Consider the following 45,122-nt stretch of genomic DNA (forward strand, 5'->3'; position numbering starts at 1 on the left):
CCGCAGCGCTTGCGTTTGCCGCGCATCCCCTCTATATGCGCGCTCATTCCACACACGGACTTTGGTGTCTGCCCGGGAGAAATCCGGCTGAAACCTCCGGTGGCGTTCGAGGACAAAGTCCAAAAATGCCTGTGTCCGTGGAGGCTAACCGGAAAGGATACTCGAGAATGGCTCTGCCTGATTTCAGCATGCGCCAGCTTTTGGAAGCTGGCATTCACTTCGGCCACCAGACTCACCGCTGGAACCCGAAGATGGCGCCCTATATCTATGGCGCCCGCAACAACATCCACATCATCGACCTCTCGCAGACGGTGCCGCTGCTGCACCAGGCGCTGAAGCAGGTTTCCGACACCGTCGCCAAGGGTGGCCGCGTGCTGTTCGTCGGCACCAAGCGCCAGGCGTCCGAGATCGTCGCCGACGCCGCGCAGCGCTCGGCCCAGTACTATGTCAACTCCCGCTGGCTCGGCGGCATGATGACCAACTGGAAGACGATCTCGAATTCCATCCAGCGCCTGCGCAAGCTCGACGAGATGCTGGCTGGCGAGGCCCAGGGGCTCACCAAGAAGGAGCGCCTCAACCTCGATCGCGAGCGCGAGAAGCTCGACAAGGCGCTGGGCGGCATCAAGGACATGGGCTCGACGCCCGACCTGATGTTCGTGATCGACACCAACAAGGAAGCGATCGCCATCCTCGAGGCCAAGCGCCTCGGCATCCCGGTCGTCGCCATCATCGATTCCAACTGCGACCCGGACAAGATCGATTTCCCGATCCCCGGCAATGATGACGCGGCCCGCGCCATCCAGCTCTATTGCGATCTGATCGCCAAGGCTGCAATCGACGGCATTGCTCGCCAGCAGGGCGCGCTTGGCGTCGACGTTGGCGCTTTGGCCGAGGCCCCGATCGAGCCGGCACTCGAGCCGACGCCGACCGCCGAGACACCGGCTGCCCGGACACCGGAAGCATAACAGGGAAGGCCGGTTTCGGCCTTCATCTTTTTCATATTCTGGCGCGCTAAGCGCTGGCGCCAGGCGCATCATCGAGGACCGGTGGTGCGTCGGTGCATTTTAAACAAAGAGGCGACAATGAGTATTTCGGCTGCACAGGTCAAAGAACTCCGCGACTTGACCGGCGCGGGCATGATGGACTGCAAGGCGGCGTTGAACGAGACCAACGGCAACATGGAAGAGGCCGTCGACTGGCTGCGCAAGAAGGGCATTTCCAAGGCCGACAAGAAGGCTGGCCGTACCGCGGCCGAAGGCCTGATCGGCGTCGATTCCGGTATCCGCGAGGCGGCGGTCGTCGAGGTCAATTCTGAGACCGACTTCGTTGCCCGCAACTCCGCCTTCCAGGAGATCGTCGCCAAGGTCGCCAAGGTCGCGCTCGCCTATGGCGGCAAGACCGAGGCCGTCACAGCCGCCCCGTATCCGGGTTCCGACAAGTCGGTTGCCGACACCATCAAGGACGCTGTCGGCACAATCGGTGAGAATCTTGGCTTCCGCCGTTCGGCCAAGCTCACGGTCGAGCACGGCGCTGTCGCGACCTACGTCCACAATGCGGTTGCCGACGGCCTTGGCAAGCTCGGCGTGCTGGTCGCCATCGAGACGACAGGCAACGCGCAGGCCGCCAACGCCTTTGCCCGTCAGGTCGCCATGCATGTCGCCGCCACCAACCCGATGGCGCTGACGACGGAGCAGCTCGATCCGGCCGCGGTCGAGCGCGAGAAGGCGATCTTCGCCGACCAGGCGCGCCAGTCCGGCAAGCCGGAGGCGATCATCGAGAAGATGGTCGAGGGCCGTCTGCGCAAGTTCTACGAAGAGGTCGTGCTGCTCAAGCAGGCTTTCGTGCTCAATCCCGACATCACCGTCGAGAAGGCGCTGCAGGATGCCGAGAAGGAAATCGGCGCACCGGCCAAGATCACTGCCTATCTGCGCTTCGCGCTCGGCGAGGGCATCGAGAAGGAAGAGACCGATTTTGCGGCGGAAGTCGCGGCGGCGGTCAAGAAGTAAACCGCAGCCTATCTTTCTGAAATGACTTTATGGCCGGGTGTCCGCGAGGATGCCCGGCCGATTTCTTGCGCGGTGCGGCCGGCGACAGGCCGGTTGGCTATCTGCCGGATCTGCTCATGCCCGGATCTGCTCATGCAAGGTGCATTTGCCGGCGTAAGCTAAAGGCTGGAAGAGAGTTTTCCGGTTCGGGCGCCGCGTGACATCGCGGCGCCCTTCGTGTATCGGAACCCAATGTTTCGGGGCAGCGCCTGCGCGGCGGCAGCCCGCGGCGCGTCACACGCACGATAATGAGGACCAGATGACGGTGAAGCCCCTCTACCGACGTGTCTTGCTGAAAGCATCTGGCGAAGCGTTGATGGGCGAGCAGCATTTCGGCATCGACGTGTCGGTAGTCGATCGCATCGCCGCCGACATCGCCGAGGCCCGCGCCCTGGGCATCGAGGTCGGCATCGTCATCGGCGGCGGCAACATCTTTCGCGGCGTGGCGGTTGCGTCCAAGGGAGGTGACCGGGTCACCGGCGACCACATGGGCATGCTCGCCACCGTCATCAACTCGCTGGCACTGCGCACTTCGCTGAACAAGATCGGCGTCGACGCGGTGGTGCTGTCGGCAATCGCCATGCCTGAGCTTTGCGAGAGCTTTTCGCAGCGCCAAGCGACCGCCTACATGAACCAGGGCAAGGTCGTCATTTTCGCCGGCGGCACCGGCAATCCTTTCTTCACCACCGATTCGGCCGCGGCGCTGCGCGCGGCAGAAATCGGCGCCGATGCGCTGTTCAAGGGTACGCAGGTCGACGGCGTTTATTCGGCAGATCCCAAGAAGGACCCGAATGCGACCCGCTTCGAGCGCATCAGCCATGGCGAAGTCATAAGACGCGGTCTTTCGATCATGGATACGGCCGCGATTGCACTTGCGCGCGAAAACAACATTCCGATAATCGTCTATTCGATCCACGAGAAGGGTGGTTTCGGTGATATTCTGAGGGGCGGCGGCCGTTGCACGGTCGTCACGGACGACTGATCGGGAGCCCGATCCCGAACCGAAGGTTTCCCGTAGGCGAAAAGCGGGAACCGGTTTTCGGATTGAGGCTTGAATACGGGATTACCCTGAAGTGAACCCGGCTAACGGGTCGAGGAGACGATGATGAGTGGCGAATACGATGATCTCAAACGGCGCATGGACGGGGCAATCGCTGCGTTCAAGCACGATCTGGCTTCGCTGCGGACCGGCCGCGCTTCGAGCAACCTGCTCGACGCGATCCAGGTGCAGGCCTACGGCACCACCATGCCGATCAACCAAGTGGCAAACGTGTCGGTGCCGGAGCCGCGCATGATTTCGGTTTCGGTCTGGGATAAGTCGATGGTCGGCGCGGTCGATCGCGCCATCCGTGAATCCAATCTCGGCTTCAATCCGATAGTCGATGGCACCAATCTCAGAATTCCGCTGCCCGAGCTCAACGAACAGCGCCGCAAGGAACTGGTCAAGATCTCGCACGGTTATGCAGAGAATGCCCGTATAGCCGTGCGCCACGTGCGCCGGGACGGCATGGAGTTTCTCAAAAAGGCGGAAAAGGACGGCGATATAAGCGAAGACGATCATCGCAAGCGGTCCGACCAGGTTCAGAAACTCACCGACGAGACGATCAGCACCATCGACCATCTGCTTTCCGATAAGGAAGCTGAAATCATGCAGGTTTAGGGTCTGGCCACTGCTGGCTCGAAAGCGAGAACATGACAAGCCCCGCGCATGTCGCGATCATCATGGACGGAAACGGACGCTGGGCCAAGGCGCGTGGCTTGCCACGGCTTGCTGGGCATCGTGCCGGCGTCGAGGCGCTGCGCAACACGGTGCGCGCCGCTCCTGGCCTTGGCATCTCGTTCCTGACCGTCTACGCCTTCTCGTCGGAAAACTGGTCGCGGCCGAAGTCCGAAGTCAGCGACCTGATGGGCCTGTTGAAAATCTTCATTCGCCGCGATCTCGCCGAACTGCACCAAAACGGCGTGCGGGTCAGGATCATCGGCGACAGGGCAGGGCTGCAGCCTGACATCAGGACCCTGCTTGAAGAGGCCGAAACCCTGACCGTCCACAACGACGCGCTGACCCTGGTCATCGCTTTCAACTATGGCGGACGCGACGAGATCGTGCGCACAGCGCGCAAGCTTGCCTCGGCGGTGGCGCGCGGCGAGCTCGACAGCGAGGCGATCACGGCCGAATCCTTTGCCGGCTCTCTCGACACCCAGGGTATTCCGGATCCGGAACTGGTCATCCGTACCAGCGGCGAGCTCAGGCTGTCGAATTTCCTTCTGTGGCAAGCGGCCTATAGCGAGCTTGTCTTCCTGCCTTGCTACTGGCCCGATTTCAGCCGCGAGCATTTGGCCGACGCATTGCGTGACTTTGCCAGTCGCGAGCGCCGTTTCGGCGGTCTGGGCGCTCAAGACGTCGCCGTGACGGCCAAGGGATGAGCAACCTCCAGCTTCGGGTTATTTCTGCCATCGTGCTTGCGGTCGTCACACTCAGCCTGACCTGGCTGGGCGGACTGCCCTTCCGGTTGCTTTGCGCGGCCATGACGATTCTGATCTTCTACGAATGGTCACGAATGTGCCGCCCGGTTGCCGCCACGGGTCTTGGTTTTCTGCCGGAAGCGCTGCTTCTGGTTTTCGTCGGCGGTTTGGTCGCCGGCTTGCCTGCGTCATGGCTTCTGCTTCTTGTGGCAGTGATGGTCGTTGTCACCGTGGCCGTGGGTTCGATGCGCCAGACTTCGATGCGCCAGGCGGGACAGTGGGACGCGTCCGGCCTTGCCTATGCCGCCATTTCCGGACTGTCACTTGCTCTTTTGCGTGACGGCGATCATCCCGGCCTCGTCGCCATTCTCTTCCTGTTCGCGGTGGTTTGGGCGACCGACATATCAGCCTTTTTCGTCGGCCGCGCTGTCGGCGGTCCGAAGCTTGCACCATCGATCTCGCCCGGCAAGACGCAGAGCGGGGCCCTCGGCGGCGCCGTCGGCGGCATGGTTGCCGGGCTGCTTCTGGCGGCCGCGGCCGGAGCCGGCAATCTCGCAGTGCTCAGCGTCGTCGCGCTCGTGCTTTCGCTCGTCTCCCAGGCCGGCGACCTTTTCGAATCATGGGTGAAGCGCCGCCACAACCGTAAGGATTCGGGCACGCTGATACCGGGCCATGGCGGCGTCATGGACCGGGTCGACGGGCTTGTCGCGGCGGCTTTCGCCCTGTACGTCATCGGCTGGATTTCGGCGACCGCCGACCATCCGGCACAGGGGCTGTTTCCAGCTTGACCAGCATTGATTCCCGGCCTGGTTTCTTGACCTGCGCAGGATGCGCCATGGATTCGCCTGGATTGATGCCACAGTCGCGGTACGACCGTGCTGCGGACGAATTTGAGGACATGAGTTGAACGAGATTCTTCACGCGGTTTTCAGCACGGAAGGCTTTGTCCTCGGCACGCTGGTGCCGTTCCTGTTCGTGCTGACCGTAGTCGTGTTCGTCCACGAGATGGGCCATTATCTCGTCGGCCGCTGGTGCGGCATCGGCGTGAAAGTCTTTTCGATCGGCTTCGGCCCGGAACTCTTCGGCTTCAATGACAGCCATGGCACGCGCTGGAAACTCTGCGCCATACCACTCGGCGGCTACGTCAAATTCGTCGGCGACATGAACGCCACATCGAGCCAACCCAGCTCGGAGGAGCTCGAAACGCTGACCGATGCCGAGCGCAAGATCGCGTTTCACACGCAGCCGGTCTGGAAGCGCGCCGCGACTGTGGTGGCCGGTCCGCTGTTCAATTTCCTGTTGACGATCGCCGTCTTCGCGGTGCTGTTTACCGCCTATGGCCGCCCTGTGATGGAGCCGATGGTGGCTGAAGTCACCGCCGACAGTCCGGCGGCGCAGGCCGGGATCCTGCCCGGGGACCGATTCGTCAGCGTCGACGGCAGCAAGGTCCAGACCTTCGCCGACGTCCAGCGCCGGGTCTCGGGCCGCGGCGGCGACGCCATCACCTTCGTCATGCTGCGCGACGGCAAGGAGATCACCGTTACGGCGACGCCGCGGTTAATGGAACAGGAAGACGCGCTGGGCAACAAGGTCAAGGTGGCCGTGATCGGCGTCGTCAACAACCAGGAATTCGGCCAACCGCGCCTGATCACCTACAGCCCGGCTGGCGCACTGGCTGCCGCGGTCGAGGAAACCGGCCACATCATCCAGGGTACCGGCCAGTTCCTGCAGCGTTTCGTCGTCGGTCGCGAAGACAAATGCCAGCTGGGCGGTCCAATCAAGATCGCAAAGATGTCGGGGCAGGCGGCAAAACTGGGCTTCGACTGGCTTGTGCAACTTGTTGCGCTGTTGTCGGTCGGGATCGGTATTCTCAACCTTTTGCCGATTCCCCCCCTCGACGGCGGCCATCTCCTGTTCTACGGCGTGGAGGCCGTCATTCGGCGACCGGTGTCGGAACGGATGATGGAAATGGGTTACAGGGCCGGCCTGCTTCTCGTCTTGGGCTTCATGGGGTTCGTTTTCTGGAACGACCTTTTTGGATGCTGAAATCATGAAGAAATTTGGCTTCGGCACAGCCAATGTTGAGACGCCGTTTACCATGCATGGGGATATGCGTGACGCGAAAGCCACGCAACAGGGTTAAGTAAATACAAATTAACCAGGAGCCTTGCGTGTAGGGAAAATCCGGTTAATACGGTAGGGGAATTTACCGCACGTCCGGTTTTCTCGCCGTGGGGACTTCGAGAAAAGGTACAAAAGCCCGATGAAGGCAGCATCCAAGTTTCTGAGCGCCGCGTCTGCGGTGGCCCTGTCCGCCGCCCTGGTCGTACCAGGTGCGCTCGCAGTACAGTTCGTTGCCACATCGGCGGCAGAGGCCGCTGTTGTTTCAAGAGTTGAAGTCAGCGGCAATCAGCGTGTCGACGCCGACACGATCCGCAACTACGTCACGATCAAGCCCGGCAAGCCATTTTCCAGTTCCGATATCGACGATGCGGTCAAGGCGCTGTTCGGCACCGGGCTGTTCTCGGACGTCCAGATCAACCAGGTCGGTTCGTCGCTGGTCATCAAGGTTTCCGAATATCAGGTCGTGAACCAGGTGCTGTTCCAGGGCAACAAGAAGCTCAAGGACAACGCCCTTGCGGCCGCGGTCCAGTTGAAGCCGCGTGGAACGTTCTCGCAGCAGGCGCTCGATGCCGATGTCGAGGCGGTCAAGGCTGCCTACAGGCGTATCGGCCGCGACGACGCCGCCGTGACCACCCAGATTATGGACCTCGGCGACAACCGCGTGAACGTGGTCTTCAACATCAACGAAGGCGGCCGCACGCAGATCGCCGCGATCAATTTCGTCGGCAACAGTGCCTACTCGAGCCGTCGCCTGTCCGACGTCATCTCCACCAAGCGCTCGTCCATCCTTTCGTTCGTGCTGCGCGACGACGTCTATGACGAAGATAAGCTGCGCGCCGACGAGGAGCTGCTGCGCCGTTTTTATTACAATCACGGCTATGCTGACTTCCAGGTGATTTCCGCGGTCGGCGAACTCGACGAAACCACCAACAAGTACACGGTGACCATCACCGTGCAGGAGGGCGACCGCTACACCTTCGGCGACGTCAGCGTCGAGAGCACGATTCCCGAGGTCGACGCTGCATCGCTGCAGTCGGCGGTCGAAACCCACAAGGGCGACGTCTACAACGCTGAGAACGTCGAAGACACCATCATTGCGTTGACCGAGAGGGTCGCCGGTTCCGGCTATCCCTTCGCCCAGGTGACGCCGCGCGGCGACCGCAATTTCGAGAACCACACCATTTCAGTGGTCTATACGATCGACCAGGGCACCAAGGCCTATGTCGAGCGCATCGAGATTCGCGGCAACGACCGGACACGCGACTATGTCATTCGCCGCGAATTCGACGTGAGCGAGGGCGATGCCTTCAACCAGGTTCTCATCCAGCGCGCGAAGAAGCGGCTGGAAGCGCTCGATTATTTTGAAAAAGTCGAAGTTTCCACCGTTCCCGGCTCTGAGCCAGACCAGGTGGTGCTCGTGGTCGACGTGGTCGAAAAATCGACCGGCGAGTTCTCGATTGGCGCCGGCTATTCGACAGGCGGCGACACGTCAGGCCCGTCCGTCGAGGGATCGATCACCGAGCGCAACTTCCTCGGACGCGGCCAGTTCATCAAACTATCGGCGGGCGGCGGCAGGAATTCGCGCGACTACAGCTTCTCCTTCACCGAGCCCTATTTCCTCGGGCGGCGCATTGCCGCCGGTTTCGATGTCTTCAATCGAACCAGGGAGTACGACGACTATAAGAGCGAGACGCTAGGCGCGACAGTGCGCTTCGGCCTGCCGATCACCGACAACATCTCGACGCAGCTGGCGTACAATATCGCGCAGGAAAAGTACAAGCTCGACGATGACTGCGATCCACTGGCTGGCTGCGACATCTCTCAGGCTGTCCTAAACGGCATTGCGGAAAGCCCGTGGCTCAAGTCGTCGGTCAGCCTTGGCCTGGTCTACAACACCATCGACGACATGAAGAACCCGCATGAAGGCATCTTCGCCAATGTCACCACGGAAGTGGCCGGCCTCGGCGGCGACGCCAAGTTCGTCAAGGTGACCGCGCGCGGCAGCGTCTACCAGACATTGTCGGAGCAGCTTGATCTGGTGGGGGTGATTTCGGGCGGGGCTGGCCATATCCAGGGCTTCGGCTCCGGCGATCTGCGCATCTTCGATCATTTCCAGAGCAGCGACCGCATGATACGCGGCTTCGCTTATGGCGGCATCGGTCCGGCCGCCCCAGCACCCAGCGACGACCATCTCGGCGGCACCACCTATTTCAACGCCTCGGCGGAAGCCCAGTTCCCGATGCCGGTCATTCCGGAGAGCTTCGGCCTTCGCGGCGCGGTGTTCGCCGATGCTGCGACGCTCTATGGCAGCAAGATCGAGACTGCACTGGTCGACCAGTCGACGGTGGACATGCAGTGGCGCGCCTCTGTTGGCGTCGGTCTGATGTGGGCGTCGCCCTTTGGCCCGATCCGCATCGACTATGCGATTCCGGTCCTCAAGGAGGACACCGACGACGTGCAGGAATTCAACTTCGGTATATCGACCCGCTTCTGATCGGCGGACAACGATGCTTCCGGGTCGTTGGCGTCCGGAAGAGAGTGATCCGACACTACAGCGCCGCGCGTCCTCTTGGACGCGCAAAGGACGCTGTAGAACTTTGATTTTGCGCATGATCCTTTCCGAAAATCGATTCCGATTTTCGGGGTCATGCGCTAGCTGGATATAGCTTCTGGAATGACCGATCCGGTGTTCTTCGCGCCATCACGCCGGTATACGGCTGGCGAAGTCGCGAATCTGACCGGCTCGGTGCTTGTTGATTCCGACCTCTCTGATATATCGATCGAAGCCTTGGCGCCGGCAAGCGAAGGCGGCGAGCACGCTCTTGTCTTCGTCGATGGCAGGCGCAACTCCGCGCTGATGCAATCGCTGCGGGCAGCGGCGGTTCTCTGTCCCGCCGAATTTGCCGGCAAAGCGCCGGCGGGCATCGCGGTTTTGGTCCATCCACGCCCGCAACAGGCTTTCGCGATGGTCGGACGCCTTCTTTTTCCGGCGGCTGCGACACCGGCGCCGATGACCGGCGAAACCGGTATCTCGCCGCATGCCCATGTCGATCCATCGGCGCATGTCGAGGCCGGCGCGATCGTCGAGGCCGGCGCGATCATCGGCCCCCGCGCATCTATCGGCAGCGGAACCGTCATCGCTCCTCATGCCGTCATCGGTCCCTCCTGCCAGTTCGGCCGCGACGGCTATGTCGGTCCAGGCGCCAGCATCCAGTACGCGCTTATCGGCAACCGCGTCATCATTCATGGCGGCGCCCGCATCGGCCAGGACGGTTTTGGCTTCGTGGCCGGCGCCAAGGGCCCGGAGCGCGTCCCGCAAATCGGCCGGGTCGTTATCCAGGACGACGTCGAGATCGGCTCGAACACCACGGTCGATCGTGGCGCCATGTCCGACACGATCATCGGTCAAGGCACCAAGATCGACAATCTGGTGCAGATCGCTCATAACGTCCGTATCGGCCGCAACTGCATAATCGCCGGCCTTTCGGGTATTTCCGGTTCCGTAACGGTGGGCGACAACGTCACCATGGGTGGCGGTGTCGGCCTTGCAGATCACCTGACCATAGGGACAGGAGCCAAGCTTGCTGCAAGAAGCGGGTTCATGAGCAACGTCCCTGCGGGCGAGATTTGGGGTGGGTACCCAGCGCAGCCCATGGCGGAAGCCATGCGGGAGATCGCGGCTCTGCGAAGACTGGCCAGGGCGCGCAAATCAGGCGACGGAGGGAAGAACTGAGATGGTGGCGGCGACGACGCTCGAGGCGGTCGACATATTGGGGCTGATGAAGCTCCTGCCGCATCGCTATCCGTTCCTGATGATCGACCGCATCATCGACATCGATGGCGACGAGTCCGCTATAGGCATCAAGAACGTGACCATAAACGAGCCGCATTTCCAGGGTCATTTCCCGGATCAGCCGGTCATGCCCGGCGTGCTGATCGTCGAGGCGATGGCGCAGACGGCCGGCGCCATCTGCATCCGCAGCCTTGGCACCGAAAAACCCTCGCTGGTCTATTTCCTGACCATCGACAATGCCAAATTCCGTAAACCGGTCGTTCCCGGCGACCAGTTGAAGATCCATGTGAAGAAAATCAAGAAACGCGGCAACCTTCTCAAATTCGCCTGCGAGGCTCTGGTCGACGGCGTCAAGGCCGCGGAAGCCGAGATCTCGGCGATGATGGTTACGAGCGACTGACGATCGAATGCTTATGAAAATCCAGACAGTCATCCATCCATCGTCGGTCATCGAGGCCGGCGCAAAAATCGGCGAAGGCGTCCGCATCGGGCCGTTCTGCCACATCAGCGCCGAGGCGATGATCGGCGACCGCGTCGAACTGGTCAGCCACGTCTCGGTGATGGGCGCGACCATCATCGGTGCGTCGACCAAAGTGTATCCGATGGCGACACTGGGCGCGCCGCCGCAGAACACCAAGCACAAGGGCGGCCGCACCACGCTGGTCATCGGCGAGAACTGCACGATCCGCGAAGGCGTGACCATGCACCTCGGCACCGATTCCAGCCGCGGCGAGACGACGATTGGCGACAACGGCAACTTCCTTGCCTACGCCCACATCGCCCATGACTGCATCGTCGGCAAGAATGCCACCTTCGCCAATCAGGCGACGCTGGGCGGCCATTGCGAGATCGGCGACAACGTCTATATCGGTGGCCTCACCGCCGTTCATCAGTTTGTCCGCGTCGGCGACAACGCCTTTCTCGGCGGTTGCTCGGCAATCGTCGGGGATGTCATTCCCTACGCCATCGCCGTCGGCAATCGCGCCAGCCTTCGCGGACTCAACATCATCGGCCTGAAGCGCGCGGGCCTGCCGCGCTCCGAGATCCATACGCTGCGCAAGGCCTACAGGACGATCTTCGATCGCTCCCGAACCGTCGGCGAGAACGTCGAGTTCGCCAAGGCGGAATTCGCCTCGTCACCGACCGCCATGAAAATCATCGATTTCATCGCCAGTCGCGGCAAGCGGCACTATGCCGTCCCGTCGCTCAAGGCTGGCGACGGCGACGATGCAGATGACGAAGATTGAGGCCACCCGGACGGGCCTTGATCTCGCGCCAGACGCCAAGGTCGGCATCATTGCCGGCGGCGGCAGTCTGCCGGTCGAAGTCGCCAGGGCGCTTGGTGGGCAAGGTAAGTCTCCCTTCGTGGTAATCGTGGCGGGCGAGGTCGACCGCATATCCGATTTCGACGCCTACGAGCAGGCAACGTTGAGGCTGGAGGATGTCGGCTCACTGCTGCCGACGCTCAAAAATCATCATGTTACCCATTTGGTGACAGCGGGCCATATCACACGCCGTCCCCGGCTGAGCGCCATGCGCCTCAATCTCGGCCTGCTCGCCTGGGTGCCCAGCCTTCTTGTCGGTGTAACCCAAGGCGACGACACCGTGCTGAAACTGTTCGTGCGGAGGATCGAGCGCAGCGGCATCAACGTTGTCGGCGCCCATGAGATCGTGCCGGAATTGGTCGCTGCCGAAGGCGCGCTGACCAAGGCTATGCCGCGGAAATCCGATTGGCGCGACATCGAAGCTGCGCATACGGCGGCAAAGGCCATCGGCGCGCTGGATATCGGCCAGGCGGCTGTTGCGATCGGCGGCCGCGCCATCGCGCTGGAGGGCGTCGAGGGCACTGACGGATTGCTCGATCGAACAAGGCAGTTGCGCGACCATGGCAGGCTGGCCGGCAGAACGCGCGGCGTCCTGGTCAAATGCGCCAAGCCCGGCCAGGAGTTGCGCGCCGACCTGCCCTCCATCGGCCCGCAGACGGTCGAGGCGGCGCATGCCGCCGGACTTGCCGGCATTGCCATCGAAGCCGGCCGCTCGCTGGTTCTGGAAGGCCCTGCCGTCGTTGCCCGCGCCAATGCGCTCGGCCTATTCGTGATCGGCCTGCCTGCTGCGGAGCCGATGCATGGCGACTAAGAAACCGCTGAAGATCGCCATCGTCGCCGGCGAGGAATCCGGCGACCTGCTTGGCGCCGACATCGTAGCGTCGCTCAAGCGCGCGACTGGCCGCGAGGTCCGGCTCGTCGGCATCGGCGGCCGGCATTTGCAGGGGCTCGGCCTCACGCCGCTCTTCGACGGCGGCGAGATCGCGCTGATGGGCCTGAGCGCCATCCTGCGCGACCTGCCGCGCCTGATGCGACGGATCAGCCAGACGGCCGACGCGGTCGCCGGTGAAAAGCCCGACTGCCTCATCACCATCGACAGCCCGGATTTTTCGCTGCGCGTGGCGAAGAAGGTGCGTGCCGCCGATCCGGCAATCCCGATCATCCACTATGTCTGCCCGAGCGTCTGGGCGTGGCGGCCCGGCAGGGCGGAAGCGATGAAACCGTATGTCGATCATATCCTCTGCATCCTGCCTTTCGAGGTGAAGGAGCTCGCCCGCCTCGGCGGTCCGCCCGGCACTTATGTCGGCCATCGCCTTACGCACGATCCGGGCGTGCTCGGCGCTGCCAAGGCGCAAAGCCTGCCGCGCGACCTGTCCGAGGATCGTGTGAAGACACTGCTTGTGCTGCCCGGCTCGCGTCGCGGTGAGGTGCGACGGCTGGTTGGCCCGTTCGGCAAGGCGATCTCGATCCTACGCGCACGCGGACACCGCTTGCGCCTGCTGTTGCCGACGGTGCCGCATGTCGCCGACCTAGTCAGGGCTTCGGTGGCAAGCTGGGACGAGAAGCCGGAGATCATCCTTGATACCGAACGCAAATGGCAGGCCTTCGGCAAGGCCGATGCAGCGCTGATCGCATCGGGAACGGTGTCGCTGGAACTGGCGCTGTCGGGCGTGCCGATGATCTCCTGCTACCGGCTCGATCCGGTCATGCGGATTGCCCAGCGCCTGATCACCGTATGGAGCGCCGCCTTGCCCAATCTCATCGCCGATCGCCCGATCGTGCCGGAAAGCTACAACGAATATGTGCGGCCGCACTATCTGGCGCGGCAGTTGGAGGCGCTTTTTTCCGACACCCCCTATCGCGCATGGCAGAAGGACGGTTTTGCCGAGGTGGCCAGACGCATGGCCGTTGATGAACCTTCCGGCGATATCGCTGCGGGGGTCGTGATGAAATACATCAAAGGGTGAGTAGTGAGTAGTGAGTAGTGAGTAGTGAAGATAGCAGAGCATCGCTCGGCGTCTAGAATTCCTATTTACTAATCACTACTCACTTCTTTTATTCACCGTTTAGCAATCGGCACGTAGTCGCGTTCCGGCGCACCGGTATAGAGCTGGCGCGGGCGACCGATCTTCTGGTGCGGATCCTCGATCATCTCTTTCCACTGCGCGATCCAGCCGACGGTACGGGCGACCGCGAACAGCACGGTGAACATGGTGGTGGGGAAGCCCAGCGCCTTCAGCGTGATGCCGGAATAGAAATCGACGTTCGGATAAAGCTTCTTCTCGATGAAATAGGAGTCGGTCAGCGCGATCTTTTCCAGTTCCATGGCGATGTCGAGCAGCGGATCATCCTTGATGCCGAGTTCGCCCAAAACCTCATGTGCGGTCTTCTGCATGATCTTGGCGCGCGGATCGTAGTTCTTGTAGACGCGGTGGCCAAAGCCCATCAACCGGAACGGATCGTTCTTGTCCTTGGCGCGGGCGATGAATTCCGGGATGTGGTCGACATGGCCGATCTCGCCCAGCATGTTCAAGGCCGCTTCGTTGGCGCCGCCATGAGCCGGTCCCCACAGGCAGGCGATGCCGGCGGCGATGCAGGCAAACGGGTTGGCGCCCGACGAGCCGGCGAGGCGAACGGTCGAGGTCGAGGCGTTCTGCTCGTGATCGGCATGCAGGATGAAGATGCGCTCCATCGCACGTGCCAGCACCGGATTGATCTTGTATTCCTCACACGGCACGGCAAAGCACATATGCAGGAAGTTGGCCGCGAAATTCAGCTCGTTCTTCGGGTAAATGAAGGGCTGGCCGATGTGGTACTTATAAGCCATCGCCGCGATCGTCGGCATCTTGGCGATCAGCCGCATCGACGCGACCATGCGCTGGTAGGGGTCCGAGATGTCGGTGGAATCGTGATAGAAGGCTGACAGCGCGCCGACCACGCCGCACATCACCGCCATCGGGTGCGCGTCGCGGCGAAAGCCGGTGAAGAAGCGCGACATCTGCTCGTGCACCATGGTGTGGCGCGTCACCCGGTAGTCGAAATCGTCCTTCTGCGCCTTGGTCGGCAATTCGCCGTAGAGCAAGAGGTAGCAGACTTCGAGGAAGTCGCCATGCTCGGCCAACTGGTCGATCGGATAGCCGCGATGCAAAAGGACGCCGGCATCGCCATCGATGAAGGTGATTTCCGACTCGCAGCTTGCCGTCGAAGTGAAGCCGGGATCATAAGTGAACGCCCCGGTGGTGCTGTAAAGCGAGCCGATATCGATGACGTCTGGTCCGACCGAGCCGCTTCGCACCTTGAGCTCGTGAGTTTTGCCGCCGAATTCAAGTTTCGCAGTCGACGCGTGGGTTTTGCCGCCAAATTCCATTTTTGTCGCAGCTTCGGACATTGCAAACTCCTTTAGGTTTTCTCATGCCGGCAAAGGCGAAATATCTGCAACGCAACACTTCGAAAGCACCGGAGTTCGCGCGTTTGCGCCCGCAATTGGATTTGCGTGCCAAATTGGGCCAAGGCCTAATGTTGCACTGCGAAACCCACCTTTCAATGCCAATCTTCTTGGGCCAGTTTTGCTAATCGATTTGATCCGCGACGCGCGCCAGGCTTTCCTCGCGGCCAAGCACGGCAAGCACATCGAACACGCCCGGCGAGGTGCTTTTGCCGGTGAGCGCGGCGCGCAAGGGTTGGGCCACAGCGCCGAGCTTATGGCCGCCGGCCACCGCATATTCCCGGATCGCAGCCTCCGCTGCTTCGGCCGTCCAGTCGCCTGAAATCGCCTTCAGCGCCGCATGAGCACCCCGCAAGATCTCGCGCGCATCACCGCCGAGCAGCGCCGCCGCCTTCTCGTCGATCCGCAGCGGCCGCTCGGCAAACAGGAAGGCGGCACCGTCGGCCAGCTCGACCAGTGTCTTGGCCCGCTCCTTTAAGCCGGGCAGGGCGGCGAGCAACTGCGCCTTGCGCGTGTCGTCGAGGCGCGCTGCGATCGCCGGGCCGCCTTCCAGATAGGGCAAAGTGGCGATGAAGATATCGAGCAATTCGGCGTCGTTCATGCGGCGCATATGCACGCCGTTCAGCGCCTCCAGCTTGGCGAAGTCGAAGCGGGCGGCCCCCTTGTTGACGTCGCCGATGTCGAACCAGGCAATCATGTCGGCGATCGACATGACCTCGTCGTCGCCGTGGCTCCAGCCAAGCCGCGCCAGGTAGTTGAGCAGTGCCTCAGGCAGGTAGCCCATGGCACGATAGGCTTCGACGCCTAGGGCACCGTGCCGCTTCGACAGCTTGGCACCGTCGGCGCCATGGATCAGCGGGATATGCGACATCGACGGCACGTCCCAGTCCATGGCTCGATAGATCACCATCTGGCGGGCGGCATTGGTCAGATGGTCGTCGCCGCGGATGATGTGGGTGATGCCCATGTCATGGTCGTCGACGACGACGGCATGCATATAGGTCGGATTGCCGTCCGAGCGCAGGATGATGAAATCGTCGAGATCCTTGTTGGGGAAGCGGACTTCGCCCTGCACGCGGTCATGCACCACCGTCTCGCCGCCGGCCGGCGCCTTGATGCGGATCGCGCCCTTTGCTCCGGCCGGCGCCTCCGACGGGTCGCGGTCGCGCCAGCGGCCGTCATACCGAGGAGGCAGCCCCTTGGCACGCGCGCTCTCGCGCATCGCCTCCAACTCGGCCGGCGTCGCATAGCAGTAATAGGCTTTGCCGAGCCGCACCAGCTCCTCGGCGACCGCGCGGTGGCGCGGCGCGCGCTCGAGCTGCGATACCGGCTCGCCGTCCCAGGTGAGGCCGAGCCAGGCGAGCCCATCGAGAATGGCAGCGGTTGCCGCATCGGTCGAACGCTCGCGATCGGTGTCCTCGATGCGCAGCAGCATCTTGCCGCCAGTGTGTTTCGCATACAGCCAGTTGAACAGCGCCGTGCGCGCCCCGCCAATATGCAGGAAGCCGGTGGGCGAGGGGGCAAAACGGGTGACGACCTTGTCGGACATGGAACTCTCAGGCAAGCGCAAGAAACGGATGTGGTTGCGCGGACTTTCGCGCGTCGCGCGTTCATGTAGCATAGGAGGTCAAGGGCGCAAGGGGCAGACCCGATGGCTGGACCAGGCCGGGGCGTGGACGAGAGCGAGGGCGCGATCACAAGCGTCAGCGAACGATCGCTGTTTGCCGACGTTCCTCACGCCGAGCCGCTACCCGCTTTGCTGCCTGCATCGCACCCGGCCACCCAGCCTCTTTCGCCGGACCGCTCCGCGCCAATACCGGCTCCACAACCGGGGCCCGTCATTCGTTTCCGCCGACAGCTCAGCCATCTTTCATCATCCGGTATCCGCAACAGCGTGGCCTCGGCAGCCGGCCTGGAACTCGACCGCGGCGTCGCCTTCCTGCTGGTGCCGGTTTTTCTGGCGTGCGGGGTGATCATCTATTTTTCGCTTACTGTCGAACCGGACTTTCCGCAGCCCATTGCCGTCGTGGTCCTCACGGCATTGTGTGCGGCTGTCACCCGCTCATGGCGCAAGACGCATCTGTGCTTCATGGCAGCGTTGCTGTGCGCACTCGGTGTTCTCGCCGCCAAGGTTGAAACCTGGCGCGCGGGAACGCAGATGCTCGGTTCGGAAATCCAGACCCAGCTCACCGGCCGTGTCGTTAGGCTCGATCAGATGGCGAACGGCCGGATCAGGCTGACCATCGACGTGATGTCGACCGCCCGGCCGACACTGCGTTATGCACCGGGACGTGTCAGGGTTTCGGCACGCAAAATTCCCGCTGAGATGACTGCAGGCTCGGTGGCAACCGGTTATGTGCGGCTTTTGCCTCCGACTGGCCCGGTTAGGCCGGACAGTTATGACTTCTCCTTTGACAGCTATTTCGCCGGTATCGGTGCCAGTGGCTTTTTCCTCGGCAATCCGAAGATCGTCGTTTCCGAGGATGTGCCGTTCGCCGCGCGCCTTTCTTCCTCGATCGAAAAGGCGCGCGAAAACATTGCCGACCATATCAGGGACAGCATTGGTGGCGCCGAGGGGGAGATTGCCGCCGCACTGATCATCGGCGTGCGTGCCGGCATTCCCGAAGAGATAAACGAATCGATGCGGCGCACCGGCATCTACCACATCATCTCGATTTCCGGCCTGCACATGGCGCTTGTCGCCGGCACGATCATGGGATTGCTGCGCGGCGCCTTTGCGCTGTTTCCCGATTTTTCGTCACGCCGGCCGGTCAAGAAATATGCGGCTGCTGCCGCATTCCTTTCCATCGCTGCCTATCTCATTTTTTCCGGTATCGTGGTCGCGGCTGAACGCAGCTTCATCATGCTGGCGGTAATGCTTGTCGCCGTGCTGTTCGACCGAGCGGCACTTACCATGCGCAATCTGACGATTTCTGCCATCGCCGTCATCGTCGTGTCGCCGCACGAGGTGGTCGGCCCAAGCTTCCAGATGTCCTTCGCCGCGACTGCTGCTCTCGTGGGCGCCTATGCCGGCTGGTCCGACTATCGTGCCGACAGGGCCACGGCGCCGCCACAGCGACGGTCGCCGGTCGCCTTCGTCACGCGAAAACTCGCCGCTGGGACTGGTACCATCGCAATGACCTCCATCATTGCCGGCAGCGCCACCGCGCTCTTCGCCATCTGGCACTTCCAGCGCGTATCGCCGCTTAGCCTGTTCGCCAATCTGGCGGTCATGCCAATCGTCACGGTCGTCATGTTTCTGGCCGTCCTCAGCGCTCTGGCAATGCCTTTCGGCTTCGACGGACCTTTCCTCTACATGATGGGCAAGGGACTGACGGCCATGATCGCAATATCGGGATGGATTTCCGAGCGGTCGCCGGTCGATGCAGTCGGGCTGATCTCGTTGCAGTCGGTTCTGCTGGTGACGGTCGCCCTGGTCATCGCTACGATGGCGACGACATGGTTGCGGCTTGCGGCACTTCCCTTTGCGCTCGCCGGCCTGCTGACGATTTCCGACACGCGCGCCCCCGATGTGCTGATTTCGGAAGATGCGCATCTGGTGGCGCTGCCGATCGGCGGCGGCGAACTTGCCGTCAACCGGGTGCGTTCGAACGAATTCACCACCGACAACTGGAAACATGCGCTGGTTTCAGCGACCATTGTCGAGCCGGAGACATTCGAAAAAGGAGACGTGCGGTTCGACATCGCCGACCCGGCCGACCTGCCGCCTGGAGCGCCCTTCTACTGCACTGCCGGCCTGTGCCTCGCCCGGCACCCGTCCGGCGCGATCATCGCACTCGCCGACGACCGCAAAACCGCACGGCCAGCCTGTGCCTTTGCGGATTTGATCGTCATCGACGATGCCACAGCCTATTATAATCCCTGCCGCAATCCGCTGGTTCTCGTCGTCACCAAACGGCAGCTCGCTCGCATGGGCAGTGCCGCCGTCTTCTTCGATCCGCTATCAGCGACGACGCGCGCAGAAATCCGTTTTGCCGTCAGACAGCCATATAGGCCTTGGCACGAGCAGCGGAGATTTTCGCGCGAGGCGAGGGGCTTGCCGCCATACCGCAGGGCCGAGAAACCCAAGAAGCCTGCCGCTCAGTAACGCCGGATCAGTCCGACGAGCTTGCCTTGCACCTTGACCCGGTCCGGCCCGAAGATGCGCGTCTCATAGGCCGGATTGGCGGCTTCCAGTGCGATCGAGGCGCCCTTGCGGCGGAACCGCTTCAGCGTCGCTTCCTCCTCGTCGACCAAGGCGACGATGATCTCGCCAGGCTGGGCGGTGTCGGCGTTGCGGATGATGACCGTGTCGCCATCGAAAATGCCGGCCTCGATCATCGAATCACCCTTGACCTCCAGCGCGTAGTGCGTGCCGCCGGTGATCATGTCCGGTGGTACCGAGATCGAATGCGTCTGGTGCTGGATGGCCTCGATCGGCACACCCGCAGCGATGCGGCCCATCACCGGTATGGAGATGGTGGCAACGACGTCGTCGTCATTGCCGGCCGCGGGCAGGCGCGAAGGCGCCGGTTTGATCTGTCGTCCGAGGCTGCCCTGCCCAAGGCTGCCCTGAATGACGCTTGGCGAGAATTTGCGAGCCGAATTGAGGCCGGGCGCGATCGAATCGGGCAGGCGCAGCACCTCCAGCGCGCGGGCCCGGTTGGGCAGGCGGCGAATGAAACCGCGCTCCTCCAGCGCCGTGATCAGCCGATGGATCCCCGACTTCGAGGCGAGGTCGAGCGCTTCCTTCATCTCGTCGAACGAGGGCGGAATGCCGCTTTCCTTCAGCCGCTCGTGGATGAACATCAGCAGTTCATGTTGTTTGCGTGTCAGCATCGCGACCCCCAACAGAATCAGAAAAACAAACCCAGAACAAACACTATCTGTTCCAGTTGTGTTCCGCAACCGTTTAAAGTTTAATGAATGTGTTGACGTTTTGTTCAGCGTAGCATCAGCACGCTGCACGCGGCGCCCGTCGCGGCTGGGGGAGCGAATGGCTCGCGCACGATCAGCCCGTTGGCGTCGGCCAGCATTTTGAGCATCGAGGAATCCTGGACGCCGAACGGGGTCGCCAGTGGCGTGCCGGCTTCTTCCTTCACCACCGCGCGTACATAGTCCTGCCTGAGATCGTTGGCCGGCATGGCGGCGCCGAGCCGCGCCTGACGCATGTCCTGCCGGAAGGCGCGGCCGCCGAGCCGCGCAAGCAGCGGCTTCAGAAAGAGCTGCGTGCAGACCAGGCTCGCCACCGGATTGCCAGGCAGGCCGATGCAGCGGATGTCGCCCAGCCGCCCGAACATCAACGGCTTGCCGGGCCGCATGGCGATTTTCCAGAAATCGAGCGTCATGCCTTCACCGGTCAGCACGTCATGGACCAGGTCATGGTCGCCGACCGAGGCGCCGCCCAGCGTGACAATGACGTCGGCGCCTGCGTCGACCGCTTGTTTTACCAGCGTGGCGATCGCCTCCTTGCGGTCGGGGGCGATGCCGAGATCGAGCGCGCTGGCGCCGACCGAGCGGGCCGCGGCGGCGACGCCATAGGCAATGGACGAGATGATCTGGTCGGGGCCAAGGTCGCTGCCCGGCGGCAGCAATTCGTCGCCGGTGGCGATGATGGCGATCAGCGGCCGTTTCACCACGCTGACCTGCGGGTGGTTGGCCGACGCCGCCAGCGACAATGCCGCCGAATCAAGCGGGCGGCCTTTCTCCAGCAGGACGTCGCCCTTGGAGAAATCGAGCCCGAAGCGGCGGATGTTGCGGCCTTCAACCGTGGACGCGGTCACTTCGACGCTGCCGCCGCCGAGATCCCTGGCATTCTCCTGGATGACGATGGTGTCGGCGCCTGCAGGAAGCGGCGCGCCGGTGAAGATGCGCACGGCCTGCGCCGGGCCGACTGTTCCGGCAAAGCCGCGTCCGGCCGGCGCCATGCCGATCACCGAAAGTCTTGCGGGCACGGACGCGACGTCCTCGGCCCGCACGGCATAGCCGTCCATGGCGGACGCGTTGAATGGCGGCTGGGTGCGGAGCGCCAGAAGCGGCTCCGCCAGCACGCGGTCGGCGGCGTCCATCAGGGCGACGCATTCAGCCTGCAAGGGCGCAGCATCCTCAAGCAGGCGCTCGAGCGCCTCGGCGACCGGAAGCAGTGCCATTATTGGCCTGCCCCCTTGGCGTCCGCCTTGTAGTCGCCGGATTTGCCGCCGGTCTTTTCCACCAGCCTGATGCCCGAGATCACCATGGCGCGGTCGACCGCCTTGGCCATGTCATAGATGGTCAGGCAGGCGACCGAGACGGCGGTCAGCGCTTCCATCTCGACGCCGGTCTTACCTGTGACGCGGGCCAGCGCCGTGACCTTCAGGCCTGGCAGCGTCGCGTCCGGTTCGATGTCAACGGATACCTTGGTCAACAGCAGCGGATGGCAGAGCGGGATCAGCTCATGGGTCCTCTTGGCCGCCATGATGCCGGCGATGCGCGCCGTGCCCAGCACGTCGCCCTTCTTGGCATCGCCGTCGAGAATCATCTTCAGCGTTTCGGGCCGCATCGCGACAAGACCTTCGGCGATTGCCGTGCGCGTCGTCTCCGCCTTGTCGCCGACATCGACCATATTGGCTTCGCCTTTCGCGCCAAGATGGGTGAGGGCGGCCGTCAAGTCAGTCAGCCTTAGAGCGACGTGCGTCCGTTTGGACGCGCAAAGTACGCTCTAGCACTTTGAATCTATGCATCGTGCTCTCCGAATATCGATTCCGATTTTCGGGCCGATGCATGAGCCGGCGCCTTGCCCGTCAAAAGCAGGCGCGTTGCAGTGGCCACATTCTGTTGCCGCATCAGGCTCTCGCCGACGAGGAATGTACCGATGTCGCTCCGTTCCAGCCTGCGGCAGTCTTCGTGCGAGAAAATACCGCTCTCGCTGACCAGCAGGCGGTCTGCCGGCACCATCTTCGCGAGCCGCTCCGAGGTCTCGATGCTGGTTTCGAAGGTCCGGAGATTGCGGTTGTTGATGCCGATCAGCCGCGATGACAGTTTCAGCGCGCGTTCCGTCTCGGCCTCGTCATGCACTTCGACCAGTGCGTCCATGCCGAGTTCGAACGCCGTCGTTTCGAGTTCGCTGGCCACGGCGTCATCGACGCTCGCCATGATGATCAGGATGGCATCCGCGCCCCACGCACGGGCTTCGAACACCTGATAGGGCTCGAACAGAAAATCCTTGCGCAAAGCGGGCAATGTCACGGCGTTGCGCGCATCGGTGAGGAATTCAGGCGCGCCCTGGAAGGACGGCGCGTCGGTCAGCACGGAAAGGCAGGCAGCACCACCTTTCGCATAGGCCCTGGCCAGTGCCGGCGGATCGAAATCGGCGCGGATCAGGCCCTTGGACGGGCTCGCCTTCTTGATCTCGGCGATCAGCGCGAAGCTGCCGGATTTGCGCTTGGCTTCAAGAGCCGAGAGAAAGCCGCGCGCTGCGTCGGTGTCCTTCGCCCGCGCCTTGATCTCGGCAAGCGGCACGCGCGCCTTCGCCGCAGCGATCTCGTCGCGCTTGTAGGCTTCGATCTTGCGCAGGATATCAGACACGGCTCTATCCGTTCGAAATCTCGACCAGCCGGTCGAGCACTTTCAGCGACCGGCCGCTGTCGATGGCTTGCGCTGCCGTCGCCATGCCGTCGGCAAGCGTCGTCGCCTTGCCCGCCACCACCAGTCCGGCGCCGGCGTTCATCAGCACTGTATCACGAAAGGCGCCGGCAGCGCCGCCCAGCATATCGCGCAGCGCCTGGGCGTTGTAGGCGGCGTCGCCGCCGCGCAACTCGTCCTTGGTGTGCCGCTTCAGCCCGACCGCTTCCGGGGTCAGTGAAAAGCTGCGGATCTCGCCGCCGACCAGTTCGGCCACTTGGGTCTCACCGGTGGTGGTGATCTCGTCATAGCCGTCGCCATGGGCGACCCAGGCGTGGTCGGCGCCCAGTGCCTTCAGCGTCTCGGCCACCGGCATGATCCATTCAGGCAAGAAGACGCCGACCATCTGCCGGCTCACACTGGCCGGATTGGAGAGCGGGCCAAGCAGGTTGAAGATGGTGCGGGTGCCGAGCTCGACGCGGATCGGGCCGACATGCTTCATCGCCGGATGATGCGCCGGCGCGAACATGAAGCCGACGCCTGTGTCGTGGATACAGCGGCCGATCGTTTCCGGCGGGATATCGATCTTGACGCCGAGCGCGGTCAGCACGTCGGCGGCGCCGGTCTGCGAGGATAGTCCGCGATTGCCGTGCTTGGCCACCGGCACGCCGCAGGCGGCGATGACGAAGGCGGATGCGGTCGATATGTTGACGCTGTGCGAATTGTCGCCGCCGGTGCCGACGATGTCGATCGCGCCAGCGGGCGCGTCGACGCGCAGCATCTTGGCGCGCATGGTGGCGACGGCGCCGGAAATCTCGCTCACCGTCTCGCCGCGCACGCGCAGCGCCATCAGGAAGCCGCCGATCTGGCCGGGCGTAGCGTCGCCCGACATGATGATGTCGAAGGCCTCGCGCGCCTCCTCGAAGGAAAGGGAGTTGCCGGTGGCGACCTTGGCGATATGGGTCTTGAGCGCGCTCATCTGGTCAGGGCTTGGGCAACGGCGGTCTGGTCGATGCGAACGTCGTACTGCGTCTGAAGCTGCGCCACCAGCTGGTCGAGCAGGTCGTCGGACATGCCGGCGGTGAACGATTTCTGCGCGTCGTCCGGCACCGAGCTGGCGTCGGCTCCGGCAGGTTCGAAGACTTCGGCGATCTTGAACAGGATCTGTCCGTCGCCGGTGGGCGAGGGGATCAATCCGGTCCCGCCTTCGCCTTCGCCGAACATCGCAGCCGCCCCTTCCTTGCCGAAATCGACGTCGTCCGCCTCGCGCTTGACGCCGCGCTTGGTCTGCTTCTCAAGCTTGAGCTCGCTCGCGATCACGTCGAGCGTGGCGCCGGCCTTGAGACGCTTTTCGAGCTCGTCCGCTTTTGCGGTGAGCCGCTTGGTCGTTTCCGCCGCTGTCCAGTCGGCTACCACCTTCTGTCGGACTTCATCCAGCGTGCGGTCGCGGGCCGGCGTGATCGACTCCACCTCGTAGAACACGAAGCCGTTGTCGGCGGTGGTGAGGTCGGGATTCTCGGTGCCCGGTTCGGCGTCGAACACCGCCTTGATGAGTTCCGGCGATTCCGGCAGGTCCTTGACGATGGTGCCGTCCGGCCTCAGGCCGGTGCGATCGATCGCGTCGATGGTGACGACCTTCAGCTTCAGTTTTTCGGCCGCTTGCTTGAGCGTGCTGCCCGAAGCGCGGATATCTTCGTAATTGTCGTGCACATCCAACAGAATGCGGCTTGCCTCGCCCAGCGCCAGATCCCTGCGGATATCTGCGGACACTTCGGCCAGCGGCTTCACCACTTCGGGCTTGATGTCGGTGACGCGCAGCAGCACCGGACCGAAGGCGCCCTGAACGACCGGACTTACTTCGTTGACATTAAGCGCAAACGCCGCACCCGCCACTGCCTTGTCGGCGATCTTGTCCTTGGACAGCGTGCCGAGCAGCGTGTCGGCTTGCGTCTTGCCCTCGGCGACGACGATCTTGTCGAAGGTAGCGCCGGTCTTGAGTGAATCGAGCGCGGCCTTCGCGGCATCAGGCGTTTTGAACACGAGCTGTTCGATGGTGCGCGTTTCCGGCGTGGTGTAGCGCCCCTTGTTCTTGTTGTAGTCGTCGCTGACCTGTTGGTCGGTCACGGCACTCGGATCCATGATGTCTTGCGGCTCGAGCCTGACATAGGAGAATTTGCGGTATTCGGGCGCCGCATAGGTCTTCTTGCTTTCCTCGAAATAGGCCGAAAGCGCAGTGTCGGATGGCGCTTCAATCGGCTCGACCAGCGATTTCGGCAAGGTCACAAACTCGATGGTGCGGTCTTCGCCACGATAGAGCGCGACTGCCTTCAAGAAAGTATCCGGAGCCTTGAGGCCGTCCGAAACCGCCTCGACAATCTGCTGGCGCACCGCCACCTGGGCGCGATTCCTCAGATAGTCTTCCGGCCGCATGCCGACCTGTTGCAGTATGTATTCGAACGTCCTCCGGTCGAAGGTGCCGCCAGGACCCTTGAAAGCCGGGTCTTCATGCGTGAGTTGGGCCAGCCGGTCCTTGGACAACCCAAGCCCGAGCTTGCGCGCCTGCTCATCGAGGACTGCACCCGACACGAGTTGCGCCAGCACCTGGTTATCGAGGCCGAGCGCCGTCGCCTGCTCGCGGCTGATGCGCTGGCCGAATTGCTGCGACATCACGCTGATCTGGCGATCATAGGCGAGGCGATACTCGTTGATTGACACTTTGGTGCCTCCGGCCGTGATAACGGCATCGTGGCCCGCAAAACCACCGACCATCTGCCCGGAAATGCCCCAGACGGCAAAGCTCAACACCAACAATATCAGCAGCGCCTTCGCGACCCAGGTCCCCGCCGCGCTTCTCAAGATACTAAGCATGGTCACTTCCGATTCTTGGCGCATTTTCGCATGCGCCGAGTTTGAAACAAGCGCAATAGCGTCCTTCTGGCCCACTGTCGATTGCTTTGTGGGCTGAGTTTGGTAGTGAGGACGCAGCCGAATATTGCCCGGAGAAGCAAATCCCATGACGCCAGGAATCCGCCCGCTGGTCGCAGGCAACTGGAAAATGAACGGCACCAGCGCCTCGCTCAACGAACTCAGGATGATCGGCAACGGCTTCATGAGCGGGCTCGATGCGGAGACCGAAGCGCTGGTCTGCGTTCCGGCGACGCTACTCGCGCACGCCGCAGAGATTTTGTCGCGCACGCCGGTCCGGGCCGGGGGCGAGGATTGCCACACGAAGGAGAGCGGCGCCCATACCGGCTGCATTTCGGCCGAGATGCTGAAGGATGCGGGCGCTAGCTACGTCATCGTCGGCCATTCCGAACGTCGCGCCGATCACAATGAGGACGACGCCATTGTTCAGGCCAAGGCGTCCGCCGCGTGGCGCGCCGGGCTGGTAGCCATCATCTGCATCGGCGAGACGAGAGCCGAGCGCGAGGCGGGCGCGACGCTCGATGTGCTGTCGCGCCAGGTCGCCGGCTCGGTGCCGCCCAACGCCACGGCGTCGAACACCGTTATAGCCTATGAGCCTGTATGGGCGATCGGCACTGGACTGACGCCGACCGCCGCCGACGTTGCTGAGGCGCATGCGCATATTCGCGAAAAACTGTCGGAAAAGCTTGGCAGCGCGGCGGCGAAGATGCGCATCCTCTATGGCGGCTCGGTCAAGCCGTCGAACGCGGTCGAACTGCTCGGCGTGAAAAATGTCGACGGCGCGCTGGTCGGCGGCGCCAGTCTGAAGGCGGCGGACTTTCTCGGTATCGCCGAAGCCTATCGAAATATCTCGTAGCATCGAAAGGCTATCGGGGCACTTCGGATAGGCTGTGCCGTAGCGGGAAATCGTTGCAAAGGGCGCACTGCTTCCCATATTCCGGCCACGGGCTTGGAAATGCCATCAAAGCATTGTATTGAGCCGCCTCCAAATCACCGGCCGTATCCGCGGCCGCGCAAGGCTTTGCCAGGGTAAGCTATGGAAACCGTTCTGATCGTCGTCCACCTCATGGTCGTGCTCGCTCTTGTCGGCGTGGTGCTGCTGCAGCGCTCCGAAGGCGGCGGCCTCGGCATCGGCGGCGGCTCGGGCTTCATGACCGCGCGCGGCGCGGCCAACGCGCTGACGCGGGCGACGGCGATCCTGGCGGCGGCTTTCTTCGCCACCTCTCTGACATTGTCGATCGTCGCCCGTTATGGCGAGAAGCCAATCGATATTCTCGATCGTGTGCCTGTGACTAACGGCGGGGGCGGCGTGCTCAACCAGTTGCCTGGCACCACGGCGCCGACACCACCTTCCGGCAATACAGCGCCAACGCCGCCTTCCGGCAATGATGCTGCAGCCCCGGCTCCCGCTGCACCGCCTGCGGCGGATTCGACCACGCCGCCGGCCACAAACGGCGTCACCCTGCCAGTAACGCCGCAGGTTCCGAACCAGTAACCAGCAGACGTCCGGCGCCGCGATCTGTTGTTGTTTGAACACAGTCGCGGCAAATGCCGCACGATCCCGAGGATTCGACCGGGCAAGGCACGACAGGGCGCTTGAGGCGTCTTCGATTAATCGATTATAGATTGCGCGCGGCACTTTCGGCGTCCTTGGGGGACGCCGGGCGACGCCGTGGGCAACAAGCATTGAACGATCGGATCTTCGCCATGCAGCTTCGCAGCTTCATATTAGCCGGCCTTTGTGCCGTGCTCAGCCTTGGTGGGCCCGCTTACGCGGCCATGCCGGCGGGTAATTCGGCCTCTAAAACCGCAGTAACAACTGACGTCGTCAACGTCGCCGCCAAAAGCGATACGGCGCAGCTAAGGCTCCTCAAGAAGAAGAAAAATCCGACCGCGGACGATCTGGCCCAAATCGGCAAGATCGAAGCCAAGATTGCGGCCGACAAAGAGGCCGCTCGAGCCAAGGCGCTCGAGGCCAGGAAGCTGGCGATGCGCGAGGCGGCCAAAGCCAAGGCCGACGCGGAACGGCAGGAGTTCCTTGCCAAGAAGAGCCTTGCCAAGAAGGATAAGTCCGCTGCCCAGCTGGCTGACGGAAAGCCGGCTAAGAAGACCGTCAAGATCATCGAACCCATCGCACCGATCCAGTCGGCCGAGCCGGTTTCCGCCGAGGCCATAAACGTCGCGTTGACCGGCAACAACGGGGAATTGCGCAGCGAGCCGGTTGGACAGAAGCCGCAGAGCGTCGGGCTGTTCGCCGGCCTGTTCGGCGGCACGTCCTCGTCGATGTCGCTGCTCCCCGAGACCCGCGCTCTCGATGCCGCACTCGCCAGGAAGGAAGCCAAGAAGCAGTTCAAGGTGAAGCCGGAGTTCGTGCCGCAAGAGGTCGAATTCACCGGCTACAGTCCCGGCACCATCGTTATCGATACCAGCGCGCGCCGCCTCTACCTCGTCGAATCCTCATGGACCGCCCGCCGTTATGCGATCGCGGTCGGTCGTGACGGCCTGCAGTTCAAGGGCACGGTCGCCGTCGGCGACAAGCAGGAATGGCCGCGCTGGATCCCGACGGTCGAGATGCAGAAGCGTGAACCGAAGAATTATGGCCGCTACAAGGACGGCATGCCCGGCGGCGGCGAAAATCCGCTCGGCGCGCGCGCCATCTATCTCTACGACGGCAAGAAAGACACCCATCTGCGCATTCACGGCACCATCGCGCCGCAGTCGATCGGAACGAGCGCCTCCAATGGCTGCTTCCGCATGATCAACGAGCACGTCATGGACCTTTACCGCCGGGTGAAAGTGGGCACCAAGGTCGTCATCATCTGACGACTTAACGGACTATTTCAAGGGCCGGTTTCGCCGGCCCTTTTGTTTTGGTTCGAGCATCACCAGGGCGCCTTCTTGGGAAAAAGCCTTCGCGGCGGTTTTTTCTCTGGCGGAATCAATTCGGCCGCGTTAAGCGATGACTCCCATGGCGCGATATGTATTCATCACAGGCGGCGTGGTTTCCTCACTCGGAAAAGGCATCGCTGCGGCGGCCCTTGGGGCTCTCTTGCAGGCGCGAGGCTATCGCGCGCGCATAAAGAAGCTCGATCCCTATCTCAATGTCGATCCCGGCACGATGTCGCCATACCAGCATGGCGAAGTCTTCGTGACCGACGACGGCGCCGAGACCGATCTCGATCTTGGCCATTATGAGCGCTTCACCGGCCGCTCGGCCAACCAGCAGGACAACATCACCACAGGCCGCATCTACAAGAACATCATCGAGCGGGAGCGGCGCGGCGACTATCTTGGCGCCACCGTGCAAGTGATTCCGCACGTCACCGACGAGATCAAGAACTTCATTCTCAACGGCAATGACGACTATGACTTCGTGCTGTGCGAGATTGGCGGTACGGTCGGCGACATCGAGGCGATGCCGTTCCTGGAGGCGATCCGCCAGCTCGGCAACGATCTGCCGCGCAACAACGCCGTCTACGTGCACCTGACGCTGATGCCCTACATTCCAACGGCGGGCGAATTGAAGACCAAGCCGACCCAGCATTCGGTCAAGGAATTGCGCGGCATCGGCATTGCGCCCGACATTCTGCTGGTCCGCGCCGACCGCCCCATCCCCAGGGAAGAGCGCCGCAAACTGTCGCTGTTCTGCAATGTCCGCGAGAGCGCGGTCATTCAGGCACTCGACGTCCCGCACATCTATGACGTGCCGATGGCCTATCACAATGAAGGGCTGGATTCGGAGGTGCTGGCCGCTTTCGGCATCGATCCGGCGCCGAAGCCGCGCATGGAGCCCTGGCAAGCGGTGTCCAACCGCATTCACAATCCGGAAGGCGAGGTGACCATCGCCGTCGTCGGCAAGTATACCGGTCTCAAGGACGCGTACAAATCGCTGATCGAGGCGCTGTCGCATGGCGGCCTCGCCAACCACGTCAAGGTCAAGCTCGACTGGATTGAGAGCGAGATTTTCGAGAAGGAAGATCCGGCGCCGTGGCTGGAAAAGGTCCACGGGATTCTGGTCCCCGGCGGCTTTGGCGAGCGCGGCGCTGAAGGCAAGATCCTGGCGGCGAAGTTCGCCCGCGAGCGAAAAGTGCCATATTTCGGCATCTGCTTCGGCATGCAGATGGCTTGCATCGAAGCAGCGCGCTCGCTGGCCGGCGTCGAGCATGCCTCGTCGACCGAATTCGGTCCGACCGAGGAACCGGTCGTCGGCCTGATGACCGAATGGCTGAAAGGCAACATGCTGGAGAAGCGCAGGGAAACTGGCGACCTCGGCGGCACCATGCGGCTCGGCGCCTATCAGGCTGACCTCGCCAGGGGTTCGAAAATCGCCGACATCTACGGTGACACGCAGATTTCCGAGCGCCACCGCCACCGCTATGAGGTTAATGTCGACTACAAGGAGCGGCTCGAGGATTGCGGCCTGGTCTTTGCCGGCATGTCGCCCGACGGCGTGCTGCCGGAAACGGTCGAATACCCCGACCATCCCTGGTTCATCGGCGTGCAGTATCATCCCGAGCTGAAAAGCCGGCCACTCGACCCGCACCCGCTGTTTGCCAGCTTCATAGAGGCCGCGGTGGAACAGTCGCGGCTGGTCTAGGCTGCCACCGGCCGTCATGCAAACTTACGTCGCTCTGCTTTACAGCATCGTTCTGGGCGAGGGGCGACGTCTCGTCATGTCCGATCTCAGGGCCATGACAGAAGGCCTGGGGCTGTACAACCCGCGCACGCTGGTGGCGACCGGCAATCTGGTCTTCGAGACGAAAGAGACAGAAATTGCCGCGCTGGAGCGCCGGTTGGAGACGGCGTTCGAAAAGACCTTCGGCCGCCATGTCGACATCATCGTGCGCCGCGCGGATGACTGGTTGAAGCTTGCGGCCGGCAATCCGTTTCCCGCCGAATCGGCTGCCGCGGCGGATCAGGTAGCGGTGCGCGTGATGCGCACGCCCGTTCCCGCTGAGGCCCTCGCGGCGCTGGAGGCCTATGTCGGCAACGATGAGCGAATGCAGGCCGTCGGCGGCGACATCTGGATCTTCTTTTCCCGCGAGACGCCAAGTTCCCGGTTGCTTGCGGCGACAAGCCATAAACGTCTCGGTGTCGGCACATCCCGCAACTGGAACACAGTGCGCAAATTGGCGGAGATGGTCGGCGGGTAGGCTTCTCCTTCTCCCACAAGCTAGGGGAGGAGGGGAAAATTATGTCATGCCTTCGCCGTCCCGGCTCCGGCGGAACTCGCCGTTTCCCTGTAGAGAGCCTCGACGCGAGGGAACCGGCAACCGCTTGGTTTGCCGGCTTTGGCCTATAGGCATTCGATGAAAGCCGCGCTTATCGGCGCACAACGGTTCGTCGCACCCTTGTCACGTTTGGTGATTCGATTTCGGTCGAACGATATGAGAGACTTCGTCTGGGTCCGGCCTCATTTTTTAGCATCGGGCCCTGTTTGCCGGAACCAAGTGGTCAGCCGTAAATTTAACAAGGTTCGATCAGGCACGTAGCGATCGACCGGGAGGAAACGATGGATCGCCTGCAATTCTTTACGCCTGTGCGGATTTCGCGCGGGCAGGAAAGCCCTGCCGAAGAAATTTATAGTGTAGCCGAAGCGATGGGGTTCTTGCGTAAATGGCCAATAGGCCGGCGTGGGCCAGTCTACCAGTGCGCGGTGAATTGCTGCTCTGCGGCTCTGGCGGGCCGGATGTCGGCAGAAGAAGCAAGGAAGGCTTTTGCCGGCTTCGCCCGCATCACACGCTTGCTCGACGACGACATGGCACTGCCGATGGGCGGCGAAAATATTGATAGCGTGCATGCGCTGAGGCGATGAACGTTCATATTGCGCCTTGCCGCGAGGGGGCCCGATCTACCAAGGCGTGGTGAATTGCTGCTGCGCTGCCTGGCGGGCTCGGCGGCTCACGGGCCTGCTTCGAGGAAAGCCCGGGCAAACCCGGGTTGCGCTGCTTCTATCGTTCCATCGGGCAGCTTCAGAAGCCGGTCGATTGCGATGCCATAGAGCCGCAGCCGGTCGTCGAGCAGCCGCGCCGCTTCGTCGATATTGCCCTGCTCGGCCTTCAGCAAGGCGCGGTGCATTACATCCCGAAAGATCAGCCGCAGCTGCAAAAACATCTCGGCGAAAGCTTCCGGGTCGGGCACGTCGAAGATGCCTTCCTCGCTTCCTTTCCTGAGCAGCTCGGTGATTATTGGCATGGCCAATTCCCTGGCCGCCTGGTCGACCCGATGGAAGAGGGCAAGGTTCTCGGGCCGGAACAGGACGAAAAATGTCTTGCGCAATTGCGGGGCCAGCTCGACGTTCAGCCGCCGCGAGCCGGCAAAGAGCGCATTGAGCCGGCCCAGCCCGTCAAGTGATGGATCGTTGAGCACGGGCTGCAACTCGGTGAAACTGTCACGCGCGAGACGTGCGGCGAGCGCCTCCAGCAGGGCCTCTTTCGATGCGAAATAATGATAGAACGCGCCCTTCGACAGGCCGGCCTCGCGGATGATGTCATTCACCGTCGTGTTGTCGTAGCCATGCTCGAAGAAAAGCCGCTGGGCGCAGTCGAGGAGCTCGGCGGATCGTATTTCCGGCAGCTTTATCACTCGGGGCAAAATCGACCTCGTAAGGAACAGGTGGAGCAAGAGGAGCACGAACCGTTTCTTTATGCAACTTTTATAGACCGACGGTCGGTCTGGTGCTATGTCTGCCACCGCTCGACGTTCGGATTCGATGATGAAGGGAGAGTTCTTGCGACGGATACGCTGGAGTGTCGGCATCGTTCTTATCGTGGCTGCTGCTGCTGTCGGCGGGTGGTATCTGTGGCAGCCGGCCAAGGTTTCGGTCGTGACACCACAACGCGGCGACGCGGCGGAGATCGTTTACGCGAGTGGCTCCGTCGAGCCGCGAACCTGGGCCAAGGTGACTCCCGTGGTCCGCGAGAGGATCGTCGAGCAGTGTAACTGCGAGGGGTCGAGGGTTGCACAAGGCGACGTGCTCGCCAAGCTCGACGACAGCGAGGCCCGGGCCGTGCTTGGCGAGCTCGAAGCGCGTCAGGCACTTGCCCAGGAAGAGCTCCGGCGGCTGACCGTGCTTGCCGAAAGGCGTGCGGCGAGCCAGCAGGCGCTCGATCGTGCGCAGAGCGAGCTCGGCCAGATCGAAGCGCTGGTTGCCGGACAGAAAGCGCGACTCGACACCTACGTGCTACGTGCGCCGAGCGCCGGTGTCGTGCTCAGGCAAGACGGCGAGGTGGGTGAGGTCGCCGAGCTCGGCACTGTGTTGTTCTGGGTCGGCGAGCCGAAGCCGCTCCTGGTGGTCGCCGAAGTTAACGAGGAGGACATACCCCGGGTCGAGGTCGGCCAGCGCGCGCTGCTTAAATCCGATGCGTTCCTCAGGCAGAACCTGGAAGCGGTGGTCGACAGCATCACGCCCAAGGGCGATCCGGTGACGAAGACCTATCGCGTTCGTTTCCGCCTGCCGGACGATACGCCGCTCCGTATAGGCATGTCGACCGACGTGAACATCGTCATCCGCGTTTCGAAAAATGGGCTGCTGATCCCGTCCGCTGCGATGGATGGGAACAAGGTGTTCGTAGTCGAAGGCGACAAGGCCTGGCGGCGTGAAATCCGAACGGGCATTCGGGGCACCAATGGCATCGAGGTTCTGTCGGGTGTCGATGAGAAGGCTCGCGTCATCTCGCCCTATCCCGCCGACCTCGCCGATGGAGGACGCGTAAGTATCACCGCCGCTCAGGAGAGATAAAGCAACGATGCCTCTCATCTTCGACATCGCCATCACGCATATTGCCGGCCGCGGTCGCCAGACGCTGGTTGCCGTGATCGGCGTTGCGGTCGGTGTCGGATTCTCCATCGCCATGGCGGCGCTGATGCAGGGCGGGCAGGACGATTTCGTCAGGCAGCTCGTCGACACGATGCCGCATGTCGACATCACAGACGAGCAGCGCACCGCCCGCCGCCAGCCAGCCGAGGATGCCTTCGCAACAGTTGCGATCTCCGGGCTCAGGCCGCGTGACGATCGCCGCGGCATCATCAATCCGACCGCCGCGACTTCCTGGCTCGAGAGCTGGATTCCCGGCCGGTTCGCGACAAGCCTCAAAACGCAGGGTGTGATCCGCTATTCCAGCCGCGAAGTGGGTGCGGCGATCATTGGGATCGAACCGGAGCGCGAGCCCGGCGTGTCGCCGATCGTAGGAAACTTCGTCGAAGGCAGCTTTTCGGCACTTGGCGCGGGCGGCAATAACGTGCTCATCGGCGACACGATGGCGAGCCGGCTCGGCGCCGGGTTCGGCGACACGATAACGGCGGTTTCTTCCGAGAGGCTGACACGCAACTTCAAGATCGCTGGTCTGTTCCACACCGGCACCACTGCGCGCGACGAAGGTGAGGCCTATGTGCTTCTGAAGAACGCGCAGATCCTCTCCGCGCGTCCGAACGCTATCAACGAGATCCGCATCAAGCTCAACGATCCCAACCGCGCGCCGGCGGTGGCGCAGCGTGCCGAGGCCGAACTAGGCTATAAGGCCGTGGCGTGGCAGGAGGCGAATGAATCGATCCTCGAAGCGCTCGTCGTGCGCAACGTCATCATGTACACCGTCGTCGGCGCGATCATGCTGGTGGCTGGCTTCGGCATCTACAACATCATCTCCACCATCACGCATGAGAAGGCGCGCGACATCGCCATCATGAAGTCGCTTGGCTTTCCGGAGTCCGACATGCGCCGGCTCTTTCTGCTGGAAGGCGTGGCGATCGGCGCGGCCGGGTCCGTGCTCGGCGGGCTGCTCGGCGTTTCCATGACCTATGCACTGTCGCTGGTGCGTTTCGAGATCGCCGCGACCGGCCAGGAGATGACCCAGCTGCCGATCGCCTGGAGCTTGATGCACTACGTCATCGCGTCGGCTTTCGCGCTGGGCTCTGCGGCAGTGGCCGGCTACCTGCCGGCGCGGCGCGCGGCGCGCCTGAACCCCGTCGAGATCATCAGAGGCGCGTCATGAGCGCACTCATCGAGACCGAGAAACTGACGCGCGTGCTGCCCGAGACTGTTCCCGTCACGCTGGTCAAGGACATCACGCTCGCGATCAACGAGAGAGAATTCGTCGCCGTCACCGGTCCCTCCGGGTCCGGCAAATCCTCATTGCTCTATCTGCTCGGCCTGCTGGACCGGCCGACTGCTGGGACGTTGAGAATAGGCGGCCGCGACACCGATCCGATGAATGAAAGGGAGCGCGCGCGGACCAGGCTTTCGATGCTGGGCTTCGTGTTCCAGTTTCATTTTATGCTGCCGGAGTTCACGGCGCGCGAAAATGTCGAAATCCCAATGCGCAAGCTGGGCCGCCTGGCGCGGCCTCAGATGCGCGAACGGGCCGGGGAGCTGCTTTCATCCCTGGGGCTCGGCGAACATCTCGACAAGCGGCCCGACCAGCTCTCGGGCGGTCAGCGTCAGCGCGTCGCGGTGGCGCGCTCGCTCGCCAACGACCCGCCGCTTATCCTCGCCGATGAGCCGACGGGGAGCCTCGACAGCAAGAGCTCCGAGCAGGTCTTCGCAATCCTGGAGAATCTTGTGCGCGAGCGCGGCAAGACCGTCGTGGCGGTTACGCATGATCTCGACATGGCGGCGCGCATGGATCGCCGCTTTCACATCGTGGACGGGAAGATCGGCTGATCAGCTTCTCCAGCGGGCCGAGGCGATGGGCAGGGCGCGTTGATCCGATCGAGATCACCTTGGCGCCTTCCTTATGGGGTTTCTCAAGCACGCCTGGCGCTTGCAGTCGAAATACGAACCGTTAACTTAACTTCAGAACGTCGAACCGGCGGCAGTATCCAGGAGAACCGGTATATGACGCAGCGGCAGCGAATGCTCGTCACGACACTGCCTTTCTTGTCCGCTCGAACATGGAAATGACATTGTTGTTCGATGGCCGCTCGCCGTTGCCCGTCACCCGGTCGAGGTCGCCACGCTTGCGAAGGCGGGCCGCATCCAGAAGCATGCTGCCGGCCCAGCGATAGACGTTATTGTCGCGGACCATCTCGCGCATGGGCCGCATACGCTCGCGTTGTTCCTCCGGCGTCATTGTCAGCGCCTGCAGCAGCGCTTCGCTCGTCATGGCCGTATCGTAGGGATTGACGATCAATGCCTCCAGAAGTTCGCGCGAAGCGCCGGCAAAGGTGCTGAGCAACAGCACGCCCTGTTCGTCGTCGCGCGCCGCGACGAATTCCTTGGCCACCAGGTTCATGCCGTCATGCAGGCTGGTGACCATGCATATGTCGGCCGCCCGATAGATCTCGTAGACCTGTTCCTGCGAGTGATGTTCGGCCACCATCAGGAGAGGACTGTAGTCGTTGGTGCCATAGCGCTGGTTTAGCTCTTCGGCATAGCGAAGGCATTCGTCATGAAGTTGCTGGTAGGCCGGCAATGTGCCCCGGCTGGGCGCCGCGACCTGCAGGAAAACCACTTTGCCTGCCCATTCGGGATATCGCGTGAACAATTCGTCCAAGGCATGAAAGCGATCGAGAATGCCTTTGGTGTAGTCGAGGCGCTCGACGCCGACGCACAGTTTGACGTTCGCAGGCAGCCGGAATCTTTCGCGGACACGGGCACGGCATTCCTCGACAGCCGGCAATCTTGCCAGCAGTTCGGCCGGCCATTCTATTGAAATGGGGTAAGCGTGGACCAGAGTCGTTTGCCCGCCATAGGAGATCGCCGCGTCCGCCCGTTCTATGCGGCTTTCCAGGAAGCGATCGACGCTTTCGGTGAAATTGTTGGCGTGGAACTGAGTATGGAAGCCGATGATGGAGCTGCCCAGCAAGCCTTCCAGGATCCGTTCACGCCATGGACAGATGCTGTACACTTCCGAATTGGGCCACGGGATGTGCCAGAAAGTGATGACGATTGCCTCGGGCAGGCGCTCGCGGATCATGCGCGGCAAGAGCGCGAAGTGGTAGTCCTGGACCAGCACAATCGGCCGCTCGTTGCGCGCCTCGGCAACCACTGTATCGGCGAACTTCCGGTTGACGGCCTCATAGGCCTCCCAATCCGACGCGCGAAAAATCGGGCGGGTGAAGGCGATATGGCAAAGCGGCCACAGACCTTCATTGGCGAAGCCCAGATAATAGGCCTGGTATTCTTCCTCCGTCAGCCAGACTCTGCGCAGCGTGTAGGACGGATTGCCAGGCGGCACCTCAACCCGGTCGTTCTCGTCGACGGTGAGACGGTCCGCTGTTCCGCCGCCGTAGGCGATCCAGGTGCCGGCACAGGCTCGGGTGATCGGCTCAAGCGCCGAAACTAGCCCGCTGGCCGGTACCAAGAGCTCGACGCCGTCATCCTTGACGTTGTGGATGTAGGGTTCACGGTTGGATACCACGATCACCTGCGTCTCCGGCAGATCCTCGGCCAGGATCTTGCGCAAGGTATCGGGCGACCATGTGATCAGCGCTGCATCGGCCGAGTGGCCGTTCTTTTCAAACTCCCGCAGCACTGTGCGAGCCGCTTCCGAAATCACGTCCTCGCCTGCGGTGGATGCGGCCGCTGGTATGTGGCGTCGGTGGGATATCGAGAACACCAGGGCAACAGCGGAAAGGCCAAGGCTTGCAATGATTAGAACCCAGAGTACCTCTATGCCATAGTCCGCCATTGGAATAACGATTCTCAGGCCGATCAGTGGCCATGTTGGTGTTTGTTCGAATTCGCAGCCGGCCAATCGTGACAAGCTGCCGTGCGTCGGAACGTTCAGACGGGCCATCGGTTCCGCTAATCGCAGCGCAGCGGTCGGTTCCGAAAAGCCAAACTAGGTCCGCACGATGAGCGGCACGCCCTCATGCCGGTCGGCGAGAAAGGCGACGACCCTATCGCCGACACGCTGGAAGGTGAGATCCACCTTCCTGGTGCCAACGCCCAGATGCCTCAGCGTGAGCGTGTCGATACCAATCGGCAGCCTGGGACCGGTGACGTGGATTTCGCCGTCCCAGCCATCGATCTCCAGGCCGAGGCAGGCCTGCATCAGCATGAAGGCAGACCCGGCCGACCAGGCCTGCGGCAGGCACGCGACGGGATAGGCGATCGGCGCTTCGCCCGGCGCGCGGGTAAAGCCGCAGAACAGTTCGGGCAACCGCATGTTGAAATGGACAGCCGATTCGAAGGTGCTGCTCATCAGCCGGACCACGCTTTCGCGCTCGCCAAAGCGTGCCAGACCGGCGCCGCACATGGCGGTGTCGTGCGGCCAGATCGAGCCGTTGTGGTATGACATCGGGTTGAAGAACACAGCATCGTCGGCGAGCGTCCTCAGCCCCCAGCCCGAATGGAAGGAAGCCGAAAGCAGCTGGTCGGCGACCAGCTTCGCCCGCGTCGGCTCGGGGAGCCCGACATAGAGAAGATGCCCGACATTAGACGTCCGCACCTTGCAGGGCTCGCCGGCGCCATCAATCGCCAAGGCATAGAAGCCGAGATCGTCCAGCCAGAAATGGCGTTCCACAGCGGCACGCATGGCCTCGGCGCGGCTGTCCCAATGATCGGCCCTGTCGCCTTCGCTGCGGCGGCGGGCGAGCGCCGCCAGCCCCCGGAAGGCGGCAAAGACATAGCCTTGCACCTCCACCAGAGCGATCGGTCCCTTTGGGACGCGGCCATCTGCATGGAAGACGGAATCGATGCTGTCCTTCCATCCCTGGTTGGAGAGGCCGGACTCGGCGGCACGCTGATAGGTTACGAAGCCGGTCGGCCGGCTCGCCTCCTCGGTCCACTCGGCCGCAGCGCAGAGCGACGGCCACAGGCCGTCGACGAACACCATGTCGCCGGTACGGTCCGCATAGGCGCAGGCGAGATGGATGAAGAGCGGCGTCGTGTCGACACCGCCATAGTAGCGGCCGAAGGGGAGCTCCCGCAGCGCCGCCATTTCGCCTTTGCGGGTCTCGTGCATGATCTTACCCGGCTGAGAATCGCTGAACGGCGATGTCTCCGTAGCCTGGTGCTGGGCAAGGAAGGCCAGCACGCCTCGCGCCAAACCCGGGTTGAGCCACAGCATCTGCAACGCGGAGATCACGCCGTCACGGCCGAACGCCGTAGAAAACCAAGGGATACCCGCATATGGGTAGGGTCCGGTCGTAAGCTCCGTGGTCAGCAGCGCCACATCCGCGCGAGCGCGCTCGACCCAATCGTTGAAGACGCGGCCGGAACTGTGCACAGTGGCACCATGGCGGCGCTTGGCCCGCATGCCGAAGCGAGCGCGGGCCGCGGCGGCGCGGTAGCGATCGCGGTTCGGCGTTTCCGCCACTCCGGGACCGACCTCGACATACAGCACCTTGCTGCTGCGCCTCGTCACGGCAATCAGGAAGTCCGCACGGTCGGCCGTCAGCTGGTCCGGCGCCTGCGAGAACGATATGGCCGACATCCGCGCCAGCCCGTCTAGCCCGTCGTAGCGAAGCAGGACGGAGGTCGCATCCGTCTCGGCAGCATGGGCCATGCCGCGCTTCAGCCTTGTCGAGCCGCGCACTTCGAACATGTCGCGGAAATCGGCGGCAAAATGCAGCGAAACGCGGATAGTGGAGTGGTCCTGGCTGTAATTGGAAAGGGTAATGCGTTCAAATAACCGGTCCTGCCAAAGCAGCCTGACGCGTTCGATATGCATCGCGCCCTGCGGAATGTCCCGGCCGCGGGCGCTCTGCATCGGCAGATTGGTCAGGTTGGAGGTGAAGAGCACATTGTCCTGGCTGAGCGATGCACCGAGCAGCGATGTCTGCCGGCCGCCGACGGTCAGCCGGAATTCGGAAAGCACTCGGGTGTCATCACGGAAGAAGCCGTCGCCGGCGCCGCGGATATCGCCGTAGGCGTCGGCCACGGCAAAGCAATCGCCTTGCTTGAGGGCGAACAGCCGATGCGGCTCTCGAGGTGCGGTGGCGTCCAAGGACGCAAGTGCTACCGCGGGATCAAGCTTGCGCTCGTCGAGTTGGGCCATTCGCTACATATCTCTCTCGTTTCGCCCCCCGAGGTAATGCCACTCACAACGCTCTTGCTTCGGCCGAGGCGCCGATCAGGCGCGCATAGGCGGAAACGTAGTCGCGGGTCATTCTTTCGGCGGAAAACCGCCTTTCGAAGACAGCTCGCACCTTCCGCCTGTCGAGCCGCAGCATGCCCGGCACCGAGGCGACCGCGCCCTCCAAGGAATCCACGATAAAACCGGTCACGCCTTGATCGACGATTTCCGGCATCGCGCCGGAGTTCCAGGCGATCACCGGCGTGCCGCAGGCCATCGCCTCTATGACGGCAAGACCGAACGGCTCTGGCCAGTCGATCGGGAATACGAGGCCGGCCGCGTTGCCGAGGAATTCCGCCTTCTTATCCTCCTCGATCTCGCCGACATAGTCGACACGGTCACCGTCGACCAGCGGCTCGACCACCTCTCGGAAATAGGCGCGGTCGTCGTCGCCGATCTTTGCCGCAAGCTTCAGTTTCAGCCCCGAGCGCAGCGCGATCGCGATGGCACGATCCGGACGTTTATCGCGCGACATCCGGCCAAGGAAGGCGAGGTAGGGCTCCCCTGGGCTCGTCTCGAAAACCGGTTTGTAGAGTTCGGTCGGCAGCCCGTGGTGGATCGTCGTCAGCCAGTTGGCGTTGGCGAGCCCCGTGCTTTGGCTACGGGATACGGAGATCATCGGAAAGCGCGGAAAACGCTCATAGGCCGGCGCCAGATCGACATAGTCGAGCCTGCCGTGCGGCGTCGTCACCGTCCGCTCGGGCATGTGCTCGAAGAAAGAAAAATGCAGGAAATGGCTGAGGTGAAAATGAATGATATCAAAATCATGAGCTCGTTTCCTCACCTCGGAAAGCATCGAAAGGTGCGCGGCTGTCTCGGATTTCAGCGGGCGTGGGTCAAGACGCAGCGCACGCTCGCGACACGGCACCAATTTTGCCGACGTTTTTGTATCGCCACTGGCGAACAAGGTTACGTCATGGCCAAGCTCGACCAATCCTTCGGTCAGATAGGAGACAATGCGCTCCGTACCTCCATAAAGCCGGGGCGGCACGGATTCATGGAGCGGCGCCACATGGGCTATTCTCATAGGCTGGCATTTCCCTCAAACATCATCGCTGAAGTCGAAATGCATCACCCTCCCGAACGTTCCGCAACGGCAAGAAGTCGGGCGATGATTGGCGATTCACCACCCCACCCTTTGCCAAGGCCGTGGGCGTTTTTGCCGGGAACCAATTGGCTGGCCGTGAATTTAATTAGGTTCGATCGAACGCATCGCGATCGACGGGAGGAAAAGATGAATCGCCTGCAGTTCTTTACGCCGGTGATAATTTCGCGCGGGCAGGGAAAACCTGTCGAAGAAATCGACAGTGTCAGCGAAGCGATGACGTTTTTGCGCCACTGGCCGAAAGGGCGGCGCGGCCCGGTGTATCAATGCGCGCTGAACTGCTGCGCTGCGGCTCTGGCGGGCCAGATGTCTGCCGAGGAAGCAAGAAAGGCTTTTACGGGCTTTGCCCGGATCACCCGGCTGCTGGATGACGACATGTCGCTGCCGACAGGCAGCGAAAGGATGGACAGCCTATACACGGCGAGGCGATAGACGGTAGATCTACTCGCGACGATCCGCGCCAGTGTGCGTCCACGCCGCCAAAAGAGACGGGGCTTCAAGCTGCAGTTCGTGCACCTGTCTCTGTTGGCGGGCGCCACCCTCACGCGAGGTCGTTTCCCGTTAGCTCGTTCAGGTCACAAAGAATGCAGCTGCCGTAAGCGACAGACCTGGAGAGAGAGTGGCGAATTGTGTTTGAACCGCGCCGCCGATCCCGTCGCTGTCGAAAGAGAGCGCTCCGGTTGAATTGTTGTAGAGGATACGGTCGGAACTGTCGTGCGCGGCCGCACCGGCAAAGAAAGCGGTGGATGTGAGCGCGCCTGAGCTCAGCCCGGCAAATATAGCGTTGTCGATGTGGATCTTGTCCTGGAGCTTGTTGAAGTCAATAACCCTGTCAATATTGCCGGCGCCCAGAGCGGTATTGAAAACGAAGGCATCATTGCCGCCATTGCCGGTCAAGGTGTCGGCGCCACGGCCGCCATTGATGACATTGGCGCCGGCATTGCCCTGGATTGTCTGGGCGAACTCATTGCCGGTGAGGTTGATTGCCGTGGTGGCGGACGGATACCTGGCGGCCAGAAGCTCGACCTGCGAGCCGGCCGCAAGCGCATAGCTCACCATAGTAGCCACGCTGTCGCGACCGCCGCCTATCGCCTCAATCACCTTGTCGCCGGCATTGTCGATATAGTAGCCGTCGTTGCCCCCGTAGCCGATCATCGTGTCGGCGCCGCCGAGACCATTGATGGCATTGGCGCCGGCGTTGCCCTGGATTGTCTGGGCGAACTCGTTGCCGTTGAGGTTCATAGCCGCCGTGCCGGACTGGCTGGTGGTGGCGAGAACCTCGATCTGCGAGCCGGCCGAAAGAGCATGACTCAATGAGGCGAGCACCTTGTCGGTGCCGCCGCCCACCGCCTCGACGACCCTGTCGCCCGCATTGTCGACATAATAGGTGTCGTTGCCGCCGTAGCCGGTCATCGTATCGGCGCCAGCGAGGCCGTTGATGACATTGGCGCCGGCATTGCCCTGGATAGTCTGGGCAAACGCATTGCCGGAGAGGTTGATTGCCGTCGTGCCAGACGGATTCGTGGTGGCGAGAAGCTCGATTTCCGAGCCGGCCGCGAGCGCATAGTTCAGCGAGGTGAGCACCCTGTCGGTGCCGCCGCCGGCCGCCTCATTCACCTTGTCGCTGGCATTGTCGACGTAGTAGGTGTCGTTGCCGCCGTAGCCGATCATCGTGTGGGCACCGGTTCCCTGAAGTACATCGGCTCCGCTGGTGCCATAGAGCGTATCGTCGGTTGGAGGTGGGGTCGTGGTGCTGGTGTTGTGTCGCAGGAAAAAGTCTTGCATCGCCGGAGTGTTCCCAAGCGAGGTTTCGCCGTTCTGCGAGGCCCATTTATAAGCCATGTCAAACGCAGGATTGGGAACCAGCCTTTCCCAGTGGTCCATCATGGTCTGCATCTGGGATGTCGTGGGCATGACATATGAGCCGCCCGTATTGGTCGACCAGCCGCCGCCGCCAAACGCCTGATAGACCGGAACGATCGCGCTCTGCGGGATGCCTGCTTCCAACGCCGCAGCCACAGCTCTATCAATGTAGTTGAAGTCCACCGCAGTGGTGCGCACCGGATAAGGGTTTATTCCGTAATAGTCGATGCCCGTGTTGGCAGGATTGTAGGTATTGGAATAGTTCGAATCTGTGAACGACCCCATGTCCATCAAGGTGATGAAAGTCTTGGCGCCTGGAAAATGGGAATGGATCCAGTCGGATTCCGCCTTCAGATTCGCAGCGCTCACTTGGGTATGATATCTGCCGGTGGGATCCGGCTCGTCAGTCAGAAAAAATCCAAAAACCTTCGGATTATTGAGGAGAGGCGTTACCTTGTCGATAAACGACTGGGTTACACCATTGCTCTCGCCGAGCCAGATCAGGGCTTTCGAGCCATCCGGCAACGCGTTGACCGATGACGCGTATTGAAGATCAACCAGATTGAAGCCATAGGCCTTGGCCTGGGCAGCTGAGGCGCCCCAGGTGTAGTGCATCGTGGCCATGCGAATATCCCTCGTGTGATTCGGTAGCCCCCGATCCCTGCCTACGCGACGGCCCATATTAGCGCCAAATCAATTAGCGCCACGCTGTTGATAGAATCGTTGATCTTGGATGGATCACCAATTTTCATGCGATTTGACTGCAGGACTTGCGCGAAACTTACCGACGGCAATATTGGATAAATAGTCAGTCAGTTGGGATCGCCTGGTTTTCCCGAACGCCTCTAGAGCCGCTCTCTCTGGGCTTTGCCCGGATCACCCGCCTGCTGGATAACAATGTGGCAAGGCCGATTGGGACAGCGTCTACACGCCGAGGCGATATGCTGTGCCGGAGCCGGACGCGAGCGGTTATCTGGCGGTGAGCCGCGTCTCAAGAGTGGTACTCAACCCAAGCTTCCTGCGCCCCGCCATGACGCTATATCCATCTTCTAAATCGAATGCCGGCTTCATCGAATGCTTGCACCATTCTGGCTTCGAGGGCGCGCTTCTCCCGTCTCGCGGGATTCCTCAGTTTAAGAGAGTGGAATTCCACGTAGGCGGCATATAGATCACGATGGGTTCCAGCCCTGATCAAATCATCAAGAATTTCGTATTCTGCCCCCTCGACATCGAGCTTGAGAACGATCACGTCATACAGCGTACGCTTTGTCCTGATCATTTGTGAGAGTGAAAACGTTTCGACGAGGTCCGGCGCAAATCGCTGTGATTGATACAGGCTTTCGTTGTGGTCCAAGATTATCGAGCAACTTTGGTGGGTGGCTTCCGCTCGGTCTGGAGGAGGCCCAAACAATTCAGCGTAGCCGTCTTTTACGCTCGCCGCCTTTGGGATAATCTCCATAGTCAAGTTTTTCGCGCGCAAAGCATTAAGCTGCGCAAGGCAATTCTTGTTTGGTTCGATCAAAATGTAATCGTATTTGTCGGGCGTATAGTATGTAGAAAAGAATCTAAGACCTTGACCTATATTTGAACCGCAATCGATAAACAATCCGCGACTTCGATTTGTCAAATTGAGATGGGACAATGCCTGCTTTGCATCAGACGCAACGCGAGGACGAAGCCCTTGCCATCTAAGCGGCTCGATCAGCGATAGGGCAGACAATTGGAGGAGTCGACCAGGCCCTTCGGTTCGTAAAACCTCCAAGGATCGCTTGATCTTTCCCATGGCCCCTCATTGCCAATCGCCCTGCCGGCCCAGTTGCGGCCTGGCATCCCCAGTTTTAAAACCCGCTTGCTGCTTTTGCCCGCGGAACTGACGTCCACCGGATGCTCCCCAAAATCAAATACGCATCGCCTGCGGAGAGCCTCCCTTTGAAGGGCAGGTCCACTTATCTTCAATCCCTAGCCACTAAGATATGAATTCTCATCCTACGAATGGATGACAGCGACAGACGTTTCGCCGAAACAATGCGTTAGCGAACCTAGCGTGGTCCCCCTGCTGCCGGTTCAGGGAACCGGCACTTGAGCTGACCTTACCATTCTGGAACTCAAACGGTCCGGGGTAGCCTGCTTCGCAAGATTTGGAGGGGGACTCGACAATGCCGAAATGGGCCTAGAACGGTTCTGGGGACGGCCGGCGCCATCGCAGGTGCCGCGACGATCCGCGCCAGAGCATCCACGCTCGCCAAAGGAGACAGACTTCAAGGTGCAGTTATCCACCTGTCTCGGTTGGCGACCGCGGGGCCCTCGCGCGATCTCCGCTTTCCGCTAACTCGTTCAGGTCACAAAGAACGAGGCTGCGGTGAGCGAGAGATGTGGGGAAAGCGTGGCGAATTGTGTTTGAGCTGCGCCGCCGATCC

At 62.1% G+C, this 45,122-nt stretch carries 38 protein-coding genes; 24 read left to right on the plus strand and 14 right to left on the minus strand.

The window, feature by feature from the left end; all coding sequences use genetic code 11:
- Positions 1–167: 167 nt before the first annotated feature.
- The 13 genes from rpsB to lpxB all read left to right on the plus strand — a co-directional run bounded on the left by rpsB (position 168) and on the right by lpxB (position 13,717).
- On the plus strand, positions 168–965 hold the full coding sequence (rpsB, locus tag ACWUKX_RS22965) for a 30S ribosomal protein S2 (RefSeq protein WP_456009149.1): 798 nt from the start codon (positions 168–170) through the stop codon (positions 963–965).
- Between the two features lie 117 nt (positions 966–1,082).
- Positions 1,083–2,006 carry a translation elongation factor Ts gene (tsf, locus tag ACWUKX_RS22970; protein WP_456009151.1) on the plus strand — a complete coding sequence of 308 codons (924 nt, stop codon included), beginning with the start codon at positions 1,083–1,085 and terminating at the stop codon, positions 2,004–2,006.
- A 298-nt stretch (positions 2,007–2,304) separates the two neighbouring features.
- Entirely contained in the window at positions 2,305–3,027 is a 723-nt protein-coding gene (gene pyrH / locus ACWUKX_RS22975) for a UMP kinase (RefSeq protein WP_029352773.1), read from the plus strand.
- Between the two features lie 123 nt (positions 3,028–3,150).
- A complete protein-coding gene (frr, locus tag ACWUKX_RS22980; protein WP_036267909.1) occupies positions 3,151–3,705 on the plus strand; it encodes a ribosome recycling factor in 555 nt (184 codons plus the stop codon).
- Positions 3,706–3,737: 32 nt separating this feature from the next.
- The gene (locus ACWUKX_RS22985) at positions 3,738–4,469 is read left to right on the plus strand and encodes an isoprenyl transferase (RefSeq protein ID WP_029352770.1); all 732 of its coding nucleotides are present in this window, start codon (positions 3,738–3,740) and stop codon (positions 4,467–4,469) included.
- A complete protein-coding gene (locus ACWUKX_RS22990; RefSeq protein WP_456009153.1) occupies positions 4,466–5,296 on the plus strand; it encodes a phosphatidate cytidylyltransferase in 831 nt (276 codons plus the stop codon). Before ACWUKX_RS22985 ends, ACWUKX_RS22990 begins: the two co-directional genes overlap by 4 nt.
- A gap of 115 nt (positions 5,297–5,411) precedes the next feature.
- Complete coding sequence (rseP, locus tag ACWUKX_RS22995; protein WP_456009155.1) at positions 5,412–6,554, plus strand: RIP metalloprotease RseP; 1,143 nt, start codon at positions 5,412–5,414, stop codon at positions 6,552–6,554.
- Positions 6,555–6,771: 217 nt separating this feature from the next.
- The gene (bamA, locus tag ACWUKX_RS23000) at positions 6,772–9,126 is read left to right on the plus strand and encodes an outer membrane protein assembly factor BamA (protein WP_456009157.1); all 2,355 of its coding nucleotides are present in this window, start codon (positions 6,772–6,774) and stop codon (positions 9,124–9,126) included.
- A 180-nt stretch (positions 9,127–9,306) separates the two neighbouring features.
- Positions 9,307–10,365: a UDP-3-O-(3-hydroxymyristoyl)glucosamine N-acyltransferase gene (gene lpxD, locus ACWUKX_RS23005; RefSeq protein ID WP_456009158.1), complete on the plus strand. Its 1,059-nt coding sequence runs from the start codon at positions 9,307–9,309 to the stop codon at positions 10,363–10,365.
- Between the two features lies 1 nt (position 10,366).
- The gene (gene fabZ / locus ACWUKX_RS23010) at positions 10,367–10,825 is read left to right on the plus strand and encodes a 3-hydroxyacyl-ACP dehydratase FabZ (RefSeq protein WP_095520391.1); all 459 of its coding nucleotides are present in this window, start codon (positions 10,367–10,369) and stop codon (positions 10,823–10,825) included.
- 13 nt (positions 10,826–10,838) lie between these two features.
- Positions 10,839–11,672, plus strand: coding sequence for an acyl-ACP--UDP-N-acetylglucosamine O-acyltransferase (gene lpxA, locus ACWUKX_RS23015; RefSeq protein ID WP_456009160.1), 834 nt, complete (start codon positions 10,839–10,841; stop codon positions 11,670–11,672).
- Positions 11,659–12,561, plus strand: a complete 903-nt coding sequence (locus ACWUKX_RS23020; RefSeq protein WP_456009162.1) for an LpxI family protein — start codon at positions 11,659–11,661, stop codon at positions 12,559–12,561. The genes lpxA and ACWUKX_RS23020 overlap by 14 nt, the downstream gene beginning before the upstream one ends.
- On the plus strand, positions 12,551–13,717 hold the full coding sequence (gene lpxB / locus ACWUKX_RS23025) for a lipid-A-disaccharide synthase (protein WP_456009163.1): 1,167 nt from the start codon (positions 12,551–12,553) through the stop codon (positions 13,715–13,717). The genes ACWUKX_RS23020 and lpxB overlap by 11 nt, the downstream gene beginning before the upstream one ends.
- A 92-nt stretch (positions 13,718–13,809) precedes the next feature.
- On the opposite strand, the gene gltA is transcribed toward lpxB, so the two are convergent.
- Both gltA and gltX read right to left on the minus strand, forming a co-directional pair.
- Positions 13,810–15,138 carry a citrate synthase gene (gene gltA / locus ACWUKX_RS23030; RefSeq protein ID WP_456009165.1) on the minus strand — a complete coding sequence of 443 codons (1,329 nt, stop codon included), beginning with the start codon at positions 15,136–15,138 and terminating at the stop codon, positions 13,810–13,812.
- 181 nt (positions 15,139–15,319) lie between these two features.
- On the minus strand, positions 15,320–16,744 hold the full coding sequence (gltX, locus tag ACWUKX_RS23035) for a glutamate--tRNA ligase (protein WP_029352749.1): 1,425 nt from the start codon (positions 16,742–16,744) through the stop codon (positions 15,320–15,322).
- 102 nt (positions 16,745–16,846) lie between these two features.
- Here gltX and ACWUKX_RS23040 point away from each other — a divergent pair, with 102 nt between their 5' ends.
- Positions 16,847–19,303: a ComEC/Rec2 family competence protein gene (locus ACWUKX_RS23040; RefSeq protein WP_456009167.1), complete on the plus strand. Its 2,457-nt coding sequence runs from the start codon at positions 16,847–16,849 to the stop codon at positions 19,301–19,303.
- Here ACWUKX_RS23040 and lexA read toward each other — a convergent pair.
- The 6 genes from lexA to ACWUKX_RS23070 form a co-directional block, all read right to left on the minus strand.
- A complete protein-coding gene (lexA, locus tag ACWUKX_RS23045) occupies positions 19,297–20,034 on the minus strand; it encodes a transcriptional repressor LexA (protein ID WP_456009169.1) in 738 nt (245 codons plus the stop codon). The genes ACWUKX_RS23040 and lexA overlap by 7 nt on opposite strands.
- Before the next feature lie 104 nt (positions 20,035–20,138).
- Positions 20,139–21,344, minus strand: a complete 1,206-nt coding sequence (locus ACWUKX_RS23050; RefSeq protein ID WP_456009170.1) for a molybdopterin molybdotransferase MoeA — start codon at positions 21,342–21,344, stop codon at positions 20,139–20,141.
- Positions 21,344–21,841 (minus strand): cyclic pyranopterin monophosphate synthase MoaC, encoded by a 498-nt coding sequence (moaC, locus tag ACWUKX_RS23055; RefSeq protein WP_258116959.1) that lies wholly within the window; start codon positions 21,839–21,841, stop codon positions 21,344–21,346. The genes ACWUKX_RS23050 and moaC overlap by 1 nt, the downstream gene beginning before the upstream one ends.
- A gap of 65 nt (positions 21,842–21,906) precedes the next feature.
- Positions 21,907–22,758 (minus strand): indole-3-glycerol phosphate synthase TrpC, encoded by an 852-nt coding sequence (gene trpC, locus ACWUKX_RS23060; RefSeq protein WP_456009171.1) that lies wholly within the window; start codon positions 22,756–22,758, stop codon positions 21,907–21,909.
- A gap of 4 nt (positions 22,759–22,762) precedes the next feature.
- Complete coding sequence (gene trpD / locus ACWUKX_RS23065) at positions 22,763–23,773, minus strand: anthranilate phosphoribosyltransferase (protein ID WP_029352738.1); 1,011 nt, start codon at positions 23,771–23,773, stop codon at positions 22,763–22,765.
- A complete protein-coding gene (locus tag ACWUKX_RS23070; RefSeq protein WP_456009172.1) occupies positions 23,770–25,662 on the minus strand; it encodes a SurA N-terminal domain-containing protein in 1,893 nt (630 codons plus the stop codon). Before ACWUKX_RS23070 ends, trpD begins: the two co-directional genes overlap by 4 nt.
- A gap of 145 nt (positions 25,663–25,807) precedes the next feature.
- Between ACWUKX_RS23070 and tpiA the strand changes: the two genes are divergently transcribed.
- The 6 genes from tpiA to ACWUKX_RS23100 all read left to right on the plus strand — a co-directional run bounded on the left by tpiA (position 25,808) and on the right by ACWUKX_RS23100 (position 31,534).
- Entirely contained in the window at positions 25,808–26,575 is a 768-nt protein-coding gene (gene tpiA / locus ACWUKX_RS23075) for a triose-phosphate isomerase (protein ID WP_456009173.1), read from the plus strand.
- Positions 26,576–26,755: 180 nt separating this feature from the next.
- Positions 26,756–27,214: a preprotein translocase subunit SecG gene (gene secG, locus ACWUKX_RS23080; RefSeq protein ID WP_455840460.1), complete on the plus strand. Its 459-nt coding sequence runs from the start codon at positions 26,756–26,758 to the stop codon at positions 27,212–27,214.
- A gap of 212 nt (positions 27,215–27,426) precedes the next feature.
- On the plus strand, positions 27,427–28,542 hold the full coding sequence (locus ACWUKX_RS23085; protein ID WP_456009188.1) for a L,D-transpeptidase: 1,116 nt from the start codon (positions 27,427–27,429) through the stop codon (positions 28,540–28,542).
- 136 nt (positions 28,543–28,678) lie between these two features.
- Entirely contained in the window at positions 28,679–30,316 is a 1,638-nt protein-coding gene (locus ACWUKX_RS23090) for a CTP synthase (RefSeq protein ID WP_084831416.1), read from the plus strand.
- 16 nt (positions 30,317–30,332) lie between these two features.
- Complete coding sequence (locus ACWUKX_RS23095; RefSeq protein ID WP_456009174.1) at positions 30,333–30,872, plus strand: DUF1697 domain-containing protein; 540 nt, start codon at positions 30,333–30,335, stop codon at positions 30,870–30,872.
- A gap of 359 nt (positions 30,873–31,231) precedes the next feature.
- A complete protein-coding gene (locus ACWUKX_RS23100; RefSeq protein ID WP_135937549.1) occupies positions 31,232–31,534 on the plus strand; it encodes a DUF982 domain-containing protein in 303 nt (100 codons plus the stop codon).
- Positions 31,535–31,620: 86 nt separating this feature from the next.
- Here the strand turns inward: ACWUKX_RS23100 and ACWUKX_RS23105 are convergent, their stop codons facing one another.
- Entirely contained in the window at positions 31,621–32,304 is a 684-nt protein-coding gene (locus ACWUKX_RS23105) for a TetR/AcrR family transcriptional regulator (RefSeq protein ID WP_245319401.1), read from the minus strand.
- 145 nt (positions 32,305–32,449) lie between these two features.
- Between ACWUKX_RS23105 and ACWUKX_RS23110 the strand changes: the two genes are divergently transcribed.
- From ACWUKX_RS23110 to ACWUKX_RS23120, 3 genes are read left to right on the plus strand one after another with little or no spacing between them, the layout of a single operon-like run.
- Positions 32,450–33,460 carry an efflux RND transporter periplasmic adaptor subunit gene (locus ACWUKX_RS23110; RefSeq protein ID WP_456009175.1) on the plus strand — a complete coding sequence of 337 codons (1,011 nt, stop codon included), beginning with the start codon at positions 32,450–32,452 and terminating at the stop codon, positions 33,458–33,460.
- A gap of 7 nt (positions 33,461–33,467) precedes the next feature.
- Positions 33,468–34,709 (plus strand): ABC transporter permease, encoded by a 1,242-nt coding sequence (locus tag ACWUKX_RS23115; protein WP_456009177.1) that lies wholly within the window; start codon positions 33,468–33,470, stop codon positions 34,707–34,709.
- The gene (locus ACWUKX_RS23120) at positions 34,706–35,377 is read left to right on the plus strand and encodes an ABC transporter ATP-binding protein (protein WP_456009179.1); all 672 of its coding nucleotides are present in this window, start codon (positions 34,706–34,708) and stop codon (positions 35,375–35,377) included. The genes ACWUKX_RS23115 and ACWUKX_RS23120 overlap by 4 nt, the downstream gene beginning before the upstream one ends.
- Before the next feature lie 199 nt (positions 35,378–35,576).
- Here ACWUKX_RS23120 and ACWUKX_RS23125 read toward each other — a convergent pair whose 3' ends face one another.
- The 3 genes from ACWUKX_RS23125 to ACWUKX_RS23135 form a co-directional block, all read right to left on the minus strand.
- Positions 35,577–37,346: an alpha,alpha-trehalose-phosphate synthase (UDP-forming) gene (locus tag ACWUKX_RS23125; RefSeq protein WP_456009181.1), complete on the minus strand. Its 1,770-nt coding sequence runs from the start codon at positions 37,344–37,346 to the stop codon at positions 35,577–35,579.
- Between the two features lie 153 nt (positions 37,347–37,499).
- Entirely contained in the window at positions 37,500–39,659 is a 2,160-nt protein-coding gene (locus ACWUKX_RS23130) for an amylo-alpha-1,6-glucosidase (protein ID WP_456009183.1), read from the minus strand.
- A 43-nt stretch (positions 39,660–39,702) separates the two neighbouring features.
- On the minus strand, positions 39,703–40,764 hold the full coding sequence (locus ACWUKX_RS23135) for a glycosyltransferase family 4 protein (RefSeq protein WP_456009185.1): 1,062 nt from the start codon (positions 40,762–40,764) through the stop codon (positions 39,703–39,705).
- A 207-nt stretch (positions 40,765–40,971) separates the two neighbouring features.
- Between ACWUKX_RS23135 and ACWUKX_RS23140 the strand changes: the two genes are divergently transcribed.
- Entirely contained in the window at positions 40,972–41,274 is a 303-nt protein-coding gene (locus tag ACWUKX_RS23140) for a DUF982 domain-containing protein (RefSeq protein ID WP_095520379.1), read from the plus strand.
- 138 nt (positions 41,275–41,412) lie between these two features.
- Here ACWUKX_RS23140 and ACWUKX_RS23145 read toward each other — a convergent pair whose 3' ends face one another.
- Positions 41,413–43,329 (minus strand): calcium-binding protein, encoded by a 1,917-nt coding sequence (locus ACWUKX_RS23145; RefSeq protein ID WP_456009186.1) that lies wholly within the window; start codon positions 43,327–43,329, stop codon positions 41,413–41,415.
- Between the two features lie 412 nt (positions 43,330–43,741).
- Positions 43,742–44,488, minus strand: a complete 747-nt coding sequence (locus ACWUKX_RS23150) for an FkbM family methyltransferase (RefSeq protein WP_135937555.1) — start codon at positions 44,486–44,488, stop codon at positions 43,742–43,744.
- Between the last annotated feature and the right edge of the window lie 634 nt (positions 44,489–45,122).

This window comes from Mesorhizobium sp. f-mel, from assembly GCF_053850215.1.

Excerpts from the sequence above, each read along its gene's own strand:
- ACWUKX_RS23050 (WP_456009170.1), bottom strand. The coding sequence starts at position 21,344 with ATGGCACTGCTTCCGGTCGCCGAGGCGCTCGAGCGCCTGCTTGAGGAT.
- ACWUKX_RS23095 (WP_456009174.1), top strand. The coding sequence starts at position 30,333 with ATGCAAACTTACGTCGCTCTGCTTTACAGCATCGTTCTGGGCGAGGGG.
- ACWUKX_RS23085 (WP_456009188.1), top strand. The coding sequence starts at position 27,427 with ATGCAGCTTCGCAGCTTCATATTAGCCGGCCTTTGTGCCGTGCTCAGC.
- ACWUKX_RS23040 (WP_456009167.1), top strand. The coding sequence starts at position 16,847 with ATGGCTGGACCAGGCCGGGGCGTGGACGAGAGCGAGGGCGCGATCACA.
- ACWUKX_RS23115 (WP_456009177.1), top strand. The coding sequence starts at position 33,468 with ATGCCTCTCATCTTCGACATCGCCATCACGCATATTGCCGGCCGCGGT.
- rpsB (WP_456009149.1), top strand. The coding sequence starts at position 168 with ATGGCTCTGCCTGATTTCAGCATGCGCCAGCTTTTGGAAGCTGGCATT.
- ACWUKX_RS22990 (WP_456009153.1), top strand. The coding sequence starts at position 4,466 with ATGAGCAACCTCCAGCTTCGGGTTATTTCTGCCATCGTGCTTGCGGTC.
- ACWUKX_RS23090 (WP_084831416.1), top strand. The coding sequence starts at position 28,679 with ATGACTCCCATGGCGCGATATGTATTCATCACAGGCGGCGTGGTTTCC.
- bamA (WP_456009157.1), top strand. The coding sequence starts at position 6,772 with ATGAAGGCAGCATCCAAGTTTCTGAGCGCCGCGTCTGCGGTGGCCCTG.
- fabZ (WP_095520391.1), top strand. The coding sequence starts at position 10,367 with ATGGTGGCGGCGACGACGCTCGAGGCGGTCGACATATTGGGGCTGATG.
- ACWUKX_RS23150 (WP_135937555.1), bottom strand. The coding sequence starts at position 44,488 with ATGGGAAAGATCAAGCGATCCTTGGAGGTTTTACGAACCGAAGGGCCT.
- ACWUKX_RS22985 (WP_029352770.1), top strand. The coding sequence starts at position 3,738 with ATGACAAGCCCCGCGCATGTCGCGATCATCATGGACGGAAACGGACGC.
- gltX (WP_029352749.1), bottom strand. The coding sequence starts at position 16,744 with ATGTCCGACAAGGTCGTCACCCGTTTTGCCCCCTCGCCCACCGGCTTC.
- secG (WP_455840460.1), top strand. The coding sequence starts at position 26,756 with ATGGAAACCGTTCTGATCGTCGTCCACCTCATGGTCGTGCTCGCTCTT.
- ACWUKX_RS23140 (WP_095520379.1), top strand. The coding sequence starts at position 40,972 with ATGAATCGCCTGCAGTTCTTTACGCCGGTGATAATTTCGCGCGGGCAG.
- ACWUKX_RS23135 (WP_456009185.1), bottom strand. The coding sequence starts at position 40,764 with ATGAGAATAGCCCATGTGGCGCCGCTCCATGAATCCGTGCCGCCCCGG.
- lpxB (WP_456009163.1), top strand. The coding sequence starts at position 12,551 with ATGGCGACTAAGAAACCGCTGAAGATCGCCATCGTCGCCGGCGAGGAA.
- ACWUKX_RS23125 (WP_456009181.1), bottom strand. The coding sequence starts at position 37,346 with ATGGCGGACTATGGCATAGAGGTACTCTGGGTTCTAATCATTGCAAGC.
- ACWUKX_RS23120 (WP_456009179.1), top strand. The coding sequence starts at position 34,706 with ATGAGCGCACTCATCGAGACCGAGAAACTGACGCGCGTGCTGCCCGAG.
- ACWUKX_RS23020 (WP_456009162.1), top strand. The coding sequence starts at position 11,659 with ATGACGAAGATTGAGGCCACCCGGACGGGCCTTGATCTCGCGCCAGAC.
- ACWUKX_RS23130 (WP_456009183.1), bottom strand. The coding sequence starts at position 39,659 with ATGGCCCAACTCGACGAGCGCAAGCTTGATCCCGCGGTAGCACTTGCG.
- pyrH (WP_029352773.1), top strand. The coding sequence starts at position 2,305 with ATGACGGTGAAGCCCCTCTACCGACGTGTCTTGCTGAAAGCATCTGGC.
- ACWUKX_RS23070 (WP_456009172.1), bottom strand. The coding sequence starts at position 25,662 with ATGCTTAGTATCTTGAGAAGCGCGGCGGGGACCTGGGTCGCGAAGGCG.
- ACWUKX_RS23100 (WP_135937549.1), top strand. The coding sequence starts at position 31,232 with ATGGATCGCCTGCAATTCTTTACGCCTGTGCGGATTTCGCGCGGGCAG.
- lexA (WP_456009169.1), bottom strand. The coding sequence starts at position 20,034 with ATGCTGACACGCAAACAACATGAACTGCTGATGTTCATCCACGAGCGG.
- trpD (WP_029352738.1), bottom strand. The coding sequence starts at position 23,773 with ATGAGCGCGCTCAAGACCCATATCGCCAAGGTCGCCACCGGCAACTCC.
- gltA (WP_456009165.1), bottom strand. The coding sequence starts at position 15,138 with ATGTCCGAAGCTGCGACAAAAATGGAATTTGGCGGCAAAACCCACGCG.
- tpiA (WP_456009173.1), top strand. The coding sequence starts at position 25,808 with ATGACGCCAGGAATCCGCCCGCTGGTCGCAGGCAACTGGAAAATGAAC.
- lpxA (WP_456009160.1), top strand. The coding sequence starts at position 10,839 with ATGAAAATCCAGACAGTCATCCATCCATCGTCGGTCATCGAGGCCGGC.
- lpxD (WP_456009158.1), top strand. The coding sequence starts at position 9,307 with ATGACCGATCCGGTGTTCTTCGCGCCATCACGCCGGTATACGGCTGGC.
- ACWUKX_RS23145 (WP_456009186.1), bottom strand. The coding sequence starts at position 43,329 with ATGGCCACGATGCACTACACCTGGGGCGCCTCAGCTGCCCAGGCCAAG.
- frr (WP_036267909.1), top strand. The coding sequence starts at position 3,151 with ATGAGTGGCGAATACGATGATCTCAAACGGCGCATGGACGGGGCAATC.
- tsf (WP_456009151.1), top strand. The coding sequence starts at position 1,083 with ATGAGTATTTCGGCTGCACAGGTCAAAGAACTCCGCGACTTGACCGGC.